Origin of the sequence: Exiguobacterium sp. s50 (genome assembly GCF_018618175.1) — a bacterium.
Taxonomy (GTDB): domain Bacteria; phylum Bacillota; class Bacilli; order Exiguobacteriales; family Exiguobacteriaceae; genus Exiguobacterium; species Exiguobacterium chiriqhucha.
In genome coordinates this window covers 1-57,671 of sequence record NZ_JACSLP010000009.1, presented here as the reverse complement: position 1 = coordinate 57,671, position 57,671 = coordinate 1, and the positions used below count along the sequence as shown (strand labels likewise).

Here is a 57,671-nt window from a genome sequence, read left to right as displayed (position 1 = left end):
CTAGGGCTTCGCCCGCGACGTTTAGAAGCGGGAGCATTCTCGCCTAATTTTGATAAAAAGCATCGACTGATGACTCAAGTCGATGCTTCCGTAACGATCCAATCTGAAATCGTGACCGTGAATCCAGGCGCCTCCGGATCCGGACTACAAGCGTACGGTCCAACGCGTAACGTCGACACATCATGGAGATGAGCGATTCGCAACTGTTCACGCGCACCTCCCTCGTATTCGAAGAACACCTCGACATCACCATCGGTATAGACGAGTTCGAACGTCAACCGTCCGTGAATGTCCTTGTTGGGGAAATCACGCGTCGACCAATCCGAATAACCAAAGGACGTGACGACAGCCCCGAGGTGTGACGGTCCGTCCGGGATATACTCGACGGACGTCTTGAGCCAATGGTCGTCGTTGACGTACAGCAGGATGCCGGCTTGATCGTATGTATGGCTCGGCTCCATCTCAATCGTCGCCCGACACGTGAACTGCTTGGCCGACACGCTCTTCACCAAAGCATGTGCGGTCATCCGGTTGAATCCGTAATGGGTGTTCCGCCAAAAGTCCGTGTCTGGTGCCGTCTGGAACGTCAGGCTCTCACCTGCGCTCACTTCATTAGGTTCATTGATCCACGTGTACGGCTGCCACATGATTGATTCCTCCCCACTGGCCTCGCATCGCGAACAACAATGGAATCATCGGTTCGTGATACGGGATGAATTCACCTGAACGGATCATGTCGAGAATCGTCGCCTCATCCGCCCACTTTACGGCCTTCACTTCTGATTCCTGTAACGTCAACTCGTCGAGGTCGACTTCTGCCTCGACAAGATAGATATCATCGAACCCCTCGTCAAAGTTGACCGTCAAATGAGGCCTTGTGTGCGATAAATCGAGTTTCAGCCCGATTTCTTCTTCGAGCTCGCGCATCGCCGCCTGTTGGCTCGTATCGCCGACCGTGGCGCTACCACCGACCGTGATGTCCCACATGTTCGCCCAACCGTCTTTGAACGGTTGGCGCTGCTGAATCAACATCTGTCCGTCCTTATTGAAAATGCAGACGTGGATGACGAGATGATAATCGCCGTTCTCGAGACGGTTGCCCCGCTGCCACGTCCGCCCTGTCTTCTTGCGGTCCACGTCATACACATCCCAAAACTCCATCGTTCCATCCCCTTTATGTCGCCGCGCTCGCACCTGCGGCTTGGTCTGACTTCGCACAATCGATGGCGACGACGATCGAGATGAGCATGTGCTCCATCGTCTCGTCCATCACTTGAATCTCGTAACTATCGCCCCATGACAACCATTTCTTTTGGACGCTGCCGATGACTTGGCCGTTCTGCATCACTTGGAAGTCCATGTCCCACCAGTTGCCTTGCACATCGATTCCGACCGCATCAATCGTATAACGCGGTTTGAATAACGTAAACTCTTTCGAAATCGTGACCGTCTCTTGGCCTTCCACATCGACATAGAACTTCGGCAAGAAACTGAACGTCTTTTTCGTGATCGTCGTAATCTCATGGCCGTCTTTGTCCGAGATTGTGAACGATTTCGGCAGCTTCATAAAGCTCCCTTCAACGAAGTACAAATCGTTCTCATCCGCATCTTTGATCGTGAAACGTCCGCGCAGGCTGAAAACCTTTTGTTTCATGTAGAGCGTGTTCATCGTCATCCCTCCGATTTGGTCGTGATACCATGTATACGAGTATTTACCCAACTATGGTTCAGTTCATTGTATTTTTCTGTGCTGATCGTTGATAGGAGTTTTTATGAACAGTCAAGTTTCAATCGAAGTGGATCTCGACTCTTTAATTTATGAGACACATATCATCGGCAATATTGCCTTCGTCATCGATGCTTATGCTTATTTCCCGGGACAAGGATGGTCTGATTTCGTCGCCGTCGTCTTGAACTGGTGGATTGCTAATGCCCGCGCCCTCTTATTCGCCCCATTGCATGAGACATACTCGTTTCAATTCATGGACGGCCCGATCCGGATAGCCACTAAAAAGGTGACCGCCACAGAAGTTGAGCTCACCTTTGTAGAAGATGGTCATGCTAAGACGCCTATGGGGACTGTATCGCTTGAGGAATTGAAAGATGCCCTCATCAAAGCGACACGTCAGTTCATCAATGCCGTGGATCGACTCGGCTGGAGAAACGAGGACGTCGAGACGTTGCGACACGCAATCAAAGTGCTACATACAAGCTAAATCTAACCAAAAAGACGACGCGGCAACTGTCCGCGTCGTCTATAAATCCGATTTTATTATTTGATTTTCCCACGATTTTCTAACAGCTCAAAAATGTGAGCAGCTTGATCCGTGTTATCGATCATGCCCGTGAACTGCTCTTTTTGAGGACCGTACGCATAGACCGGCACGTCGTCCCCAGTGTGACCGTCCGTCGTCCAACCCGTTCCTGAGCGGACGTCGAAGATTTTTTCAATCGCATTGTCAATCTTCGTCACGTCTTTTGTCTCGGCAGCTTGCTGGACCGATTTGATTTCCGCATCCGTCAAGTCGAGGTCGATCCATTCGTTCAAGACGGCTTCGACGTCTTTTCCTGACTCGATTTGTTTCGCCATGAAGTCCGGCGTGCGTTTCGCGGCTTGGATTGGAGCCGCATCCCAGTTATAGTTGCCGCCCGAGCCAATCGAGAAGCCGCCGGTCGAATGGTCCGCCGTGACGATGACCAACGTCTCTCCGTTCTCTTTCGCGAACTCCTCGACTTTCTTGAACGCATTCTCGAAGTCTTTCATCTCACTCATCGCGCCGACAACATCGTTGTCATGACCGGCCCAGTCGATTTGACTGCCTTCGACCATCAAGAAGAATCCATCTTCGTCGTCCTCTAAGCGGTCGAGCGCCGACATCGTCATGTCCGCCAGGCTCGGTTGGCTGTCGTCCCGGTCGATCATCTTATCGAGTCCGACCTCGGCGAATAGACCGAGCACTTGTTGATTGTCATCCTGCTTCATCTCGTCCGCCGATTTTACATAGCTATATCCATCTTGTTGGAACTGTTTCGCGATATTGCGGTCCGAGCGTTCGAAGAAGTCGGTTCCGCCGCCCAACATGACGTCGATTTTATGTTCCCCATTAATCAACTCATCATAATAATCGTTAGCGATGGCGTTCTCACTCTTGCGCTCTTCTTCGTGGGCACCGTACGAGGCCGGTGTCGCATGCGTGATTTCAGACGTTGCGACGATTCCCGTCGACATGCCGTTCTCTTTTGCCTGCTCGAGGACGGTTTTCACATCCGTCTTATCGTTATCGACTGCGATGGCATTGTTATACGTCTTCACCCCGGCGCTCATCGCCGTGGCCGCTGCCGCTGAGTCCGTCACGTTCTCTTCTTCATCTTCAGGATATGTCGACTGTAATCCGACCAAGTGAGGGTCGAATGCCGTCTGTGGCATATCTGCCCCTTCTGTATCGTTCATATAGCGGAGTGCCGTCGTATATGGCACACCCATCCCGTCACCAATCATAAAGATGACGTTTTTCGCCTTGCCGTTCTTTCCTTCTTTCGCCTGTACTTCGTCCTCGTTTTGTTGCATCCCAATCAACCCACCAAATGCAAGTGTCGACACGACCGCCAATGGAATCACTTTTTTCATCGATTTCTTCATTTCCTTAGTCCCTCCCGAATATGTACTGCGTTTCTAGACTTTTGTAGACTAAAGGAAATTTGTTAAGAAGCTTTTTCAACACCGAGTCAATCCTGTATATGTTTTGTAAAGACAACAAAGTGCGCTTGGTTTTAAGCTCCACAAAAAAGAATCGACGCATGGTCGATTCTCCGTTTACTCTTTCAACGCCGTTTCGACGAACGTCATCAAGGCGTCAAGATTCGTCATGTTCTCGTTGCATGAGGCACTGTCTGTACAAATATACGTCCCAATCGCTTTATAATAGTCAGGATTTTTAGCTTGTTTTGCTTTTGTGATGGTGACACAATACGAGACTTCTGCCAACTGATTACAGAAAGCGCAAATATTTTTCTTCGCATTTGAGCTGGCCTTAAGCTCGATCCCAATCAGCTGATGATTCTTTTCGCAAAGGATATATTTCCGATTGGAACGCAGGTCGTTCCAGCTCATGTAGGACATACGATTCACATTAAGTTCCGCTGCGTCTGGAAGTCTTAGTTTTTTCTGTTTGGGAAACATTTTTTTCACTTGCTGTTCCGACACTTGCGGAAACGACCGGACGTGAGGTCTTAACTCATCTATAAACCCATCATAGGCTTCGTCGGTTTGTAACTTTGATACATCCAACATGGCAAGCTGAGCTGATGTCGCTTCAGGAAACAGAAAAGCAATTTTGGCATTGGCCAAATCAATGACGGCTTGTAACACGGAAGACGGTAAACTTTTCTTTCGACTATCTCGAATCGTCTCGACTTGTTCTCGAATGTAATTAAATTGGTGGTTTTCAATAAATCGCTCTAGCATGTTCAGTCATCCTTTCTCCATCCTGACTTCTTTTAGTGTAAAGGATTTTACAAGACAAGATTGCACCGACTTCAAGTTAGAACTGTTTTATACAAAAACGGCACAGTCGCAACTATGCGACGTGCCGTTGATTAATTTGAAGAGTAAACGATTTTTCGAATGGTCGTGACAGCCAAATGATAGTCAGCCGCCAACTGGTCAACCCGAGTCCCCTTCGCATAGGATGTTCGAATCGCTTCATTCCGCTGTTCAAGCAGCTGTTTGCCACCACTGACTGTTCCCCAGCGCTTCTTTTCTTGACCGGTCCGGGGGACGTAAAGCGTTTCCCCTTGGACGTATCGTTGAACTTCCTGAAGCAACTTCTCCGGAAGAATCTGTTGCGCATTTACGTACTTCATATCTGCTCGCTCCTTATAGAAAATCCGACAATAAGGAAGCAAAGCCATTGTTGTAAAAGATTACCTAGCGATCAAATAAACCGTTCTGCCCCATGCAAACGATCGCCCTTGTGACAACTGGCTTTGCATGAGTGATTGAAGACTTAGAAAATCTCAAACGATTTTCCACGTATATGCGCCCCCCTTTCCAATCACAAGATGTTGACCTCATTATACAAAATATCTCGTGATGTTTGAAAGACAGGCGAACATATACGATGAAGAGCTCTTGTTGGTCATCCGTTTTTCATGCTGAACGAGTCGACGAGCGTGAACGTGATGTCTTTCACGTCGAGACCGCCGAGTGCGAAGTAGAGCTGCAAGTAGTTGTGCTGGTTCAAGAAGAACACTTGCTTCGTCTGCGTCACCCATTCCCCGTCCGTCCCGTTGAACGTGAACGTCGGGCCCGGGATGTTGTTGGCGAACAACGTGACCGGCATCTGGGCAAGTTCACCCGCGTCCGATTTCGCCGTAATCGTCACGTCGTACGTGCCCGTCTCATCGACCGAGACGGCAAAGACGTGCGTATTCCCTGTCGATGTGTCGGCGTCACTCAGGCTGACAGCTTCACCGCTCTCAAGGTGGCGATACGTCACATCGAAGTCGATAGCCTGTCCGGCTTCCTCGTCGAGACCGATCACCTCGACCGTGCCGTCGTGAATGCCGAGCTCGCGTTCCATCGCCGGTGACTGTAAGACGAAACGGCAGATGTTCGCCGCGCTCCGGAGCAGTTCACCACGCGTCAATGTCCCAGCAGCGAGTGCCGCGCCCGTGTTGTCATCGAACGAGTTCGTGTCCGGACGGTCGACGACCATATACAAGTCGTTTTGCGACTGAACCATCGCCGCCGTGTTCTGACGGTTCGCCGGCTCGTCTTCATGGTGGTTCACTTTCGCCCACCAGTCGGTCATGACGATGCCTTCAAAGCCCCACTCGTCACGGAGGATGCGCGTGTTCTGGTCATACAATCCGGCCGTCCAGACGCCGTTGACGGCGCCATACGTCGTCATGATTGATGTGGCCTTGCCTTCTTTGACGGCCATCTCGAACCCTTTCAAGTAAATCTCACGCAGCGCCCGCTCCGAGACGATGGAGTCGATATCGTGACGGTGCGCCTCTTGGTTGTTGGCGCTGAAGTGCTTGAGCGTTCCTGTCACACCGACGCGATGCATCCCGTTCAATTGGGCGATCGCCATCTTGCCGGTCACGTGCGGGTCTTCCGAGAAGTACTCGAAGTTCCGGCCGTTGAGCGGGTTGCGGTGAATGTTCATCCCAGGTCCGAGGAGCGTATCGACGCGATTTTTCCGCATCTCGAGTCCAGTCATCTCGAACAGGTCTTCCACCAATTGGACGTTGAACGTCGAAGCGAGGAGCGTCCCGTTCGGAAGGGCGAACGCCTTCGTCCCGATGTCCATCCGGATGCCGGACGGACCGTCCGCGCAACATGCCGCTGGAATGCCGAACTCGTTCAAGCGGTCCGATACGCCACCGAACGCGGCGGCCGTCCCCGGCGTCACACGCGGCGAGTTCATCCCTTGTCCCCGGACGATGCAGGCGAGATCCTCATCCGTCAATTGATCGAGGAACGCATCGAGCTCGACCTTGCCCGCATAAACGTCCTTCAGTGTAAAGCCGTTGTCACCGGCGTAGTCGCGCGTGACCGGACGTTCGGCGAGGTAGCGCGCCTCGACATCGACCGCTCGGAGCGGCGTCGGCACGTACTCGACCAAATAACCATGCTCGCCGACGACCGGCTTGATCCGGTCGAACGGAGTGACCGGGGCCATGTTCTCACTAAGCGTCTCGACGACTTGTTGGGCATTTACTTCATACGCGAACACCGGTTGGGCCGAACGAACGTCGGTCCCGAGGTGAAGCGTGTAAGTGCCGGCCTCGAGAACAAAGCTTGATGCGTGCCCGGTCGCCCCGTTGTCGTCATAGCTCGCAAAGTCCGTGACCGGGACGCTGAGCGTGAGCGTCTCCTGCGCGCCTGGTGTGAGTAAGCCCGTTTTCTTGAAGGCGACGAGTGCGCGGGCCGGGTTGCCAAGCACGCCTTGTGGCTTCTCGACGTAGAGCTGGGCGACTTCTTTCCCGTCCACGTCACCGGTGTTCATGACATCGACCGACACGTCGATGACGCCGTCCTGTTCGCTCGCGCTCACGACGTCGGTCGTGAACGTCGTGTATGACAAGCCGAAGCCGAACGGATAGAGCACCGCGTCCTTGGCGAACGTCTCGAAATAGCGGTAGCCGACATAGATGTCTTCTTGATAGATCCCTTTGTCGGCATGTCCGAAGTTTTTCGTCGACGGATAGTCCTCAATCGATTTGGCAATCGTATCGGTCAACTTCCCAGATGGCGTGACCGCGCCCGTCAACACGTCGACGAGTCCGGTTCCACCCTCCAGTCCGCCTTGCCACGCATAGAGGATCGCGCTCGGTTGATACGCCCAGTCCATGTCGATGATATTGCCGACGTTCAAGATGACCGCTGTCTTCGTGAACGTCTTCGATACTTTCTCAATCAACGCCCGTTCGATGTCCGTCAGCAAGTAACTGCCCGGGTCGGCCGTATTGTCCCGGTCTTCCCCCGCTGTGCGCCCGATAAAGATGAGGGCCACGTCCGACTGCTCCGCCGCTTCTTTGACGAGTTCATCCGTCACCGCCATCTCAGGCTGTGACCACGGTTCGCCGGCCCAGCCGACGCCTTGGTCGAACGGGTTCGCCTCGACCCACGTCTCGTACGTCTTGAGAAGCGAGTCGTTCAACTGAATCCCTTCTGTCGCCTGAAGCGCCTCGAGCGGACTCGTCACGTGCGAGACGTTGACCATCCCACCTGAACCCGTGCCGCTCTTATAGTAGTTGAATTGACTCCGTCCGAAGACAGAGACGGTCGTCCCATGTTGGAGCGGAAGCGTCGCCTGCTCGTTCTTTAACAGGACGGCCCCTTCCGCGACGGCTGTCCGTGCCAATTGTTTATATGTATCCCAGTTCAATGTGTAAGTTTTCATCATGTCATCTCCTTCATTCCGTTTGCGATTTCGGTCATGCAGTCTTCGGCTTGCGGGAAGTCGCCGAGCTTGTCCATAAAGGCGTGGTCCATCCCGCAGTATTGAATCAATCGTGTCTTCACACCGGCGCGCGCCAGTTTCCGTGCATACGCCTCGCCTTCAAGGCGCAGATAGTCGTACTCGGCCGTGATGAGGAGCGCTGGCGGAAGACCCGCCACATCCTCAGCGAACAACGGGGAGACGAGCGGGTCGGTCAGCTCGGTCTTGCCTTGTAAGTACACATGGTTGAGCAAACCGTCCGAATCACCGAGCGCCATGATGACGCCACGAATCAAGTCGTGGTGTTGCTTGATCTCATAGTCGTCGAGTCTCCATTCATAATCGTCTGTCGGGATCGATCCTAGATTGACGACCGGATAGACGAGCGCTTGATAGTGAATCCGATTCAACCCTTTCGAGCGCTCGAGCAGACAACAGGCCGTCGCCAAGTTCCCACCGGCACTGTCGCCCGCGACCGCGAGGCGATCCTGCAACACGTTCAATTCGTCGGCCTGCTCGTATACCCATTCGACCGCCTGATAACAGTCGTTCAATCCGGCCGGAAACGGATGCTCCGGCGCGAGCCGGTAGTCGACCGAGACGACGAGGGCGTTCGCTTTCTCCGCCAGTAACTTACACGGGTTCTCGACCGTATCGAGCGTCCCGCCGAAGAACCCGCCGCCGTGGAAGAATACGATGGCCGGTAACGCCTCTTCCGTGCGCGGCCGATACAGGCGTGCCGGGATGTCACCGTCAGCGCTCGGAATCATGACGTGGTCTGTCGTGATGTCCATCGTCGTCACATCCCGGTTCGGCCAGCCCATGCTGGCACGGGCAGACGCCAAGTCGAATGACGTCTCTGGCTCGGCTGCGGCATAGCCCTTGATGACGGCCAACACGCGCGGGTCCAAATCCCCGCTGACATCCGAATCGGGAATCGGTTTGATGATTGTCTCGATGCCGTCATTTAAGACGATGTTTCTCATTTGGCCCAGTGTTGTGACGAGCATATCCTGCTTATTTTCCATGATTCATCTTCACCCTCTCTTATACCCATATATAAATATTACAAGGTGGTAGTTGCACCCACCTTCTACCCATGCTACGTTTGAACGTAGATGAGTTAAGGAGCGTGTTCTGTAATGTCTCAATGTGTACGTTGTCAAAAAAATCGTGAATGTGTTCAAACTGATGAATTTGGTCACTTCGGCGATCCAGTTAAATCGTATTGTGCCGAATGTTTCGTTCATGAGGTGAAATCCGGTTTTCACCGGTACGAAATCGGTGAGTGTACGGCTTGCCAGCAATCCCTTGTTCTACAATATGATGATGAAGAAACGTTTTCGCTCGCCCAAGAAGAAGGTTTGGTCCATTACGTCTGTCCGGAACTTAAGGCAGCTTTTCTTCAACAAAACGAAACGGATATTGAACGATTGTGGGATTCACACGATGAACTCATTTTGTATATCATCCAGCCTAATCCGATGGAGCCGGACTTTGGCTGAACCACTTCGATTCGCTTTCTTTCATGGATTCGGTCTATAATGGACTGTATTCAAATATGCTATTGAAATTTTCTAAAGCAGAAGTTTTCACTAAAGAATGAGGTTAACTATGAGTAAACAACAATTTTCTGACTATCGCCTAAGCGAAGATATCCAACGCGCACTAGGCATCATGAAATACGAATCACCGACCGAAGTCCAACAGAAAGTCATCCCGCTCGCACTTGAGCGCAAAGACTTGGTCGTCAAAGCCCAAACCGGCAGCGGGAAGACGGCAGCGTTCGGGATTCCGGTAACGGAACTCATCGAATGGGAAGAGAACAAGCCGCAAGTGCTGATTCTCACACCGACGCGCGAACTCGCCGTCCAAGTCCGTGAGGATATGACGAACATTGGTCGTTTCAAACGCATCAAGGCGACTGCCGTCTACGGGAAAGAACCGTTCTCGAAACAACGTGAAGAATTGAAGCAGAAGACGCACATCGTCGTCGGGACACCGGGACGCGTCATGGACCACATCGAACGGGAGACGCTCGTCCTCGATAAAATCGATTACTTGATTATCGATGAGGCCGACGAGATGTTGAACCGTGGCTTCCTCGCTGACGTCGAGGCGATTCTTCAAGAATTGCCACGCGAGCGCGTGACGATGGTATTCTCGGCGACGTTTCCGAACGACATCGAGCGCTTGTGCCAAAAGCACATGAACGAACCAGTCCGTGTCGCCATCGAATCGAGCGGTGTCACCGCCTCGACGATCGAGCACCGTCTGATTGAAGTTCATCGCGAAGACAAGCTCGCCGTGCTGAAAGATGTGACGGTCGTCGAGAATCCGGACAGCTGCCTCATCTTCTGCCGGACGAAAGAACATGTCGACACGGTGTACAGCAAACTCGACCAAGCCGGTTACTCGTGCGAACGCCTCCACGGCGGCCTCGAGCAAGAAGACCGCTTCGCCGTCATGGAAGGCTTCAAGATGGGGAACTTCCGCTATCTCGTCGCGACCGATGTCGCAGCACGTGGGATTGACGTCGATAACGTCAACCTCGTCATCAACTATGACGTGCCGATGGAAAAAGAGAGCTACGTGCACCGGACCGGCCGCACAGGCCGTGCCGGCAACGCCGGAAAAGCGATCACGCTCGCGACGCCTCATGAAGGCAAGTTCGTTCGCGCCATCGAAGCGTTCATCAAGTTCGACATCCCGGAGATGGATGCCCCGACCGAAACTCAAGTCGCGCGCAACCAAGCCGCGTTCGAAGAGAAGTTGAGCGGACGACGCGTCGTTCGCAACAACAAGACGGCCCGCATCAACCAAGACATCATGAAGCTTCACTTCAGCGGCGGGAAGAAGAAGAAACTCCGCGCCATCGACTTCGTCGGTACGATCGCCAAAATCCCTGGTGTGACGGCAGACGATATCGGCATCATCACAATCAACGATCAGATGACGTACGTCGACATTTTGAACGGAAAAGGTTCACTCGTCCTTCAGGCGATGGAATCGACACCGATCAAAGGCAAGAAGTTGAAAGTGAGCAAGGCAAAAAAATAATCATCACTCCAACCTCAACACCTCTCCACGCGGAGCCGGGTTGAGGTTTTTTTGTTGTACCCACCCATACCGAAAGCGCTTTCGATAAGTTTTAAAAAAATAAGGCTCACCGAGAGAACGCTTTCAAGAGCATCATACCGATAACCGTTCCGAAATTCAACCATCCTCACGTGATTGACAAAAAAAGGCTCAGACAATTGTCTGAACCTCGGTCTTCTAGCTGAAGAAAAGCAAGCTTATCCTCTGATGGCTCGACTGGATGACAGCAATCGCCGCCATCCTAACGGGTACACGCTCTTCCCCATCCGCTTCGCGTCAGTCCAACAGTTCTTCCGAAATCAATTTGAACCCTTCGATTTCCGTGTCTTCTTCTAGTTCGATTAACAAGCAGCGCTTCCCTTTCACGTTCACTTGTCTCACATACTTCAAGTCTTGCGGACTAATCGAGATATTGGCCACTTTTGTATTGATTTTAATCGACTTTGACGTGTATTTGGGGACGACGCTACTCGCCTTCATCTCATATTGACGGTCGTCGACGACTTGTTGGAACGCCTGCTCGACCTTCTCAGTCGTCACGTCCTCGATCCCGCTCGCTTTCAACACGATTTCGACGGTGCGGGCGTCAATCATCGGAACGCTCTCGTCCTCATCCTCACGCTCTGCTTCGGCCAGGATCATCTGGTTGATTTCATCGTAGACGGTAGCGAGCGTCCCGACGTTCACTTCTTCACCGATGACGGTTTTGACGACCTCCTCGAACATCGCCTTCTCTTCGACCGCCGTCACAATCTCGGTCCCGTTCAAGACGTTCTCGATGAAGCCGAAGTCCGGTTGATGTGCCTTCTGGGCCGCATATAAGATGTGGTTGACGTCGGCCGCATTGTCCGTGAAGCATGGGAACAAGAAACCACCAATCGGGGCGTCGAGCTTGATGACCGGATTGATGAAGATATTCGACTTGAACTCCCGCTCGATATAGTCGAACACGAGCGACTGTTTCGGGAGCTCGGTCTGATTGATGCTGCATAGGATGAATCGTGACGTCCATACCTCGTCACGCATATCGATTTCTGTCTCTTCAGAATGACGACGCGTCGGCTTATTGTATTTGAAGCGAATGAACGTGACGACCATATCTTTCTCAAACGGTGCCTCCTGGACCATCTTGAGCGCGATCCGCTGCATCATACCGGCCCACTCTTCGATGTCGTCGGTCCGAAGCGCCTCATAGAGCAACGTCTGCGTATGATCGGCCTGCCCGGTTTCAGGGTGCTGGAACTTCACTTCGAATAGCTTCTCGTCGATTTTGCCGCCGAGCACTTTCTTGAAGTTGGCGAGGAACAGTTCTTGGTGCTCCTGCTCGACAAACGGGAACGAGCGTAACTCCTCGTAAAAAATCTCGTTGCTGTCTTGGCGAATATAAATATTATAAATGTCAGCGATTTTGACCGCTTCCGCATTCAACTTGAAATGCTTGCGGATCGCCGCGATGTCTTTTTGATTCATTCATCCCAACTCCTTCGTCCTTTACTACAAACCGCCTTCATTATACCAATAGTTGGTGCCTGCGCGTATGCCAGTAGTGCTAAAGCCGGGACGTCTGATGTCATGTATCATGTCCCTGACCTCAACTTTTATAATCTTTGGATTCATTTTTTGTAAATTTGCGTATTTCTCACTTCCTTGCCATGTATAGTCGATGTGCATCGTGCGTTTACGATGCGCGTCGTTCAGTCGTCATACATAATAGGAGGCACACACATGCTTAAAAAATGCATCAGTTCTTTATTCGCCATCATCTTGGTCGCCACGTCGCTCCACTTCACGACGCCGACCGCCTCGGCACTCCCGCCCAATATTCCATCGAAATCGAGTGCGCTCACGAAGTTGAACGCGTTGACCGTTAAAACTGAAGGAACGATGACCGGCTATAGCCGTGACTTGTTCCCGCATTGGAGCGGACAAGGGAACGGCTGCGACACGCGTCAAGTCGTCTTGAAACGCGACGCCGATTCGTACGTCGGTGACTGTCCGGTCACATCAGGGTCATGGTACAGTTACTATGACGGCATCACGTTCACGTCACCATCTGATTTGGATATCGACCACGTCGTACCGTTGGCCGAAGCGTGGCGTTCAGGTGCCAACAGCTGGACGACGACGAAACGTCAAAGCTTCGCCAACGATTTGACCGGACCACAGCTGATTGCCGTCTCGGCCAGCTCGAACCGTTCAAAAGGGGACCAAGACCCGTCAACATGGCAACCGACACGCACCGGTGCACGTTGCGCTTATGCGAAGATGTGGGTCGAGACGAAGAGCCGCTGGGGTCTCAGCCTCCAATCTACAGAAAAGACGGCCCTTCAAACGGCCATCAATGCTTGCGTCTATTGATTCAGAAAGGAGTCTACGATGAACCAGCAATCTTCAGTATTTAAAGCTACTCACGGCGTCATGACCGAGGAAGTCGGCGTCATCAGTGGAGAACTTGAATTACGGACGACGTGCCAGGAAGACGGCACGCTCGAGCTCGCCATCACGTACGTCGGTGCGGCCGAGTGGTACACATTGCCCGGGAAAGACTACAAACTGCATGATGTGCGCGACCATGAGGTCGTGCATCGCTTGCTCGTGAACGTCCTCGAGCGGGCATAACAAATGAGCCGACACGGCATCGTGTCGGCTTATTGTTTGTACTTGTCTAATAACGTCTTCGGGATATGGCAGTAATCGTCCGGACATCGCTCAAGCCGGTCTTGATGCTCATCCGCGCTTCGGATGTAGTTCGTGAGCGGCAATACCTCGACCGCGATTCGGTCCGCATCGCTTCGGTTGTCGATCAATGTGCGTGCGACTTCCAAATGACGTGGGTCTGCACTATAGACGCCGGTCCGATACTTTTCGCCGACATCTTCGCCTTGGCGATTGACGCTATACGGGTCGATGATTTCAAATAAGTAATTCATCAACTCCTTCATCGTGACGACGCTCGGATCGAACGTCGTTTTGACGCATTCGGCATAGCCGTCATATGCTCCGTCAAGCGTATCCGTCGCCCCGTTCGCCCGTCCGGCCTCTGTTTCGATGACACCGGGTAACGTCTTGATGAACGCTTGGACGCCCCAGAGGCAGCCACCTGCTAAATAAACGGTTTCGATCAGTCTCACTCCTTGTCTGTCAGGTTTAGGCAATTCTAGTTATACTATCGTTGTACATGATTATATCCAAAAAGGAGCACCATTTTGAAAACAATCAGACTCGCTCTTCTTCTATCCGCAGCACTCCATGTGATTTATGTTGTCGCCACGTTCGGAATCGGCTTCATCCGCACGCTCAATTATACACCCGACATCATCGCCGAGGCGGATAACGTCACTATGCTTCAAAACGAGGTGACCCTCGGGACGACTGGGTCGCCATTGATCTACGTCTTCACATGGATTGGTCTTGCCATCGTCCTAGCGATTGGGATGTTCACCGTTCAACGAATTCGCAAAACGCGCTAAGGAAGGAGAGTGTTTGAATCTCGTTCAACAAATCAGCAAAATCGACGGCCGGTGCACGACATATATGGCTTAAGGGCAACACGCATCCATTGATAAGCGAGATCCACACTTGATACGCAACCACATAAAAAGGAAATCTACGCTACTGTAGATTTCCTTTTCTTATAGATAGCCGAGTCGTTTCAAATCCTCATAGACGAGAGAAGATAGGAGCGTTCTCCCCTTCCCATTCAAATGATCTGGATTATGAAAGTACTCACGCTGATGGATGAACCGTTCGTCATCCATATAGTTTAAGAACGGGACGTCCAACTCGAGCGAGGCCAGATGTTGATAAACGAGTCGGTCCATGACCGCTTGATCAAAATAGGCGTTGTAGGATGCGTGGACCGGCTCCATCGCCAACACGACGCGATAGTCTTTCGCCTGACAATACGCGATGATTTCTTTCAATCGTTCCATGTTCTGCTCGATGTCACGATTCTCCACAGCCTGTTTATACTGCGCTTCGACCATCTCGTATTTTCGTTCCGAATAATTCTGGCCATTGTTCACCCACGGCTTATGAGACTCCCATCTGAAATCGCGAATCTCTCGTGACAGCGCCGTATACACGCTCCCACTGTTCAATGCAGGAATTGACGTGTACGTATAATAATCAAACGTACTGACCGGTTCGATATCTTCCCGTTCCAACACCTGATAATAGTTTTCTTTCCGGGCAATCTCCGCATTGCTGAACGTGATTTGCGAGAGCGAGACGATGACGACCCCACCCGGACGCAGATGTTCGTCGTACTGTTTCAACATCTTCAAGTCGTATTCAATCGTTTGGCTCGGCAACGCTAAATCGAGATGCGACAGACCGAGCGGTTTGAACGCATAGCCGAACATCGCGTGAGACGTACCTAGGTTGATGATATCCAACGGGGACGGGTTGTCTTGGAACGCCAACACGCCGCGGTTGTTATTGTACGCCCACGACTGTTTGACAAAGTCGTTGAGCGGAATCAACAAGAGCGCAACGATGATCAACACCACTGAAATTTTCATCCATACACTTCTCATAGCCATTCCTTTCACTTAGAACCCACCATAAATGAACCCTTCACTCGACACGCCGAACACCAAGACCGACACAATCACGAACAGTTGAATCGCCACGTTCGTGAAGGCTGAACGTTCGGACAGCCAGTCCCAAGCCGAACCTTTCGTCCGTTCGATATACTGAAACACCTGAACGGTCGTAAAGAAGAAGAGGAACACGAGTAAATCGAGTAACGAGAATAATTCAAGTGCCTGCAGCATGTCGACCGGTGCCCATGACGAAGGTGTCACATACAACCGGGCATGGTGAAACGCTTGGGCGACCGAGTCAGATACGAAAAAGACGCGCGAGAAACAGACCAACTGGAACGTGACCGCAATCTTCAGCCATTTATGAAGCTCGGGCGTCCGGTCCAATCGAACGAAGGACGCCATCTGTTCCCGCTGATGTTTCGTCGCGTCCCCGAACACGCGGTACAGGCCATGAATCAGACCCCATAAGACGAAACTCCAGGCGGCCCCGTGCCAGATGCCACTCACCAAGAACGTGATGACGATAGCGACATAGATTTGATGTCGTTTCTTTTTCCCTTTGCAGAGCGGGATAAAGATATAATCCCGGAGCCACGTCGACAGCGAGATGTGCCATCGGTTCCAAAAGTCGGCAATTGATACCGCGAAATGAGGCTGTCGGAAGTTCTCCGTCAACTTGATGCCAAATAGTCTCGCTGTCCCGATGGCGATATCGCTGCAGGCTGAAAAGTCGGCATACAATTGAAGCGAGAACAGCATCGTCCCGAGCACGATTTCGGAGCCGGTCGGGTCTGGCTGACTGAACACGCTCGCGACCATCGGCGCCAACCGGTCGGCGATGAGCGTCTTCTTGAAGAAGCCCCAGGCAATCCGCTTCATTCCATAACTGACATGCTCATAGTCGAACCGTTGTTCCGCTTTGAATTGAGGTAGCAACTTCTTGGCCCGCTCGATCGGTCCCGCCACGAGCTGCGGGAAGAAGGCGAAGTAAATCGAGAAATAGCCATAATGCCGCTCGGCCTTCAGCTTCCCGCGATACAAATCAACGAGATAGCTGATGGCCTGGAACGTATAAAACGAAATCGCCAACGGCAAGACGACATCTCGATACGGGATGTCGTAGTTCCACCCCATCGATGTCGCCACCGTGCGCAACGAGTCGTTCACGAAGTTAAAATATTTGAACCAGCCGAGGAACAATACCAGCGTGGAGACGCCGATCATCATGAGGCGTTTCTTCTGTCGCTTCTCGTCTTGTCGTTCAATCAGGATTCCCGTGACGAACGTAAAGGCTGTGCTCACGAGCAACAACGGGATGAACTGGATACTGAGCGTCGCATAAAACAAGTAACTGGCCGCCAGTAACAGTACCCAGCGGAAGCGATGCGGCACCACATAATATACCGCCACTAAAATGGCGAGAAACAGTAAAAACTCGATTGAAATAAACGTCATATCTTCACCTGATTATTCTAAACTTATACAGCTTTCAACAAAGGCTTCACTTGCACCCGCTTATTGGTTCAGGTGGTGACGAGCTCTCGTTTCGGTAATGCGGCATACAGAATTTTTCCAGATTCGTTCCGGGGAATGGCATCGATTTGTAGAATCGTGACCCCTCTTGTATGCATCATGTCCTTGATGACTTGTTTGATGGCGGGACGGTCATCGTGCAACGTGTACACGTACAGCTCATCATCCGTTCCCGTACAGACACACTCATGTCCGTGTGCTCGTAACAGGTCCTCCACTTCATCGAGGCTAATCCGGTTCCCATGCATCTTAATCATCCGCTCGATGCGGCCGACGATAAAGAAATAGCCGTCTTCATCCATATACGCCAAATCACCCGTCTGCAGGACGCCCTCGTTCTCATCTCCGCTCGCGAGATCGGATAACGCCTCGGCATACCCGAGCGACACGTTTACTCCCTGATACATCAACTCTCCGACGATGTTAGGCGCAGTGATCAGTTCACCTGTTTCCTTGCGAAGTGTCAATTCACCGCCTGGGATGGCGATACCGATGCTACCCGCCTTCTCCTGATTCTGGTCAGGAGGCAAATACGACATGCGGGCCGTCGCTTCCGTTTGACCGTACATCGTGAAAAACTGAATGCCTTTTCGTTCGCAGATGTCGGTAAACGCACTCGCTAAATCCGGATTCAATTTTCCTCCAGCTTGCGTCAGTTTCGTCAAACTCGGCAGCTCCATTGTCTCGAACTTGAGCCGGTGTAGCATCTCGTAGACGAACGGCACGCCGCCGAACGTCGTCACGTGCTGGTCGTGGCATAACTGCCAAAATTCCTTCTGCATGATTGACGCCTCCGTCACGACGATGGTCGCCCCGGACACGAGGTGGCTGTTGATAATCGACAGACCATACGAGTAGTTCATCGGCAACGTCGTGATTGGACGGTCGTCTTCAGTGATAGTTAAGTACGATACGATCGATGCCGCGTTGTGGAACAGGTTGTCGTAGCTGAGCCGTACCAGCTTCGGACTGCCCGTACTGCCGGACGTCGTCAACAGGAGCGCGAGCTCGTCATGAAGTTCATGCTCAATCACATGAGGACACTCAAATAGCACATAGTCCCGATATTCGTAAGTCGTGTCCATCTCCTGCATTAATTGCTCATGCTCCCGATTCGCCCAAATGTGCGTCGGTCGATAGCGGTCAATTAAGTTCTGCAGCTGTTCCGAATGAATCGCTGCATCCAACAGGAGTGGCACGATGCGTCCGCGCAGGAACCCGACGTAGCCGAAGAGTGACTCTTTATTGTTGGCACACAAACAAAAGACGAGCGTTCGATCGCCGACCTCACGCGCAATCGCGTCGGCCGCCTCAATCATCTCTTCGTAGGAATACGCACGATCCGCATAAATGGCGGTGCGTTCTCCATACTGACCAATCGTATCGAAGCGTTTCATTAACCGAAGTCCACACCCAAGCGTTTCAATAAGTCGATGCCAGACTGATACGTGTTGAAATCTGTGATCACATCGGAATCGAGATCGACGTCAAAAGCGTCCTCGAGCTCCGCAATCAATGTCATGTGGCCAATCGAATCCCACTCTTTCGTGACACCGAGCTTCATTTCTTCGAATGACGCGTCTGGCTCGACATCGAGTCCGTTGATAAAGGCTGTTTTATATAATTCGATATTGTTCATTGGATGAATTCTCCCCCATTTTAGATAATTGATAATGATAATCATTTGCTATGTGATTTTATCACATCGGTTTTTAGACAGCAATAAGACATCGAATCATTCATTTTTCTAACTAATTTACTCAATTCTAAAAATATGAGGCTAGATTTTGAGTACATCAGCGAATTTTAAAAAGAATTGAGTCATCAATAATCGATGACTCAATTCTTTGATCTATTCAATAAAATTCGATGGTAACATTCTCATATCCATTAGAGTTCAAAAATGAAATCAACAATTTTTCCGTTGCTTTGTCTGCTTCTTTTAAAAAGCCTTGACTTACTTTCTTCTCTTCAACTTTTTCTTTATCCTTTGTAATCTCGTCCATAATCGTTTGGGAAGGGTAGTCAGAAAAAATGTTTCCTTTGATGTCTGTTACTTTAGTATTTTCCGTTTCAGCAACATTATCGAGAATTTTAGACTTTGGCACTTGCACCAACATACGTTCATCTTTGTCATCGTAAGATAATTTAATATTGCTAAAGTCAGTTCCGGCTTTCAAATATCCGGAATACTCGATTAGTTTGATTGCTTCAGCGAATTTGATGTCCGATAATCCTATTAAAGAGACCTCTCTATTAGTGCGACTCACAATGACATGGCTATATTCATATTTCAATGTTGCTAGCTCTGACAACTCTACAATCCTATCTTGAACTAAAGCTGTATCTGAACTCTTATTAGTTGTGAATTCAAACGGTTTGAATTGAAATAAAATAATTGCGCCAACCATCACAGTTCCTAATACTAGAATCAGACTTGATATCATCAGCTTTTTCACAGTCGCATCCCCTTAAAAAATATGTAATTTTTATCCTTGGATTTATTATACGTTTTTATCTTTTATTTAATAATATAAATTTCGATAAATTAAAATAGATTATTAAATTACCTCCATACTAAAAAGACCACCTGTGATCTTCTGGTAAACAGTCATCACACAGCAGTTTCCCTTCGAAAGTTGCTCCATTACACAACTGTAACAATGGATCACTTTTTTCTCTGTCTGTTGTCCATCGTCCACAAGTTGAGCATTGTCCACAATTCATTAAACCTGGGTCCAAGACAACCGTGGAGGAACTTTTCCATTCCACATTCACTTCATTCGTATCTATTCTGATTTTTTGATCATGACACAGCTCATTCGCAATTTGATCAATCATCCCAAAATCTTTACGTACTTCCGTTTCGTCTACTTCCACCAAAAAAGATGCATTGATTAAAACTGTTTTTTTCAAAGTTAACTCTCCTTCCAATCATTCAATTCATGCGAGTTTTAATCAAAGTAGGTACTTGATTTTCAATGCTCTTAAACCTTTTTCCATATGATTAGCATTCGGTAGTCGAAAACATTTACCTGCACAAAAAGCGTCAAAGACAGAAGCTGCCTTTGACGCTAAACAAATATATATGTGGTTACTTATGATAAGGCTCATTCCGGTTGATCCGATACGCTCGATAAATCTGCTCGCACAAGACGAGCTTCATCAATTGATGCGGGAACGTCATTTTTGAGAAGGAGATCGTGTCGTCCGAACGTTTCATGACGTCATCCGATAAGCCGAGCGATCCGCCGATGACGAACGCGATTTTGCTCTTCCCGTACGTCGCCAAGTTGTCGAGCTCGCGGGCGAACTCTTCGCTCGTTCGTTGTTTGGCATCGATGGCCAAGGCAATCACATGCGTGTCCGGACTGATTTTCGCCAAAATCCGCTCGCCTTCTTTTTGTTTTACTAGAATCATGTCCGCTTCACTCAAATGCTCGGGCGCTTTCTCGTCCGCGACCTCGATTTCCTGCACTTTCGCATAGGCCGACAAACGTTTTGTGTACTCGGCAATCCCTAGTTTCAAATACTTCTCTTTTAGTTTGCCGACCGTGATAATTGAAATATTCATCCAATTCTTCCTTTTTCCACAGTTTTTTTGGAGTTATCCATAGGGTTATCCACAGAGTTATCCACAAATCCACATGTTGATAATCATTTTTTGCTTGACACAACATATGTTGCGTCGGCATCGCAGAACTCACATGTCACTTGTCCACTTGTGGATAGTTCTTCGAGCAACGGGTATTCCCCCGTCTCATCGACAATAATATCTAAAGCGATTTCAACATGTTCCTTGCATACTTTTTTTTCCACAATGTTTCCTCCTTAAAAAAGAAGCGTCGCCGCTCCTTTAGGTTGCTTCAGTTAATGTGGCCTCGGTCTTGCCTGCCTTGCCGCGTCGCGTATATTCAATCGTGACCTTATCCCCAACCGTGGCGTCTCGGTACAGGGCGTCTCGCAAATCGACGTAACGTTTGATGTCGCGGTCGCCGATTTTGACGATGACGTCACCGACGCGGAGGCCCGCCTCTTCGGCTGGACTGCCGGGCGTAATTGCCTCGACGAACACCCCGTCTTCGTTATCAAAACTAATCCCATACTCTTCCCTGACGTTACCCGGTACGGCGATGACTTCTTGAATCGTGACACCGAGCTGGGCCCGCGTCACTTCCCCATCACGCTCGAGCATATCGATAACCGGCAACGCGACGTTGACGGGAATCGAGAAGCCGACCCCTTCGACGCTCGCCTCGGCGATTTTCATCGAGTTGATGCCGACGAGCTCGCCGCGGATGTTGATGAGTGCCCCGCCGGAGTTACCCGGGTTGATGGCTGCATCGGTCTGGATGACCTCGGCGTTATAATCCATGAGGCCGTCACTGTTCGTATCGACCGGCACGGTGCGTTCGACACCACTGACGATACCACGGGTGACCGAGTTTGAAAAGACGCCGAGCGGATTCCCAATCGCCATGACGGTCTCGCCTGCCTGGAGCACGGTCGAGTCCCCGAGGGCAATCGGGGCGACGTCGATATTGGCCGGCAGTTTGACCGATGCGACAGCCAAATCATTGAGCGGGTCTTCTCCGAGAATCGTCGCCGAAGCGACTTGTCCATCAGAAAACGCGACGTTGATCTCATCCGCTTCTTCGATGACATGGAAGTTCGTGACGATATACGCCGTGTCGCCGTCGACCTTATAGATGACACCAGAGCCCGCTCCGGCCTCCCACTGCGAGTCCGAGGTGAACGCCCGCTGGATGTTCGTAATGCTGACGACGGACGTCTTAGCGCCCGTCACAGCGCTCGTGATGTCAGATTCCGTGACGGTTACGGCTTGTTCCGTCCGAATCAGTTCATTCGTCACAAAACGAGAGGTTGGGGAATCCCAGAGCATCATCGCCAAAAAGAACAAAGCCGCTCCTAAGAATCCGCCAACCCCTCCGAGTAACAACGGTTTTAAATTCACTCGTGGCTTATGGCGCACATGTTCTTCTTGCTTCGGGCGCCACTCGCTACGAGATGGGTACGTCGGTTTTACATCGTTCATTGTATCTGCTTCGTGCTCTAAAGGTTCGACGTCTTGAGGTTCATACTCATGGTGTCTCTCTTCATTCACGACGCGTCCCCCCTTCAAGACAGTGTGTTATCTGTCTTTTCCCAAGTTCGCTTATAAAGAAACGAGCGAAGTGGGGGTCGATGGGTCGGTATCGCACAATTTGATGCGACCGAGGTCGACATCACGCGTCCCGAGTGTTTGCGAGACGCTCATTTGAGCGAGCTCTTTCATGTTGTTATCTTTACTGAGGTGAGCCAAATAAATTCGTTTCGTCTGATCCCCAATGACCTCGCTCATCGCGATGGCCGCGTCTTCGTTCGAGACGTGACCGTAGTCCCCGAGTATCCGGCGCTTGACGCTCCACGGGTAACGTCCCATCTGGAGCATCGAGACGTCGTGGTTCGATTCGAAAATAAAGTCATCGGCCCCGCGGATGACACCTTTCATCCGGTCGGACACATAACCCGTGTCGGTGATATGGGCGAGGCGTCTGCCGTCATGGGCGAACTGGTAGAACATCGGGTCGGCCGCGTCATGGCTGACGTTGAACGACTCGATCTCGATATCCCCGAACTGTTTAATCTCGCCTACCTCAAAGTGAAACTTCAAGGCTGGGTCGACCTTTCCAATCAAGGATTCCATCGCGTCCCACGTCTTCGCGTTCGCGTAAATCGGTAAATTGTACTTTCGAGCGAGAATCCCGACACCTTTAATATGGTCGGAGTGCTCATGCGTGACGAGCAGTGCATCGATACCGTCAAACGATCGGCCGATTTCGGTGATGCGTTGTTGCATCGCCTTCCCGGTCAATCCGGCGTCGACGAGCAATTTCGCCCGTTCCGTCTCAATGTAGAGGGCGTTTCCGGTCGAACCGCTCGCAAGCACACTATAGCGTAAAGTCACTCGATCACTCCTTTCATTCTTCTGAATCAAATTCGACCCGTTCGACGGTCCCGTCGATCGCATTGACGAAGTAGGCGTCCTCGTCAATCGTGATCGCCCAGAGCGGCGGCATGATAATCAGGCTGCCGGAACTGTCGAGCGGCAGGCTATAGAAGCCTGTATTGATGGCTCGCATCTCTTGATTCGGTTGGAAGTATTTCCGGGCCGCGAGTTGCGAGATCGCCTCGCTCGCCGTCAAAACGAGATCGTCTTGCGACTTCGAGGACAAGTTCGTCAAATGACGTTGTTTATAGTCGGTCACTTCGAACGCTTCGTTCAGTTGAAGCAATAAAAGCGACGGACCGATGTACTGTTCCGTCTCCCCGTTGATTTCGGGGTTCGAGAAAATCTTATTGTTCTCATACGTCTGCACGAAAGCGACTTGACGCGTCTCGGCGTCATATCGCCAGTACGCATATTCGGAACCGAACGGGACGTACTCTGAGACGAACGTCGCCGCGGTCGTCCGCAAATCGTTTTGATCGAGCGGGACGGGCTGTTTGAGCTCGACTTCGAGTTGCATGTTGTCGAGTGTCGTCGCCAGTTGGGCTTCCCGATTCTGCGTGATCATCGAGGCCGACATCTGTTCCGACGATCCCGTCAAATAGCCGATGTCCCGACCCATCCGTGGCAACTTCGACGCATCGACGTTGCGTTGGTCCAAGATTTGCGCGATGGACGTATTGTCGTTCGTCACGACCTCCGTCGCCCACGTTTCCGTCAAGAGCTGGAACAACAGGTAGATGTTCAGCGCGAGGAAGGCGAAGAGGAGAATCGTTTTCGCTTTACTCCAGTCCACGATACATCATCCTTTCTGTCCAGTCCTCCGGTTGATCGAATGGAATCCATCTTCCGGCTTCCCGAACGAACCAGTTCGGGGAGAACGTGACGTAACGGCTCGTGTCTTCATTGTATTCAATCTCATAGCCGAGACGAATCTCAGTCACGTTTTCAAATCGTCCTGCGTTGACGAGCGTATCAACCACATCTTGTCCATCCGCGAGCTGCGTCGTCCCGACCGAGATCAAACGATCGATTTCGAGATGGTGCCGGGTGATCGACCGGACTTGCGTCCCGTCGTTCTCGATACGCAGCGTCGACAAATCGACGGCGTCGTTGTTGATGAACGCCTCCCGTTGACTGAACACCGGGAAACCGTTCACGTGAAACCGGAACACGGTCGTCTCAAACCCTTGATTGGCCGGGGTAATCGCATCGAAGCGAAGCGACAACCCTTGGCTCTCCGACGTCTCATCGACCCAACCTCCGTGGAAGTTGACGAACTCGACGATCGTGTCGAGCCCGATGACCGACTCTTGTTCCGTGCTATTGCGCGACAAGTTACGGTAGCGGCTCGCGTTCAGGTTCGCATCGTATTCGGCGACGCTAATCCCGTTCGTGAGGGCGCCGACGGAGCTGGCCGGATCGACTTCCTGCACGTTCGGGTCACCCGGGAAGAACGTATCGCGCATCCAGTCGAGGCGCGCCGAGATTTGAATTTGAGACACGTCATAGGCGAACAGCTCATTCATCTCCGGTCCGACGACCGGGATATAGTTGACGCGTTCATCCGTGTACGTGACACGTCGCATCGACCGGTCCGAATCTTTCAAGAACAGGCTGTTGACGTCCCCTTGGCCGACTTTCGACAAGCGGCCTTCCCAGAGCGACTGGTCGCTCATGATGGTACGGATGCGCCACGTGTCGTCCTTCATGAAGATGAGGGCCCGTTGCGGCACTTTCCCGGATAGGCTGTACGAGCCCGGGAGCATGTAGCTGAGCGTGTCCGCATAATACGCTTCCGGTAAAATCAGTTCGACGGCCTCGTCGACGCCCGCATACAAACTCGGGACGTTCTTGACGGCGAGTGGTTTGAACTCGCTCGCTTCGAACGATTCCCGGATGACGCGCATGATTTGCTTCGGCGTGTTCTTCGTGGCAAAGACGGCGTTGTTCTCATGGACGACCGTTTGGGCCGGCACGATGACTTGACGCGCCTGGCGCTGCAACGACTCATCCACCGTCGCGACTTGCGTCTCCGATTGGACCGACTGATACTTCGGATGGTAATCCCAAAGGATGACCGTTTGGACGATGGACGTGACGATCAAGGTGAGCAAGACGAGCGATTTCACTAGTTCTGGCTTCGCCAAGAAGCGTGGTCGTTCCATCAGTCATTCACCTCCACGATCGTATCGAACGGGATGGTGAAGTAAATCGTCGTCCCACGTCCGAACTCACTCTCGGCCCAGATGTCGCCGCCATGGGCGGAAACGACTTCTTTGGCGATTGATAGACCGAGTCCAGTCCCACCGATATTGCGGGCCCGGGCCTTGTCGACCCGATAGAACCGTTCAAAGATTTTTTTCAAGTTCGATTTCGGGATACCGACTCCTTCATCTTTAATGCCGATGACGAGCCGCTTGGCACGGAGCATCGTCCGGAACGTGATTGTCCCACCTTCTGGCGAGAACTTGACGGCGTTCGTGATGATATTATCGATGACCTGAGTCATCTTGTCTTGATCGGCATGAACGTACACGCGACGCTTCATGAGCTTACGGCGGAACTGAATCGTCTCGCCTTTCGTCATCTCATGTCGCTCGATGATATCGTTGAAGAACTGGATAAAATCGAACTTCACTTTTTGCATCGTATACTCTTTGCTGTCCATCTTCGACAGTTGCAACAAGTCGTTGACGAGGCGAATCATCCGCTCCGTCTCATTCTGGGTCGTCTCGAGGAAGCGCGGGGCAAGCTCATCGTCCTTGTATGCGCCTTCCGCGAGCACTTCGAGGTAACTCCGCATCGTCGTGAGCGGCGTCCGCAGCTCGTGGCTGACGTTCGCGACGAACTCACGGCGGTCTTGCTCGACTTGTTCTTGCTCGGTCACATCGTGCAGAACGACGATGAGACCGGTGATTGGTCCGCTATGCTTTTGGATCGGTGAGAAGTAGGCGCGGACGAGGAACAGCTCTTCGTCCGTACTGAGGTCGATCAGTTTTGGCGGCATCGTCCCGTCTTCCGGGATGACGATCTCGTCATCGAATTCGAGCAAGTTCTGTAGGTTCGCCCCCATCGCTTCTTCTTCAGCGAGCCCGATCATATCGCGGGCTTGGTCGTTCATCAAGATGACGCGCAACGAACGATCCGTCGCGACGACCCCGTCCGACATGTTCTCGAGGACGCTCGTCAAGCGGCGCCGTTCGGCTTCCGTCGTTGCGTTCGCCTCCATAAGTTCATCGGTCAATTCGTTGAAGGCGTAAGCAAGTTGGCCGACCTCGTCGTCGGAATAGACTTTAACTTTCCGCGAGAAATTCCCTTTTCGCATCTCGACGGCTTGACGACGCATATCCGCAATCGGTCGCGTGATTGTCCGTGACAGCAACACTCCCAAGATCGATGTGATGATGAGAGCGATGAGTGTCCCGGTCGCGAGAATCCTCGTCACTTGTTCCATTTGGTTATAGATGGACTGCATCGAGGCCTCGATATAAATCATACCGGTCGTCGTCCCATCGACCTCGGATTTCACCGGGACGGCGACGACACGCATGCGTTCGTTCGAGTCTTCATAGACGAGCGTCTCTTGCGCTCCGCTCGTCGCAAACGATTTTTGAATAAACGAGTTCGCCGTCCGTTGTCCGACGAGACTTTGGTTATTCGGATTCGACGTCGCCCGGACGACACTGTTCGTGTCGATAATCTGGACTTCGCGAATGTCATCAGCTAGCGTCGTGCTCTCCGTAAACTCAGACAGCAGTTGATCCAGTACCTGGTTCAACTGCTGGTCCGAGGTCGAGTCACCGCCGTTCGATGCGATCCCTTCACTGACGTTATAGCTCAGAAGGTTGGCGCGATCGACGAGCGACTGCGAGAAGTTGTTGATGTATTGTCGTTCGAGGGAGCGCACGAAGTACACTCCGATGACTTGCATCGCAACAAGAATGAGCAGCGCATAGATGACGACGAGCTTCCACTGGATAGATTTAAAGAAGTTCGTCCGTTTCATCGTTTAGTCTTCTTCTCCTGCTTTTAAATAGTAACCGACACCACGGCGCGTGATGATATACGTCGGCGTCGATGGGTTGTCTTCGACTTTTTCGCGCAAACGTCGGACCGTCACATCGACCGTGCGGACATCGCCGAAGTAGTCATAGCCCCATACCGTCTGGAGCAAATGCTCGCGCGTCATGACTTGCCCGATGTTTTGGGCAAGATAATGGATGAGCTCGAACTCACGGTGTGTCAGTTCGATTTTCTCTTCCCGTTTCGTGACCATGTATGAATCCGGATGAATCGTCAAGTCACCGATGACGATATCATTGGCGTTGGCACCTTTCGTTTCTGGGGCCGGGGCTGTCGCATGACGGCGCATGTTCGCCTTGACGCGGGCCAAGAGCTCGCGCGAGCTGAACGGCTTCGTGACGTAATCGTCAGCACCGAGCTCGAGTCCGAGCACTTTATCGATCTCAGAGTCTTTCGCCGTCAACATGATGATCGGCATATCGTACTTCTTCCGGACTTCACGGCATACTTCCATACCGTCTTTGAGCGGCAACATGATGTCGAGCAAAATCAAATCCGGTTTGACTTCTTCGACTTTCACGAGCGCCTCTTCCCCGTCATACGCGACGTGGACTTGGTATCCCTCTTTTTCAAGCTTAAACTTCAATATATCTGCGATTGGTTGTTCGTCATCTACCACTAAAATCGTACGATCCATTCAGTGAGTCCTCCTCTTATCGTTAAACGTACATGTCTACATTGTAACTCTTTTTCTATAGGTTAGAAAGCGTGGTCCATTTCCGTGGAAATGAAAAGAGAGCCACGAGGGCTCTCTATCTTATGCTTCGTAAATATCACGCAAGATGACCGTCTGCTCACGTGCCGGTCCGACCGAGAACGTCAACAATTCGATACCTGTCAACGCTTCGATGCGCTTGACGTAGTTCTGCGCGTTCACCGGCAAGTCTTCGAACTTGCGGATGCCTGTGATGTCTTCTGTCCAGCCTGGGAGCTCTTCGAACACCGGCTTGCACTGTTCGAGCACGCGGAAGTTCGGTGGGTACTCGTCGAGGAGCTTGCCTTCGAACTCATATGCCGTACAAATCTTGAGCGTCTCAAGACCTGTCAACACGTCAATCGAGTTGAGGCAAAGGTCTGTGATGCCGCTGACGCGGCGCGAGTGGCGGACGACAACCGAGTCGAACCAACCGACGCGACGCGGACGTCCTGTCGTCGTACCGTACTCTTTTCCGACTTCACGGATCGTGTGACCGATCTCATCGTCAAGTTGGGTCGGGAACGGGCCGTCTCCGACACGTGACGTGTACGCCTTACAGACGCCGACGACGTGATGGATCTTCGATGGACCGATACCGGCACCGCTCGATACGCCGCCTGAAGCCGCGTTCGATGATGTGACGAACGGGTACGTTCCGTGGTCGATGTCTAGCAACACACCTTGCGCGCCTTCGAAGAGCACTTTCTGTTCTTCGTCGAGCGCGTTGTTCAACACGACCGATGTATCACATACGTACTTGGCGAACTGTTGGCCGTACGCGTAGTATTCTTCGAAGATGTCATCGAATTCAATCGCATCGACTTCGTACATCTTCACGAACATGCGGTTTTTAATCGCGAGGACGGTCTTGAGCTTCTCGGCGAACACTTCTTTGTCGAGAAGGTCAGCGATGCGAATCCCGATACGCGCCGCTTTGTCCATGTAGCAAGGACCGATCCCTTTGAGCGTCGTCCCAACTTTGGCGTCGCCTTTCGCGTCCTCTTCGAGCTTGTCTTGCAACTGATGATACGGCAAAATGACGTGGGCCCGGTTCGAGATGCGGAGGTTATCCGTGCTCACACCGCGCTCGTGCAAATACGCGAGCTCCGTGACGAGTGATTTCGGATTGACGACCATCCCGTTCCCGATGACACATGTTTTGTCCGAGTAGAAGATCCCCGATGGAATCAAGTGAAGTTTATACTTCGTATCGTTGAAGACGATTGTATGACCAGCGTTGTCTCCCCCTTGATAACGCGCGACGACCTCGGCCTGCTTCGATAAGAAGTCCGTGATTTTCCCTTTACCTTCATCGCCCCACTGCGTTCCCACTACGACTACTGATGACATAATGAATCCTCCTTGTAGATAAACGTTCTATTCAAACCATCCGTAAGTGTACACTTGCTCTTGTTGAAAGTCAACCTAATACCGAACGATATTTTTAAGTTGTAACCTTTCGTTCGTTATTGACGTGTCATTTCTCGTTCAATGATGAAATTCTTCAAAATCAAGATACGTTTAGGTCTAAAGACCGACCAAAAAGGCGACGTCATGAGACGTCGCCTTTGGCAGAATCATTCGTCCTACATCGGTGGCGCAAAGGCTTGCGTCTCCATGTTGACGAACTTGTTATATTCTTTTCGGAACGAGAGTTTGACCGTCCCCGTCGGACCGTTACGCTGCTTGGCGATGATGATCTCGATCGTGTTGGCGTCTTCACTCTCTTTGTCGTAATAGTCATCCCGGTACAAGAACGCGACGATATCGGCATCTTGCTCAATCGCCCCGGATTCCCGGATATCCGACATCATCGGTCGCTTGTCTTGACGGCTCTCAACACCACGTGAGAGCTGTGACAAGGCGATGACCGGCACTTGAAGCTCACGTGCGATCGCTTTGAGCGTACGCGAGATTTCCGAGACTTCTTGTTGCCGGTTCTCGCCCGGCTTGCCGTTCCCGACGATGAGCTGCAAGTAGTCAATCATGATCATGCCGAGGCCGTGCTCTTGTTTCAAGCGGCGGCACTTGGCCCGAATCTCGTTGACGCGAAGACCCGGCGTATCATCGATATATATACCGGCTTGTGACAGCGACGACATGGCGAGCGAGAGTCGCCCCCAGTCCTCGGCCTCGAGCCGTCCCGTCCGTAGACGCTGGGCATCGATATTGCCTTCCGCACAGAGCATCCGCATGACGAGCTGCTCGGCACCCATCTCCAAACTGAAGATGGCGACGTTCTCGCCGGTACGGACGGCCACGTTTTGCGAGATGTTCAAGGCGAAGGCCGTCTTCCCGACGGAAGGACGGGCTGCGACGATGATGAGGTCGTTGCGTTGGAAACCGGCCGTCATCTTGTCGAGATCGCTGAATCCGGTCGCGATACCGGTGATTTCGCCGCTCGATTGGTGCAGTTTTTCAATCGTCGAGTAGGCGTCCGATAAGACCGAGCCGATCGGATGGAAGCTTGACTGCCCTTTACGTTGCGAGACTTTTAGAATGTTCCGCTCGGCGTCTGACAGGACGGCATCGACCTCGTCTTGGCGTTCATACCCGTCCGAGACGATATTCGTCGCAGTCCGAATCAAGCGGCGAAGCGCCGCCTTTTGGTCGACGACGTTCAAATAATAACCGATGTTGCCGATGGCCGGAACTGCTTCGGCGATTTCCGCCAAATAGTTCAACCCACCGATTTCATCGAGAATGCCTTGGGCTTGAAGCTCCGAACTGAGCGTGACCAAATCGACGAGTTCGCCGCGGTCGTTAATCTTCAGCATCGCCTCAAAAATCCGTTGATGGCTGACACGATAAAAGTCGTCCGGGTCGACCCGTTCCGAGGCCGTAATCAGCCGGTCAGAATCGAGGATGACGGCCCCAAGGACAGCTTGTTCCGCTTCGACGCTATGTGGCGGGGTGTTGACTTGAATCGCATCACTCATACGTTGTCTACCTCACCTTCACGCTTCTTGAACATGAACGTTTAACGAAGCCGTGACGTCATGATGCAACTTCACCGGCACTTTCGTGAACCCGAGCGCTTTGATTGGGTGTTCAAGCTCGATTTTACGCTTGTCGATCTTGTAGCCCATTCCTTTCAACGCCTCACCGATTTGTTTGCTCGTGACCGATCCGAAGACGCGACCGCCTTCACCTGACTTCGTCTTGACGACGATCGTCTCTTTTTCAAGCTTGTCCTTCAACTGTTGGGCTTGCTTCAATTCTTCTTCGGCCGCTTCTTCAGCGCGTCGCTCTTTCGCGGCGAACGCCTTCAAGTTACCCGGTGTCGCTTCGACCGCCAAGTTCTTTTTAAAGAGTACGTTCTTTGCGTAAGCGTCCGCGACGTCTTTGACGTCACCAGCTTTACCTTGACCTTTAACATCTACTTTTAAAATGACTTTCATTCAGAATCCTCTCCCTCTGTTTCGTCTGTCATGTAATGATCAATCGCTTCTTGCAATAATGTCTTCGCCTGTTCCCGGCTCACGTTCAATTGCGTCGCCGCATTCGTCAAATGGCCGCCTCCGTCCAGCATCTCCATGATGACTTGGACGTTGACGTCGCCGAGCGAACGAGCACTGATGCCGGTCCGGCCGTCTGGCAAGATGGCGATGACGAACGACGCTTTAACACCCTCCATATTGAGGAGTTGATCAGCGGATTGGGCAATCAACACTTGATGATGCACTTCATCATCCGAAGCGACGGCGATCGCCATACCATCGGAATAAATATCCGTGTTTTCGAGTATATGGGACTGTTCGATATACGATTCAAGGTCTTGACGCATGAAGTGTTGGACAAGCACGGTGTCTGCCCCTTGAATCCGAAGGAAGGAAGCGGCGTCGAACGTCCGCGATCCCGTCCGCAGAGTAAATCCTTTCGTGTCGACCACCATACCTGCGAGGAGCGACGTCGCCTCTAAAATCGATAGCTTGCGCGTCCCGGCCTGATACTCGATCAACTCCGTCACGAGTTCGCACGTCGATGACGCGTACGGCTCCATATAGACGAGGACCGGATCCTCGATGAACTCTTCGCCGCGGCGATGGTGATCGATAACGACGACCCGTTCCGCCCGGTCCAAAATGTCCCGTGAGATGACGAGCGACGGTCGGTGCGTATCGACGACGACGAGGAGCGTCTGTTCGTCGATGAGCGGTTGAGCCTCGAACTCTGTCAAAAAACGGCTATATAGGTCTTCGTCGTTTTCGACTTCATTGACGAGACGTTGGATGCCGACACTCGTCTCGCCGGCCGGGATGACGACGTACGCCTCGCGACCGACAAATTCAGCCAGTTTCATGATGCCAATCGAAGCCCCAAGTGAATCCATATCGGGGTTTTTATGCCCCATAATCAGGACACGGCTCGACTCGCGAATCAAATCGCGCATCGAGTTCGAGATGACGCGGGCTCGAACCCGGGTCCGTTTCTCGGTCGGGTTCGTCTTGCCGCCGAAAAAGCGGACTTTCCCGTTATGACGCTTGACGACGACCTGGTCGCCGCCACGTCCGAGCCCTAAATCGAGACTCGATTGCGACAAGTTACCGAGTTCCGTCAACGTCGTCTCTCCGCAACCAATCCCGATGGAGAGTGTGAGCGGAATCTTATGCTCTTTCGTCGCCTCACGGACCTCATCGAGAATCGAGAAGCGGTTGTTCTCGAGTTCAGAGAGCGTCCGTTCGTTCATGACGAGAAAGAAGCGGTCGGCTGCCGTCCGACGCATATAGATGTGGTATTTTTGAGCCCATTGGTTCAAGAGGACGGTCACACGTCGATTGATTTCACTCCGGACCTGTTCATCCACAGCGGTCGACATCTCGTCATAGTTGTCTAAGTATAAGACGCCGATTACCGTCTGTGTTTCCGAGTATTTTTGTTCAATCTCTGCCTCATCCGTCATATCGAACAAGTAAAGTGTCTGATACTCCCTATTGTAGAGGACCCGATAAACGCGGTCTCCGACTTCGATGGTCGCCTCGTCCTCTTCTTCCTCAATCAATTCGGTGAACGCCGAGTGAATCGAGTCAATCGAGATTCCGAGTTCCATCTCGAGCTCAAAGATGAGTCGAGACTGTTCATTGAACCAGCTGATGCGACGAGCTTCGTCAAAGACGAGAATCCCGATCGGCATGCCGGTGAGCGCTTCTTTCCCAACATCTTCAATCCGATGCGACAAGGAATGAACGTATTGTTCCCATGCCTTGCGCTCTCGTCGAATCGTCACTTGCTGATAGATGAAAAAAATCAGCGTGCCCACGAACAGGGTGATTGCCGCCACAATGCTGTAGAACGCCAATCCTAACGCGACCAACATTCCAATCACATATGGAACGGCGTGACGCGCGTACTGGTTCTTCACTGATGTTATTGCTTCACCACTGTGCATGTGTGCCTCCTAAAATGAGTGGTGTTCCACCCATGATGTCTAAATGGTTTCTGCTCTATCATACCATATCCGCCCGTTTCACTTACACTCCTACATCGGCTCAGAAAACAAAAAACGACCTATCCCGAGGGATAAGCCGTGTGTCAAAAATTACTCTGCAACGTATGGAAGCAAAGCCATTTGACGTGAGCGCTTGATAGCGACAGTAAGTGGACGTTGGTATTTCGCTGAAGTACCAGTCACACGACGTGGAAGAATTTTACCACGCTCCGAAACGAAGCGTTTGAGCAATTCTACGTCTTTATAATCGATATGGGTGATGTTGTTCGACGTAAAGAAACATACTTTACGACGACGACGACCTCCTGGACGACGTGCCATGTGAAGACCTCCTTTTTAGTTTAGTTTTCGAATCGACGCGATCAAAATGGCAGATCGTCATCCGATAAGTCGATTTTTCCGCCACCCGAGAACGGGTCAGCTTCAAAACCTTTGTTTGAGTTCGAGGACTGAGATGAAGTCGAAGAAGCGGCTGCGCCCCATCCTGACCCACTTGACTCACCACCACCGAAGACATCTCCAGCCGGTGCTGTATCACGTTGCCCTGAGGCACCGCGTGGTTCAAGGAAGCGTACGCTATCGGCTACGACTTCTGCCCGGTAACGACGTTGGCCATCTTGACCTTCGTAACTACTGATTTGAAGGCGACCGTCTACGCCGGCCATGCTGCCTTTTTTCAAATATTGTGCCACGTTCTCTGCTTGTTTGCGCCAAACGACACAATCAATAAAGTCCGCCTCGCGCTTCCCATCTTGTCCAGTGAATGGACGATCGCAAGCGAGAGTAAAGCGAGTTACGGCAATCCCGCTCTGCGTGTAACGCATTTCTGGATCGCGTGTCAATCGACCAACTAACACAACTCGGTTAATCATCTCAAAGCTCCCCTTTCGCAATATGAAGCGTTAAGAATTAACGCTCGTCTTTAGTTGTCATTTGACGGACAACGTCATCAGAGATCTTCATGAGACGCTCTGTTTCTTGAATCGCTTTAGGCTCAGCAGTGATGTTGAGAAGAACGTAGTGTCCTTCGCGCATCTTGTTGATTTCGTAAGCGAGACGACGTTTACCCATGTCTGTTGTTTTATCAACAGTACCACCGTTTTCAGTGATGACGTTGTTGAAGCGTTCGATTAAAGCTTTCTTAGCTTCCTCATCAACTGATGGACGGATAATGTAAAGAAGTTCGTATTTACGCATTATCTTTCACCTCCTCTTGGACTAACGGCTCCTACCGGTTGTAGGAGCAAGGAGCAAACAAATGTTTTACTCACGTCATAATATACTATCAAACTTCTGTTCGTTTTACAATACGTTTCCGTAAAATGGCTTAAACGTTGAAACGGAACGTGACGACGTCGCCATCTTGGAAGACATATTCTTTTCCTTCTGAGCGGAGTTTCCCTTGTTCTTTGACCGTCGTCATATTGCCGGCAGCTGACAAGTCTTCATACGAGACGACTTCTGCCCGGATGAATCCACGCTCGAAGTCCGAGTGGATGACGCCCGCACATTGTGGGGCTTTCATGCCTTGCTTGAACGTCCAGGCGCGTACTTCTTTCTCACCGGCCGTGAAGTAAGTCGCGAGACCGAGCGTCGAGTAAGCGGCACGAATCAATTGATCGAGACCTGATTCTTCGATGCCGAGGTCTTGCAAGAACTCAAGGCGCTCTTCTGGTTCGAGCTCTGAGATTTCTTCTTCGATGCGGGCACAGATGACGATTACTTTCGCCTCTTCTGTCGCCGCGTGTTCACGAACTGCTTGGACGTATGGGTTTTGATCGGCATCCGCCACTTCGTCTTCACTGACGTTCGCGACGTAAAGCATCGGCTTCATCGTGAGCAATTGGAAGTGTTTGACGATCGCAAGTTGGTCTTCTGTCAACTCGGCAACGCGAGCCGGGCGCTCCGATTCGAGGACGGCTTGAACGATTTCGAGTGCCTCGAGTTCTTGAGGTGCACCCTTATCTTTCGACTTGACCATTTTTTGAACGCGCGTGATGCGTTTCTCGACCAACTCAAGGTCGGCCAAAATCAATTCGAGGTTGATGGTCGTGATGTCATCAATCGGCGAGACTTTTCCTGCCACGTGCGTGATGTTGTCGTCTTCAAAGCAACGGACGACTTGGCAAATCGCGTCGACTTCACGGATGTTGGCGAGGAATTTGTTTCCGAGCCCTTCTCCTTTTGACGCACCTTTCACGATTCCGGCGATATCTGTAAACTCAAATGCGGTCGGTACGGTCTTCTTCGGTTTGACGAGTTCCGTCAACCGATCGAGACGTGCGTCCGGCACTTCGACGACCCCTACGTTCGGGTCGATTGTCGCGAACGGATAGTTGGCTGCTTCTACACCGGCTTGCGTGATGGCGTTAAATAATGTCGATTTCCCGACGTTCGGTAATCCGACGATTCCTGCTGTTAATCCCACTTGTATGTCCTCCTCATCCGGCTTTCCCGGGAAATGTTGATCCGTCTGTGGAGTGGGTACGTTCAGTACACCACACCGTCACATCCTTCACAATTATAGTTAGTCCTCGATTAAACCGCAACTCACGGTTGCAACATAGAGAAGAACGCCACTTATTCAGCGGCGTTCTCTTGTTTAAGCACTTTTTTCAATCGCTTATCAAAGTCGCGACGCGGCATGAGCACGCTCGCCCCGCATCCTTGACACTTGATGCGAATATCCATTCCGACCCGAGTCACCTGCCAGCGGTTCGTCTGACACGCATGCGGTTTCTTCATTTCTACAAAATCGTTCAACTCATACGATTTAGCCTGCATTTTCCGGCGCTCCTTTAGTCGTTGTGGTTGGCGGCATCATGACGGTACGCGGATACGGGATTTCGATTCCGCGCTCATCTAGCCCGGCCTTCAACTCTTTATGCAAAATCCGACCGGCCGCGAAGTGTTGTGTCGGTGGAACTTCGGCCATGAGACGATAGACGACTTCCGACGGTCCGAGCGACTGCACACCAGCGAGCGTAATTGGTTCGATGAACAAGTCGTGATACTTCTCCTCGACCGTATGGGCGATTTCTTTCAACGCCTTCTCCACTTTATCCGTGTCTTCTTCATACGCGACACCGATATCGACGACTGCGACACTGTTTTCGAGTGAATAATTCGTCACTTGCATGATTTGTCCGTTCGGGATGATCGTCACTTGTCCGTTCAACCCTTTCAACTTCGTCGTCCGAATCCCGACTTCGATGACGGTGCCGTCGACTTGTTGATTTAAATTGACGTAATCCCCGTTCTTATACTGGTTCTCGAAGATGATGAACGCACCTGTGATGACGTCCTTCACCAAGTTTTGCGCACCGAACGAGATGGCCAGACCGGCGACCCCGGCCGATGCGATTAAACCGGCGATATTGACGCCGAACTGCCCGAGCACCGTCAAAATCATGATCAGGCCGAGCACATAGCGAATCGTGTTTTGGGCCAATTTCGATAGCGTCTCATTTTGCCGTTGCGTCACAATATCGTGCTCTTTAATTTTACGCAGTGCGAACACGCGTTGGACCATCGACGTCAAAATGCGTGACGCCACGTAAAGTGCCAAGATGATGAGTGCGACACCGGTCAATTTGATACCGAGACCGATCCACATCTCCGTGTCTTGAAAATAGGCGACGAACCGATTGACACTATCCATCGTTTCGTCGGCTACCGTGCTTAAGTTTGTATCTGTATTTTGTGAAGCCATGTTGTCACCTCTAGCGTTATAGATTCTAACCCATCAAACCATAATTAACGACTTTTCTCAAACCCTACATCCGGACGTTATAAGTTTCGGTGTTCCGGGAATGGGATAATACGGTTTCATTCCGCAATTGCAACTAGACGCAGGCAGCTTAGAAGAGAGGATGAGATTCATGCCGTTTCGCCTAAAACCTCATAAACCATACTCTTTTTTCATCGAACATACCGAACGGAGTGGATCCAAGCTCTTTGCCGATCAACTGCATGATCAGTTGGCAAAGGAGACGCATCGTCCAATCGTCCTCGTTTGTATCGGCTCCGACCGTTCCACCGGTGACTCGCTCGGACCGCTCGTCGGCACGTTCCTTGAGGAGCGCTTTGTCCGCAATATCCATGTGTACGGCACGTTGACAAAACCGGTCCATGCGCTGAACCTTGTCGAGACGCTCCATGAGATTCAGACACGGTTCCATCGCCCCCTCATCATCGCCATCGACGCTTGCCTCGGTCGCTTGTCGAGTGTCGGTTATATCTTCTTCTCAGAAGGACCGCTCGCCCCCGGTGCCGGTGTTCAAAAAGAACTCCCTTCGGTCGGCGAATACAACATTAAAGCCGTCGTCAACGTAAGTGGCTTCATGGAAATGATGATTTTGCAAAACACGCGCCTCCACCTCGTCTATGAGCTGGCCCGTTTCATCACCGACGGGTTCGTCGAGTTCGACTCACGCATCGGGCGGCTTCATCAAGAAGAGGCGGCCATCACCCGACTTCGTCAGTCTCGTGACGAATCGAAATCTTGAGGCGATAACAACGTCAATAGATGTTCCAAATCGTCTTGCGAGAAATACTTCAGCTCGAGGACGCCCCCTTTTCGACGCGGGCGAATCGATACATCCATTTGAAGACGTTCCGCTAGCACCGCCTCGACGGCTTCCACGTCGGCGTCCGAGCGTTTGAGCGTCTTTTTTTCAATGCGCTCCTTTTGTAAATAGCGCTCGAGTCGGCGGACCGTCCATTGCTCGGCGATGACGCGACGGGCAATCTGTTCCATCGCCTGAACCGATTTCATGCCGGTGATGGCCCGGGCGTGACCCATCGTCAACTCGCCAACCATGACCGCATGCTGGACCGCACTCGGTAACCGAAGCAGTCTCAGGCTGTTCGTCACATGGCTCCGACTCTTGCCGACGCGTTCGGCCAGTTGTTGCTGGGTCAATCCGAGCGTTTGCATCAACTGTTCGTAGGCGAGCGCCTCTTCGATCGCGTTCAAGTCGGCACGTTGAATATTCTCAATCAAGGCGAGTTCCATGACGCGGTCCGAGTCGGCCGTGACAATCAATGCCGGGATATCCGTCTTGCCGGCCAATTGAGCAGCCTGAAACCGACGCTCGCCGGCGATGATTTCATAAAACCCACTCGCTTTACGGACGACGATTGGTTGCAACACACCATAACGTTCAATCGATTGCCTGAGCTCGTCTAGCTTTTCTGGTTCGAACTGCTTACGGGGCTGGTTCGGGTTGGGACGAATGTGTTTAATCGGTAACCGTTCCATCATGATTCCTCCATTCCTTCTGACTGATAGCTATAAAAAAAGCACAGGCTCACTTTTGTGGCCGTGCTTTCGGGATTCGAATTCGAATTTCAACAAATTCGTCTTCTTCGACTTCCTCGGTCTGGACTTCAATCCCGGTCTTTCCGATCAAACTGACCGAGTCCCGGATCGTATTGAGGGCGATTCGCGTGTCACGTGCGAAACTTTTCGTCCGACGGCGTTGCTTTTTCGGTTTCCGCTTCTCTTCTTCAATCGGTGTCGTCAAGAAGGCGACGCGTTCTTCCGTCTCTTTGACGTTAAAGTCCTGCTCTATAATCTCCATGAGCACTTGGAGCTGGAGTCCTTCCTCTTTGAGCGGCAAAAGCGCCCGAGCGTGACGTTCATTGATTTGGCGGTCGCGCAAACATTGCTTGACGTCGTTCGGCAATTTCAACAGGCGTAGTTTATTGGCAATCGTCGACTGACTCTTGCCGAGACTCTTCGCGAGCGCGTCTTGTGTCAGACCTTTCATGGCGAGCAGACGATCGTACGCCTCCGCTTCTTCAATCGGACTTAGCTGTTCGCGCTGCAAGTTCTCAATCAATGCCAGAGCGGCAGTCGTATCGTCATCCATCTCCCGGACGATGGCCGGAATGACCGACCAGCCGAGCGATTTAACGGCGCGGAAGCGGCGTTCCCCAGCGATAATCTCGTAGCGTCCCTCTTCTGCTTTTCGGACGACGATTGGCTGCAGGAGACCATGTTCATCGATTGTGACAGCGAGCTCTTCGATTTTAGCCGGCTCGAATACTTTACGCGGTTGATAACGGTTCGGGAGAAGCAACGATAACGCGATGTCTTGAACCGCGTCATTCGGTTTGACTTCTGCGATTTCTGTAACCGCCACTTCTGGACGACTTCCGAACAGTTTAGCAAATGTTTTCTTCAACGTCGGCACCCCTCTATGTAAAAAATAAGCAGATTCCACTACCGGAATCTGCTTTTAGTTTCACGTGAAACACTATTGCTCAGATTAGCGGCTCTTTCGCTGGGGTACCCGCTTTACGTGGATATTTCCCAGGCGTTTTTCGTAATTTATCTACAATTACGATATTACGCTCACTCATCTCTCCTGGCAATAGGAACTGGTGTGTCGTTTTTACTTTCCCACCGAGCACGGCCAAGGCGTTTTTCGCATCGACCAGCTCGTCGGAAACCTTCGCTGCTTTGAGCGCTACGAACGTTCCGCCGACTTTTGCGAGCGGTAAACAGTACTCGGCGAGCACCGTCATCCGGGCAACCGCACGGGCGGTTACGACATCAAATTGCTCACGAAATTTTTTATTTTTTCCAAACTCTTCGGCGCGTCCATGATGGAACGCGACACCTTCTAACCCGAGCGCGAGCGCGAGTTCGTTCAAGAACGTGATTCGCTTGTTAAGCGAGTCGATAATCGTCACGTGAAGGTGCGGGAATAAAATTTTGAGCGGCAAACTCGGAAAACCGGCCCCGGCACCGACGTCACATACGGTATCCACGTTTGCGAAATCGAAATGGAACGCCGCACTGAGTGAGTCATAGAAATGCTTCAAATACACTTCTTCCTTGTCCGTGATCGCCGTCAAATTCATCTTCTCATTCCACTCCACGAGCATCTCGAAATACAGTTCGAACTGAGCGAGTTGTTTCTCGCTCAATTCAAACCCTTCTGCCTGCAGCGCCTCAATAAATTGGGATTGGTTCATCGTTTCACTCCACTGTCGCGTATTGTCCTTGCTCGATATAGACAAGAAGAATCGAAACGTCCGCCGGGTTTACCCCGGAAATACGTGACGCTTGTCCAATCGAGAGCGGACGCACTTGTTTTAGTTTTTGTTTCGCTTCCGTCGCAAGACCACCGATTGCATCGTAATCGAGTTTCTCCGGAATCCGTTTTTCTTCCATCCGCCGCATCTTCTCGACTTGCTCGAGCTGCTTCGAGATGTAGCCTTCGTATTTCACTTGAATCTCGACTTGCTCCGCCACTTCAAACGGCACTTCGATCGGTGCCGGTGCAAAGCGCATGAGCGTCGCGTACGTCACTTCTGGCCGCTTCAACAAAATGCTGGCATGCGTCGCTTCTTTGAGCGGGTTCGCGCCAACTTCTTCGAGCACGGCGTTCACGTCAGCGGACGGTTTGATGACGAGTCCGTTGAGACGCTTCACTTCTGCCGCGATAGCGACTCGTTTGTCTTCAAGGTGGGCATGACGCTCTGGTGGCAATAGACCGACCTCGTGACCGATGTCGCTCAAACGAAGGTCCGCATTGTCGTGGCGCAAAAGCAAGCGATACTCGGCGCGGGATGTGAGCAGACGGTATGGCTCGTTCGTCCCTTTCGTCACGAGATCATCAATCAAGACGCCGATATACGCCTGTGAGCGGTCCAAGATGACCGGCTCTTTGCCGAGCACTTGGCATGCGGCGTTGATTCCGGCCATGATGCCTTGTCCGGCCGCTTCTTCATAGCCGCTCGTCCCATTGATTTGACCTGCCGTGAACAATCCGCCAACCGTCTTCGTCTCGAGTGTCGGCCAAAGTTGCGTCGGTACGACTGCATCGTACTCAATCGCATACCCAGGGCGCATCATCTCTGAGTTCTCAAGCCCCGGAATCGTCCGGAGCATTTGATGCTGAACGTCTTCCGGCATACTCGTCGAGAAGCCTTGCACGTAAATTTCTTCCGTGTCGCGACCTTCTGGCTCGAGGAAGATTTGGTGACGCGGTTTATCGTTGAACCGGACGACTTTATCTTCAATCGATGGGCAGTAACGCGGGCCCGTCCCTTTGATGGCACCTGAGTACATCGGCGAACGATGCAAGTTCTCATCAATCAATTGGTGTGTCCGCTCGCTCGTGTAGGTGAGCCAGCACGGGATTTGCTCAATCGGGTCGAGGTCTTTCGATGTGTAGGAGAAGAGCGACGGATTGTCGTCCCCTGGTTGAATCTCCGTCTTCGAGTAATCGATCGTCTTGCCGTCGATGCGTGGCGGTGTCCCCGTTTTGAAACGAACGAGTTCGAGCCCGAGCTCTTCTAAATGCTTCGACAATTCGACCGAAGGCATCTGGTTGTTCGGACCGCTCTCATACGACAATTCGCCGATGATAATTTGACCGCGCATAAACGTACCGGTCGTGACGATGACCGCTTTCGAGCGGTACTCCGAACCAGTATTCGTGACGACGCCGGCGACTTTTCCGTCTTCGATGAGAAGTCGTTCGACGAGCGCTTGACGAAGCAATAGGTTCGGTTCGTCTTCAAGCACTTTCTTCATATGATTTTGGTATTGGAATTTGTCCGCTTGCGCCCGTAATGCGCGCACTGCTGGACCTTTTGATGTGTTGAGCATCTTCATTTGAATGTACGTCGCATCGATCGCCTTCGCCATTTCGCCGCCAAGGGCATCGATTTCGCGAACGACGATCCCTTTCGCGGGACCACCGATCGATGGGTTGCAGTACATGAATCCGACCATATCCGGATTCATCGTGAGCATCGCCGTTTTCGCGCCCATGCGCGCCGAAGCCAGCGCGGCCTCGATTCCCGCATGACCAGCTCCGATGACGATGACATCAAACTCGCCTGCCGTGTAAGCCATAGTTGTTCCTCCTTATTATTTCCCAAGACAAAACTGTGAAAAGAGTTGATCAATCAAACTTTCTTGAACGGTGTCCCCGTTGATTTCGCCGAGCGTATCCCACGCCCGTCGTAAATCGATTTGGACCATATCGATCGGTAAATTCATGGCGGCACTTCCGAGCGCCTCATCGATTTGTTCGATTGTCCGTTTGATGAGCTGAATGTGTCGTGCGTTCGAGATATATGTCATATCCTGTGATTCGACGCCTTTAGCGAAGAACAAGTTCGAAATCGCCTTCTCCAATGCATCGATTCCCTCTTCTAATAAGAGAGACGTCGCCACGATCGGGCGACCTGCCGCTAGTTTCTCCAGCTTAGAAGAATCCATACTTTGTGGCAAGTCCGTCTTATTGATGATGATGATCGCATTCATACCAGCAATCGCCTCAAATAAGGCCTCATCCTCGACAGTCAGACCTTCATGCCCGTTCAAGACGAGCAAAATCAAGTCAGCCCCGGCGAGCGCCTTGCGCGATTTCTCGACACCGATCCGCTCGACGATATCTTCCGTCTCCCGAATTCCTGCCGTATCAATCAATTTGAGCGGAACGCCTTTGACGTTCACATACTCTTCAATCGTATCGCGCGTCGTTCCTGCGATTTCCGTGACGATCGCTTTCGTCTCTTGTACGAGCGTGTTCATGAGCGATGATTTGCCGACGTTCGGTCGACCGATAATCGCTGTCGCGAGCCCTTCTCGTAAAATCTTGCCTTGTCGCGCCGTCTCGAGCAGTTGCTCGAGCACACGCTTCACTTCGCCCGCCTTGTCTTCGACGATGGCCTGGGTCATCTCTTCGGCGTCGTATTCCGGATAGTCGATATTGACCTCGACCGCCGCAATCGTCTCAAGCAACAGTTGACGCAACTCGCGGACGAGCCGTGACAAGCGTCCTTCCATTTGTGACATGGCGACGTTCATAGCCCGATCCGTTTTGGCACGAATCAAATCCATGACGGCCTCGGCTTGCGACAAATCAATCCGTCCATTCAAAAAGGCGCGTTTCGTGAACTCGCCCGGTTCTGCCAAGCGGATGTCCGGTTGTTCAAGAATCAGTTCGAGGACACGATTGACCGCGACGATTCCTCCATGGCAATTGATTTCGACGACGTCTTCTCGCGTGAACGTCTTCGGTGCGCGCATGATGCTCACCATGACTTCATCGACGACCTCGTCCGTGCCAGGACGTTTCAATTTTCCGTAATGGATCGTATGTGACTCCACTTTCGTCAAATCTTTTCCAGAAAACACACGGCCCACCGTCTCGACGGCGCGGTCACCGGACAAGCGGACGATTCCGATTGCCCCTTCACCCATCGGCGTCGAAATCGCCGTAATCGTGTCAAACTCTAGCATCATCTTTCCCTCCCATACTTCTTACTATTTCCTCTATCTTATGCATAACGCACCTACTATACACGATATTTGTCTCGAACGAAAGAGTCCGACCTCTCGAGCAACGGTTGCATTTTAAGGAATTACTTTAGTACAATAAAGGAATATATTTCCATGGAGGACGTGATGAAATGCGACAGCAAGATGCCATCGCCACATTGACTACCAGCCTCATCTCCGATGCGAACGTGCAGGCCATTTTCTTGAAAGGATCGTTCGGGCGTGATGAAGCGGACGAACATTCCGATGTCGACTTGTACGTCATGGTCGCCCCTGACAGCCTGAATGAGTTCTTGTCGCGCCGCCGCGACCATCTGGCCACATATCGCCCGATTCTGCTCGAGGACGAAATCGATATCGTAGCCCCGCAACTGATCGTCGTCTATGATGATTTCTTGCATCTCGACTTCTTCACGGTGACGGCGGACACGTTGAACCATCAAGACACAATCACGGTGCTGTATGATCCGGAACATCGACTGCAACATCACTCGAGTTCGCTCACCTTGTCGGATGAAGACTTAAGCGGACACGTGTTTGATGCGATTTGGTTCTTTTTCCAATATACGAAAGCCCGTGACCGCGGCAACGATGTCTGGGCCGTCGAGATGCTTCGGCAAGGCATGAGTCATTTCGCCTATGTGCTCGCCGCTCATTACGAACCCGAACGGGCCGCACTCGGGTTGAAAGACGTGGCCGCCCGACAGCGGATTGAAATCCGGACCTTTTATGAAGCGTTGACACCCGACCATCATGCGACAGCCGCTCGATGGTATATCTCCCGTCTCGAAGTCGAGCGTCCCTTCTTCGAGACGACCGTTGCGTTCGAAGTGATTCGTCCGTTTTTCGACCGACTCGTCATCCGTGAAAAAAGCCGCTCCTAATGTGAGCGGCTTTCGTTTATGCTTGCTGGCGTCTCGAGGAGCGGAGTGTGAAATAGAGCACCCATTCGATCACCCCGACGGCGATGAGAAAACCGCCGAACAATTGGAACAAAACGAGCAGGCTGTCAAACGGGTTCGCCAACATGAGTAGGCCAATCCCAATCCACAATAGACTGCTGAGCATGAAGTACATCCACCGATTGGCGATGGTCCGGCGAAATCCGACGGCTTGAATCAACCGGATGATGCCACCAAACAAGAATAAGGCGCCGATAAAAATCGGGAGCAGACTTGCCAACGTTTCAGCGAAGAAAAAGACGATTAAAGCGATCAATAAATAGATGATTCCCATAAAAAAACCGGCTGGGAGCCCGTCCCGTTTGTGCCGCAACCCTTGAATGATGGCGACGAGACCGATGATGGCAAAGTAAGCCGCAACCAAATAGACGATCGCATCAAAAAAGATGCGCGGATACAAGATGATGAGTAACCCGATTACCACGTAAAGCGCCGCTTGAATGAACGTCGACCGTTCCAACCGTTTGATGAGCGTCTCCATATGAAAGACCCCTTTCTGATTCGACGATTTCGACCACTGCTTTGTTTATTCCCGGATTTAAGGTTGATCTATCCCGAACGACAAAAAAGGCTGTGGATTGGTTATCCACAGCCTTAGCGTTTATTTACGTTTTTTCTTTTTTGCCTTTTTTTCTTCTTCTGCGAGTACGGCACGTTCTGCTTCTTTCGCAGCGATTTTCGCTTCAGCTTGAACTTTCATCTTCTCACGCATCGGGAGCATGATTGCCATCGTCACGATAATCGAGATGATGTAACCGACGACCCAGTACATCGAAAGGGCGGCTGGAAGCGTGATCGACATGACGAAAATCATCACTGGGAAGATGTAGAGCATCATTTTCAATTGTGGGTTTTGTTCTTGGCCCGCCATTGAGATTTTTTGCTGTACAAACGTCAAAATCGCTGCCAGAATCGGCAAGATGAACGTTGGATCTGGTGCCCCGAGGTCGAACCAGAGGAACTGTGCTTCAAAGATTTCAGGTGTCCGACGGATCGCATCATAGAACGCGAACAAAATCGGCATTTGAATCAAGATTGGCAAGCAGCCCGCGAGCGGGTTGATTTGGTACTCTTGATACATTTTCATCATTTCTTCTTGCAGTTTACGTTGCGTCTCTTGGTCTTTCGAGCTGTACTTCTCACGCAGCTTGAGCATTTCCGGCTGCAACACTTGCATCGCACCCATACTCTTCGTCTGCTTGATCATAAGCGGTAAAATCAAGAGGCGGACGATAATCGTCGCGACGATGATCGAGTAACCGTACTGCCACGTCCCACCAATTAAGTAAGCCGCTTCTTTCAACAACCATGCTAGTGGCCAAACAAAGTATTGCGACCAGAAGCCTTCCGTCTCAGCCGTAATCGGCTCTCCTTGGATCGTCGATGGGTCGACACAGCCAGCCATCAACATGATGACGCCGGTCATGACAGCCAACAATCCTAATTTTAGCTTTTTGCTCATAGTTCCCCCTACGCTTTCTTTATCGATTCTTTTGTTTCATCACACGTCTATCGGTCAATCCTAATTAGTTCGCGTTATATATGAAAGAACGAGCTCGGATTGTTATGATCGATCGACTTGTCTCTGCTTCCAAACTTTAGCCCGTTTGAATGCGTGTTTCAAGCTTTCTGTCACTTCATCTTGCGTAAGCGACGTCGCTGGTTTGCGCGCAATGATGACATAATTGTGCGGAGCCACGTTCGGTTCGAGCAAGCGAAGCGATTCACGCATCAATCGTTTCATCCGGTTCCGTTCCACGGCATTTCCCAGCTTTTTGCTGACCGAAAGTCCGACCCGGAAGTGCGCTTGATCCGCTTTCTGCGTGTAGACGACAAACTGACGATTGGCCACGGAGCGTCCTTCACGAAACACCGCTTGGAACTCTTCATTCTTTTGCAGGCGGTATTCTTTTTTCAAAATTCTCACTCCATCCTTCGCTTCAAAAATCGTCAACTAACATCATACCATATCCCATTCGTTTCAACGAGAGTGAATCAGCTTTTTCCGTCCGTTTGTGTGAGTTCTGTGACGATACAAAAAAAGATTGCCCAAGGAGGATTCCTCGGGCAATCTCATAATCTGTATTAGACAGTCAAGGCTTTGCGGCCTTTACGACGGCGAGCTGCAAGAATGTTGCGGCCGTTTTTAGTCGCCATGCGTGCACGGAATCCGTGGACTTTCTTACGCTTACGGTTGTTAGGATTGAAAGTTGGTTTCATTGTTAAAGCACCTCCTCAAGGTTAACGCTCTATTAGCAAGTTATAGTTTCATTTAAGGCAGTCTTTAAGATTATATAAACTGTTGTCTAGATTGTCAATGAGTTTTCGCTAGGTTTTCAATTAGGATGAAATCCTTCGGACGGGAAGGGGACAATCACCTCCGGATGGCATGATCTAGAAGAAACGGAAGTAATGAATCACATGGAGAATTAACAATCCGCCAGTGACTTTTTTACAAATAGCTGTCTAAAGCCATTTTATCCACATATCCCAAGAGTTATCCACACTTATATGTGAATAACTCCTCTTCTTTCAACAATTTTACGATTCCATTTTTTAATTTTTCATTTTCTTCTCTTGAAAAAATATTCTCCACAATTCCTTCTTCCTCTTTTGTGTATAACTTTTCTGTCTATATCTTATCTCACTTCTAATTATCCACAACATATCCACAGTTTATCCACACTATACACAGCATGTGGATAACTGCCTGTGGATTCTTTTTGCAGTCTGTGGATAAATATCAAAAACCGTTGCCACGTCTATTTTATTTTGATAAACTGAATGTGCACAAACTTGTGGATGAACTTTTAGCAATTCCAAGATATACACAGGCTGTGGATAACTGTTATCCCCAACATCAACACCATGTGGATAACGTTATCCACAGTTTTTGTTCTCTGGGGATAACCCTATTATCTACTATAGAATAGTGTATGTGTATATCGTGTGAATAAGTTTCGCCAACATGTGAGTAAAGGAGGTCTTTCATTGAAGAATGCTCGCGAGATTTGGAGAAATGTTTTATCTCTGATTGAGGAAGAGGAACGAACACCAAAAGCCAGCTTTGATATGTGGTTGAAATCAACAGAAGGAATTTCGTTGATGGGGACGACACTCGTCGTGTCCGCGCCAGCCAGTTTCATTGTGACTTGGCTTGAGCGTCAGTACTTGTCATTGTTACAAGATACGATTGAAGAAGTAACGAACAACAAGCTTGAGATTCATTTTATCGAGGAATCACAAGCACACAAGTATGCACCTGCGGATGGATCGAAAGAGACGATTGCTGCCACAGAAATGAAAGAACAGCCGCTTCCGGTACTACCAAAAGAGGAAGGGAACCTCGGACAGCTGAATGACAAGTACATTTTTGAGACGTTTGTCATCGGGTCGGGTAACCGATTTGCTCACGCTGCCTCGCTCGCTGTCGCAGAAGCGCCGGCGCGCGCCTATAATCCGCTCTTCATTTATGGAGGAGTCGGGCTCGGCAAGACGCATTTGATGCATGCGATTGGTCATTACGTGAAAGGGCAGAAGCCTGGCGCACGGATCGCTTACGTATCATCTGAAAAGTTCACGAATGAGTTTATCAACTCGATTCGTGACAATAAGACCGAAGAATTCCGCAACCGCTATCGGAACATTGATGTTCTCTTAATCGATGACATTCAGTTCCTAGCCGGGAAAGAACAGACACAGGAAGAGTTTTTCCACACGTTCAATGCGCTTCATAACGATCAGAAACAGATTGTGATTTCGAGTGATCGACCGCCTAAAGAGATTCCGACGCTCGAAGATCGTCTTCGTTCGCGGTTCGAATGGGGTCTTATCACAGACATCACACCGCCTGACCTTGAAACACGGATTGCCATCTTACGCAAGAAAGCGACGGCAGAAGGACTTGATATCGCGAACGACGTCATGCTGTATATTGCTAACCAAATCGACACGAACATTCGTGAACTCGAAGGGGCGTTGACGCGCGTCGTGGCCTATGCCAAGCTCGTCGGTCGTCCGATTGATCCGGATGTCGCTGCTGAAGCGTTGCACAACATCATGCCGGTCCAAGAAGCGAAGAAAATTGTCATTCGGGACATTCAAGAAATCGTGGGCCGTCACTTTAATATTGAAGTCGATGAACTGAAGGCGAAGAAACGGACGAAGACGCTCGCATTCCCTCGTCAAATCGCGATGTACTTATCACGTGAGATGACGGAAAGCTCGCTTCCTAAAATCGGGGAAGAGTTCGGTGGACGCGATCACACGACAGTGATTCACGCCCATGAGAAAATTAGTACGTTGCTCAAGCACGATCCGGAGATGCAAGAGACGATTCAGACGTTAAAGAAAGCATTGTCATAAAACGCTTCAATTTCATTGTGGATATCCTGTGGATAAACCCCCATAGTTATCCACAAGTTATTCACAGGCAGAATGGCTCAACACCAGTGGTTAAAGTCACTTATCCCCAGTATCCACAGCCCTTATTACTATTATGACTTAAATAATACTATTATTATTAACTATATGACTCAGTTCACTTAGGAGGAATTATCCACATGCATTTAACGATTCAGCGAGATGTATTCATGCAAGCCGTACAAGATGTATCAAAAGCTGTTGCTTCCCGAACGACGATTCCAATCCTCACAGGATTAAAGCTTGAAGCCCATGCCGATGGGTTGACGCTCACAGGTAGCGATACGGAAATTTCAATCGAACGCTTAATCCCGATTGAAGAAGGCGGAATCGAACTCATTCAAATTCAACGAGCAGGTAGCGTCGTGCTCAATGCACGTTTCCTCGGTGAGATCGTTAAAAAGTTGCCGACGAATGAAGTGACACTCGAAGTGTCTCCGAACTTTATGACACGAATTGAATCGGGACAAGCCGAGTTCCATTTGAACGGACTCGATCCAGATGAATACCCGCGCCTGCCTGAACTATCAAGCGAGCGTCGTTTCTACTTGCCGGCCGATTTGTTGAAGACGATTATCCGTCAAACGAGCTTCGCTGTTTCTGGACAAGAGACACGTCCTGTGTTGACAGGGGTCAACTTCTCTGCCGAAAAAGGATTCTTGACGTGTGTCGCAACGGATAGCCACCGTCTGGCACTTCGCCGGGCACGGTTTGAGACAGACAACGATTTGACGTTCCAAAATGTCGTCGTTCCAGGCCGCTCATTGAACGAACTCGCAAAATTGCTTGATCGGGAAGAGTTGCCAGTCGAAATCGTGTTGACGGACCAACAAATCTTGTTCCGCTTGAAAAACATCTCGTTCTTCTCGCGTCTACTCGACGGTGCATACCCAGATACATCACGCTTGATTCCGGAAGAATACCGGACAGCGGTCCGCATGAACGCGAAGGACTTCCTCCAAGCTATCGATCGTGCGTCATTGCTTGCACGCGCTGATCGCAATAACGTCATCAAGTTTGTCGCTGAAGAAGCGACGACGGTCGAAGTCTCCTCTCATTCTCCAGAAGTCGGGAAAGTGTCAGAGCGCGTCAGCATCCTGTCGCTTGAAGGAGAAGAGTTAAAAATTTCATTCAACTCGAAATTTGTCATGGATGCGCTTCGTGCGCTTGATGCTTCAGAGATCGAAATCCAGTTCACGGGTTCGATGCGTCCGTTCATCTTGCGTCCGGTCGAGCAAGATAGCGTCCTACAGTTGATCTTGCCAGTCCGCACGTCTTAAGTCAGACTGAGCAGATTCGGGGATGATGAGGTGTTTCACCTTGTCATCCCCATTTTTGCCTTATTCGACGTTTTTCGATAAACTAATAAGTATGGCGATTTTTTGTACTAAGTATGAAAGAAAGGAAGTGACGACATGAAAAAAGTGTCGATTACAACCGAGTATGTAACGCTCGGACAATTTTTGAAGTTGGCTGATATCATTTCAAGCGGAGGCCAAGCGAAGTTCTTCTTAGAGGACATTCAAGTGAAAGTGAACGGTGAGGTTGATCAACGTCGCGGACGCAAACTACGCGATGGGGACACGATTGAGGTCGAAGGTTTCGGAGACTTCCAAATCGAGGGTAACTAACGTGCATTTAAAGTCGATCCGATTGCAAAACTACCGCAACTACGAAACCCTCGAGCTAGATTTTTCAGAACAGACGAACGTTCTCATTGGTGAGAATGCCCAAGGGAAAACGAATCTGCTCGAATCGATTTACGTACTTGCGCTCGCAAAGTCACATCGGACGACGCAAGACCGTGAACTGATCGGCTGGGAGGCGGATGCAGCGATGGTCGAGGGACGGATTCATAAACGGACCGGGGAGACGGTCCAGTCGCTCACGTTTTCACCGAAAGGGAAGAAAGCGAAATTGAACCATCTCGAACAACGCCGCCTCAGCGACTATGTCGGCGCTTTTAACGTCGTGCTGTTCGCACCCGAAGACCTTGCCATCGTCAAAGGTAGCCCGCAAGGACGACGACGGTTTTTAGATATGGAAATCGGGCAAGTGAGTCCTGTCTATTTACATGAATTGAATCAGTATTTGAAGACACTGAAGCAACGGAACGCATTGTTGAAGCAACTGTCCATCAAAGGCGGAGACGAGACGCTACTAGAGGTGCTCACCGATCAAATGATTGAGCTTGCCGTGAAAATCGTTTCGCGACGTCATCATTTTATCGATCAGCTTGAAAAATGGGCGGGACCCATCCATTCCGGCATCACACGTGACTTGGAGACACTGACGATTCAATACGTATCGGATACATTCCAAAAAGAACGTTACCCAAAAGAGGCGATGTTTGAAACGTATCGTCAAAAGTTTGATAAAATAAGAGAGAACGAACGAAGACGAGGCGTGACGTTATTTGGTCCGCATCGAGATGACTTTGAATTGTATGTCAACAATCGCAACGTCCAAACGTTCGGTTCACAAGGCCAGCAACGTACAGCGGCTTTGTCTTTAAAGTTAGCGGAGATTGAACTGATCCACGAAGAGGTCGGGGAATATCCATTGCTTTTGTTAGATGACGTGTTATCTGAATTAGACGACCATCGCCAAACCCATCTGCTCGACACGATGGGCCAAAAAGTCCAAACCATTATCACGACGACCAACATTGATGGCATCGCTCACGAAACGATTCAACAAGCGAAGGTGTTTCACGTGAAACAAGGCGAAGTTGAAACGGAATCTGTATAACGTAAGACCAATCCATATGAACACCAATTCATGTATAGTAGGTGAACAAAACCGATGAGTAACGAAAACGAAAAACAAATGCAAGATTATGGTGCTGATCAGATTCAAGTGCTTGAAGGGTTAGAAGCCGTTCGTAAACGCCCGGGGATGTATATCGGTTCAACGAGCTCACGAGGACTCCACCACTTGGTGTGGGAAATCGTCGACAACTCGATTGATGAAGCGCTCGCCGGACACTGTGACACGATCACTATGACAGTAGAACCAGGTAACTCGATTGTTGTCGAAGATAACGGACGCGGGATTCCAGTCGATGTTCAAAAGAAAACGGGCCGTCCTGCCGTCGAAGTCATCTTCACCGTCCTTCACGCCGGAGGTAAGTTTGGCGGCGGCGGATACAAAGTTTCAGGTGGTCTACACGGTGTCGGGGCCTCGGTCGTCAACGCGTTGTCGACGAAGCTTGAAGTGTTCGTCCGTCGTAACGGCAACGTCTACTATCAGTCATTCAAACGCGGTGTCCCACAAGGCGAACTTGAAATCGTCGGTACGACCGATACGACTGGTACAACTGTTCGTTTCTTCCCAGATGGAGATATCTTCGAAGAGACGCTCGAATATGACTTTGATTTACTCGCTACACGTCTGCGCGAACTTGCTTTCCTGAATAAAGGACTCCGCATCGTCGCCAAAGATGAGCGCAGCGATGAGACGATTGAACGCAATTATCACTACGAGGGTGGCATCAAGTCATACGTTGAACATTTGAACCGCTCGAAAGCCTCAATCCACGACGAGCCTGTCTACGTACATGGCACGAAGGATGGAATTGAAGTCGAGATTGCGCTTCAGTACAACGAAGGATTTGCGAGCAACATCTATTCATTCACGAACAATATTCCGACCCATGAGGGCGGAACGCACGAGACTGGATTTAAAACGGCGCTCACGCGTTCAATCAACGACTATGCAAAACGCTTCGGTCTCATGAAAGAGGCTGATGGTAGCCTGTCAGGAGATGACGTACGTGAAGGATTGACGGCGATTGTCTCGGTCAAACACCCGTCGCCACAGTTCGAAGGGCAGACGAAGACGAAACTTGGTAACGCCGATGCGCGTACAGCCACAGACTCGCTCTTCACGGACACGTTCGAGCAATTCTTGCTTGAAAATCCATCTGTCGGTCGATTGATCGTCGACAAAGGCTTGATGGCGGCCCGTGCCCGTCTCGCAGCGAAACGTGCTCGTGAGATGACACGCCGTAAAGGGATCCTTGAAGTCAGTTCATTGCCTGGGAAACTAGCCGACTGTTCATCGAAAGATGCATCGAAGTCTGAGCTGTACATCGTTGAGGGTGACTCGGCCGGCGGTTCAGCGAAATCAGGTCGCGATCGTCACTTCCAAGCGATTTTGCCAATCCGAGGTAAAATCATCAACGTCGAAAAAGCGAGACTTGATAAGATTTTAGCTAACCAAGAAGTACGTACGATTATTACAGCGCTCGGGACAGGGATTGCGGAAGAGTTCGATCTCGGGAAGGCTCGTTATCATAAGTTGATTATCATGACCGATGCCGACGTCGATGGCGCCCACATTCGCACACTGCTCTTGACGTTCTTCTATCGCTACATGCGTCCGCTCGTCGAGAGCGGGTATGTCTATATCGCGCAACCACCACTTTACGGCTTGAAGCACGGAAAAGATGTCACTTACGTGCAGAATGACCGTGAATTGCAAGAAGCGATTAAACAGCTTCCGGAGAATGCTCGTTACAGCGTACAGCGTTACAAAGGTCTAGGTGAGATGGACCCTGAACAGCTGTGGAGCACGACGATGAATCCAGAGACACGCTCGATGCTTCGTGTCGACCTTCAAGACGCCATTGAGGCGGATGAGATCTTTGAGACGCTCATGGGTGACAATGTCGAGCCGCGACGTGATTTCATCCAATCACATGCGCATTACGTGAAAAACCTCGATATTTAAAAAGAAGGGTAGGCAATAACGAATGGCAGAACAAGAAAATATCAAGGATATAAATATTAGCCAAGAGATGCGCACCTCGTTCATGGACTATGCGATGAGCGTTATCGTGTCACGTGCCCTCCCAGACGTACGAGACGGTCTGAAACCGGTTCACCGTCGTATTCTATATGCGATGAACGAACTTGGAATTCGTGCTGACAAGCCCCATAAGAAATCGGCCCGTGTGGTCGGTGACGTTATCGGTAAGTATCACCCCCACGGTGACTCTGCCGTTTACGAGACGATGGTTCGGATGGCGCAAGATTTCAGTTATCGTTATGAACTCGTCGACGGTCACGGAAACTTCGGATCGGTCGATGGAGACTCAGCCGCAGCGATGCGTTATACAGAAGCACGTATGTCGAAAATCGCGATGGAACTCGTCCGTGATATCGGCAAAAACACGATTGATTACCAACCGAACTTTGACGGAGAAGAGAAAGAACCGGTCGTCATGCCAGCCCGGTTCCCGAACTTCTTGGTCAACGGGACGAGCGGAATCGCGGTCGGGATGGCCACGAACGTACCGCCGCATAACTTGAACGAAGTCATTGACGGCGTTCTTGCGTTGACGCATAACCCGGATATCACCATCTCCGAGTTGATGCAGCATATCCCGGGGCCTGACTTCCCGACAGCCGGCGAAATTTTAGGACGTAGCGGAATTCGCCGCGCCTATGAGACGGGTCGTGGATCAATCACGATGCGGGCCAAAGCTGAAATCGAAGTGTTGAAAAATGGTCGTGAACGGATTCTCGTTCATGAAATCCCATATCAAGTGAACAAAGCGCGCCTCGTCGAAAAGATTGCCGATTTGGTACGCGACAAGAAAATCGAAGGCATCACTGATCTTCGCGACGAGTCGGATCGTAACGGGATGCGTGTTGTCATTGAAGTACGCCGCGATGCGAATGCCAGTGTCATTTTGAACAACTTGTATAAACAAACGCCAATGCAAACGACGTTTGGGGTCAACATGCTCGCCCTCGTTGGGGGACGACCGAAGACGCTCAACTTGAAGCAAGCGATTTATTACTACATCGAGCACCAAAAAGAAGTCGTCCGCCGTCGGACGCAGTTCGATCTCGACAAGGCCGAGGCCCGTGCACACATCCTTGAAGGATTGCGCGTTGCCCTCGATCACTTGGATGAAGTCATCGCCATCATCCGCAGCACGCGGACCGGTGACGAGGCCCGTGAGAAATTGATTGCCCGTTTCGGATTGTCGACCGAGCAGACGCAAGCGATTCTCGATATGCGTCTTCAACGTTTGACTGGACTTGAGCGTGAGAAAATCGAAGGCGAGTATCGCGAGATTCGCGCCTTGATTGAAGAGTTGCGTGCCATCTTAGGCGACGAAGAACTCTTGCTTCAAATCATTCGCAACGAGTTGACAGAAATCAAAGAGCGTTATGGCGATGCACGTCGGACAGTTATCCGTACGGATATCATCGAGCTTGAAGATGAAGACTTGATTCCAGTTCGCGACATGATGATCACGCTCACGAGCGAAGGGTATATCAAATCAATCCCAAGCGACTCGTATCGTACACAACGACGAGGCGGACGAGGCAAGCAAGGGATGGGTACGAATGACGAGGACTTCGTGTTACGTCTCTTGTCAGCTTCGACGCATGATACGATCCTGTTCTTCACGAACTTCGGTCGCGTCTTCCGCTTGAAAGGGTATGAAATCCCAGAGATGAGCCGGACTGCGAAAGGGATGCCGATTATTAACTTGCTACAAGTCGATAAAGGCGAAAAAGTCGAGACGATGATTCCGGTCGACTTCAATAGTTACTTGGCAGACAAAGCCATCGTTGAGGATGGAAGTGAAGATTCGGAAGCTGAAGTGGCAGACGAGCAGTTGTCGCTCGTGTTTATCACGAAGCAAGGACTCGTCAAACGTTCACCGCTCTCGGCTTACGCCCGCATCAATAAAAACGGACTTCGTGCCATCAGCTTGAATGATACGGACGAATTGGTTACTGTCCGTCTTGCGAAGAGCGATGACGAAATGTTGATTGTGACGCGTGAAGGGATGTCGATTCGCTTCCCGCTTGCGAGTGAAGTACGGTCGATGGGCCGTACCGCCCGAGGTGTCCGTGCGATTCGTCTGAAGAAGGATGACGATCAAGTCGTTTCGATGGAAATCGTACGCCCGACGCAAGACGTATTGATTATCACGGAAAAAGGCTATGGCAAACGAACACCGATGGAGCAATTCCGCACGCAAGGTCGAGGCGGTTCTGGAATTATCGGAATCAAGACTGACCGCGGTACCGTCGTCGGTATGCGAGTCGTGGATGAGGACGACGACATCATGCTCATGACCGAGCTCGGTGTCGCCATTCGAATCGATTCACAGACGATTTCGCAAATGGGTCGCAGTACGCGCGGTGTGAAAGTGATGAACATCGAAGACGGCGATCGTTTGGCTACAATTGCCAAATTGAAAAAAGATGAGCTAGAAGAGGAATCAGCAGATGAGATGGAGAATGGATTTGATGGTGAAGCACCAGAAACCGACCTATCGTCTGAAGTGACCGAATAAGGCGAAACAGGTCGAGCGGAGCTTCCGTTCGACCTGTTTTCATACGATCAGGAGGGATGAGCATGCGACTCGCTATTTCAAACGTGCACGTAGGTATGACGCTCTTAACATCTGTTTCTTCATTAGAGGCCGGGATTAGACTGACGAACGAACATTTACGTTTGCTCCGCTTTTTGAAAGTTGATGCGATTGAAGTTGCTCCGGTAGAACGCCGTCCCTTTACACATGAGGAAGAACGCGACTTATGCGAAAAGATTCTTCAGTATGAACGTCACTACAATCAATGGGAAGAACGGATATCACCGAATCCATATGAGGCTCTTGAATTTATTCATCAGTTATTTCGCCAAGACTATCCTTTATCAGCAATCGTCAAGTTTTTCACGAACCAACCGTTACGTAAAAATCATGTGATTCATCATGCGATTTATCGGGCGCTCGTCGCAAAAACGTTATCGAAATATCGGGGGGACGAACATCGGCTTCAGTTTGACTATGGAATCGCATCTTATTTCGCCGATGCCAGTTACGCTAAAATCCGCAAATGGTCACATATGCGCTATTTTACAAAAATGGAGCGTGAGCTTCTGTATCAACATCCACTCGTATCGATGGCGATGTTACCTGAAGATCGGACATTACGGCAGCGTGTCGGTAAATTAGTTGCCGAACATCATGAGCGGCTCGATGGATCGGGCTTCCCAAATCGTCTTGAAGAGCGAGCGCTTCATCCGGCCTCTCCTCTGTTTATCGTGGCAGATCGTTTTTGTCAGTTGACGGCACCGCGAACATTCCGAGCTGCACTCACTCCGGAAGAAGCTTACTTCTATATGTGGCAAAATGAAGCGTACGATGGAGAGGCGCTCACACTGTTAGCTACGTTACTCGGCTTTTATGAAGTGGGTCGAACCGTTTTGTTGAGTAGTGGGGTTCGCGGGAAGATTCATCACTATACACCGAGTGTCGAACAACCGATTGTCGTATCAGAACCGACGCAAGAAACGTATGATTTAACTCGTTTAGACGAAGTACGAATCATCGCATTTCAATAATAGAAAGTGTGTTCCTTCTATATAGTGCAAAGAAGGAGCACTCTGTTTTTTTATTCTTTTAAAATATTTTATTTTTATAGTTGACGAAAGAGAATACAGGTGCTATTATAAATGAGTCGCTAAGAGCGGCAGACGAACTTTGAAAACTGAACGATGAGGCAAAAAAAGTTTTACAATTTTTGAATGAAGCGCAAGCTTCGTCATTTTTAAAGAGCTATAT

At 50.8% G+C, this 57,671-nt stretch carries 58 protein-coding genes; 15 read left to right on the top strand and 43 right to left on the bottom strand.

The window, feature by feature from the left end; translation table 11 throughout:
- Positions 1-74 precede the first annotated feature (74 nt).
- Genes KNP68_RS12715 through KNP68_RS12705 form a run of 3 tightly spaced genes read right to left on the bottom strand, consistent with a single transcriptional unit; the run spans position 75 to position 1,669 of the window.
- Positions 75-647: a DUF1349 domain-containing protein gene (locus KNP68_RS12715; RefSeq protein ID WP_214799788.1), complete on the bottom strand. Its 573-nt coding sequence runs from the start codon at positions 645-647 to the stop codon at positions 75-77.
- The gene (locus KNP68_RS12710; RefSeq protein ID WP_214756484.1) at positions 619-1,161 is read right to left on the bottom strand and encodes an NUDIX hydrolase; all 543 of its coding nucleotides are present in this window, start codon (positions 1,159-1,161) and stop codon (positions 619-621) included. Before KNP68_RS12710 ends, KNP68_RS12715 begins: the two co-directional genes overlap by 29 nt.
- A gap of 13 nt (positions 1,162-1,174) precedes the next feature.
- Positions 1,175-1,669: an LURP-one-related/scramblase family protein gene (locus KNP68_RS12705; RefSeq protein ID WP_214756485.1), complete on the bottom strand. Its 495-nt coding sequence runs from the start codon at positions 1,667-1,669 to the stop codon at positions 1,175-1,177.
- A 103-nt stretch (positions 1,670-1,772) separates the two neighbouring features.
- Between KNP68_RS12705 and KNP68_RS12700 the strand changes: the two genes are divergently transcribed.
- Positions 1,773-2,216, top strand: a complete 444-nt coding sequence (locus KNP68_RS12700) for a hypothetical protein (protein ID WP_029596418.1) — start codon at positions 1,773-1,775, stop codon at positions 2,214-2,216.
- A 56-nt stretch (positions 2,217-2,272) separates the two neighbouring features.
- On the opposite strand, the gene KNP68_RS12695 is transcribed toward KNP68_RS12700, so the two are convergent.
- From KNP68_RS12695 to KNP68_RS12675, 5 genes are all read right to left on the bottom strand, one after another.
- On the bottom strand, positions 2,273-3,640 hold the full coding sequence (locus tag KNP68_RS12695) for an alkaline phosphatase (protein WP_029596419.1): 1,368 nt from the start codon (positions 3,638-3,640) through the stop codon (positions 2,273-2,275).
- Between the two features lie 174 nt (positions 3,641-3,814).
- Positions 3,815-4,465 carry a FusB/FusC family EF-G-binding protein gene (locus KNP68_RS12690; protein ID WP_034780360.1) on the bottom strand — a complete coding sequence of 217 codons (651 nt, stop codon included), beginning with the start codon at positions 4,463-4,465 and terminating at the stop codon, positions 3,815-3,817.
- Between the two features lie 131 nt (positions 4,466-4,596).
- Entirely contained in the window at positions 4,597-4,863 is a 267-nt protein-coding gene (locus KNP68_RS12685; RefSeq protein ID WP_214756487.1) for a CD3324 family protein, read from the bottom strand.
- A 275-nt stretch (positions 4,864-5,138) separates the two neighbouring features.
- Positions 5,139-7,913, bottom strand: a complete 2,775-nt coding sequence (locus KNP68_RS12680; RefSeq protein WP_214799786.1) for a glycoside hydrolase family 3 C-terminal domain-containing protein — start codon at positions 7,911-7,913, stop codon at positions 5,139-5,141.
- Complete coding sequence (locus tag KNP68_RS12675) at positions 7,913-8,980, bottom strand: alpha/beta hydrolase (RefSeq protein ID WP_214799784.1); 1,068 nt, start codon at positions 8,978-8,980, stop codon at positions 7,913-7,915. Before KNP68_RS12675 ends, KNP68_RS12680 begins: the two co-directional genes overlap by 1 nt.
- 114 nt (positions 8,981-9,094) lie before the next feature.
- Here KNP68_RS12675 and KNP68_RS12670 point away from each other — a divergent pair, with 114 nt between their 5' ends.
- Together KNP68_RS12670 and KNP68_RS12665 are read left to right on the top strand one after the other, a co-directional pair.
- Complete coding sequence (locus KNP68_RS12670; protein ID WP_214756490.1) at positions 9,095-9,457, top strand: hypothetical protein; 363 nt, start codon at positions 9,095-9,097, stop codon at positions 9,455-9,457.
- 109 nt (positions 9,458-9,566) lie between these two features.
- Complete coding sequence (locus KNP68_RS12665; RefSeq protein ID WP_214756491.1) at positions 9,567-11,012, top strand: DEAD/DEAH box helicase; 1,446 nt, start codon at positions 9,567-9,569, stop codon at positions 11,010-11,012.
- A 315-nt stretch (positions 11,013-11,327) separates the two neighbouring features.
- Here the strand turns inward: KNP68_RS12665 and KNP68_RS12660 are convergent, their stop codons facing one another.
- Entirely contained in the window at positions 11,328-12,521 is a 1,194-nt protein-coding gene (locus tag KNP68_RS12660; RefSeq protein WP_214756492.1) for a DUF4317 domain-containing protein, read from the bottom strand.
- Between the two features lie 255 nt (positions 12,522-12,776).
- On the opposite strand from KNP68_RS12660, the gene KNP68_RS12655 reads away from it, so the two are divergent.
- Together KNP68_RS12655 and KNP68_RS12650 are read left to right on the top strand one after the other, a co-directional pair.
- Positions 12,777-13,409: an HNH endonuclease family protein gene (locus tag KNP68_RS12655; protein ID WP_021067884.1), complete on the top strand. Its 633-nt coding sequence runs from the start codon at positions 12,777-12,779 to the stop codon at positions 13,407-13,409.
- A gap of 18 nt (positions 13,410-13,427) precedes the next feature.
- Positions 13,428-13,670, top strand: a complete 243-nt coding sequence (locus KNP68_RS12650; RefSeq protein ID WP_214756495.1) for a hypothetical protein — start codon at positions 13,428-13,430, stop codon at positions 13,668-13,670.
- A gap of 29 nt (positions 13,671-13,699) precedes the next feature.
- Here KNP68_RS12650 and KNP68_RS12645 read toward each other — a convergent pair whose 3' ends face one another.
- Positions 13,700-14,173: a peptide-methionine (S)-S-oxide reductase gene (locus KNP68_RS12645; RefSeq protein WP_214756499.1), complete on the bottom strand. Its 474-nt coding sequence runs from the start codon at positions 14,171-14,173 to the stop codon at positions 13,700-13,702.
- An 84-nt stretch (positions 14,174-14,257) separates the two neighbouring features.
- Here KNP68_RS12645 and KNP68_RS12640 point away from each other — a divergent pair, with 84 nt between their 5' ends.
- Positions 14,258-14,521, top strand: a complete 264-nt coding sequence (locus KNP68_RS12640; protein ID WP_214756496.1) for a hypothetical protein — start codon at positions 14,258-14,260, stop codon at positions 14,519-14,521.
- A gap of 162 nt (positions 14,522-14,683) precedes the next feature.
- Here KNP68_RS12640 and KNP68_RS12635 read toward each other — a convergent pair whose 3' ends face one another.
- The 24 genes from KNP68_RS12635 to KNP68_RS12520 form a co-directional block, all read right to left on the bottom strand.
- Positions 14,684-15,574 carry a hypothetical protein gene (locus KNP68_RS12635; protein ID WP_251131508.1) on the bottom strand — a complete coding sequence of 297 codons (891 nt, stop codon included), beginning with the start codon at positions 15,572-15,574 and terminating at the stop codon, positions 14,684-14,686.
- 30 nt (positions 15,575-15,604) lie between these two features.
- Positions 15,605-17,056 carry an MBOAT family O-acyltransferase gene (locus KNP68_RS12630; RefSeq protein ID WP_214799779.1) on the bottom strand — a complete coding sequence of 484 codons (1,452 nt, stop codon included), beginning with the start codon at positions 17,054-17,056 and terminating at the stop codon, positions 15,605-15,607.
- Positions 17,057-17,124: 68 nt separating this feature from the next.
- The gene (locus KNP68_RS12625) at positions 17,125-18,531 is read right to left on the bottom strand and encodes an AMP-binding protein (protein ID WP_214799777.1); all 1,407 of its coding nucleotides are present in this window, start codon (positions 18,529-18,531) and stop codon (positions 17,125-17,127) included.
- Complete coding sequence (locus tag KNP68_RS12620) at positions 18,531-18,773, bottom strand: acyl carrier protein (RefSeq protein WP_021067876.1); 243 nt, start codon at positions 18,771-18,773, stop codon at positions 18,531-18,533. Before KNP68_RS12620 ends, KNP68_RS12625 begins: the two co-directional genes overlap by 1 nt.
- Positions 18,774-18,990: 217 nt before the next feature.
- Entirely contained in the window at positions 18,991-19,593 is a 603-nt protein-coding gene (locus tag KNP68_RS12615; protein ID WP_214756497.1) for a DUF4230 domain-containing protein, read from the bottom strand.
- Between the two features lie 118 nt (positions 19,594-19,711).
- Positions 19,712-20,050, bottom strand: a complete 339-nt coding sequence (locus KNP68_RS12610; protein ID WP_214799775.1) for a hypothetical protein — start codon at positions 20,048-20,050, stop codon at positions 19,712-19,714.
- Positions 20,051-20,228: 178 nt separating this feature from the next.
- Positions 20,229-20,708, bottom strand: coding sequence for a 23S rRNA (pseudouridine(1915)-N(3))-methyltransferase RlmH (gene rlmH, locus KNP68_RS12605; protein WP_058765186.1), 480 nt, complete (start codon positions 20,706-20,708; stop codon positions 20,229-20,231).
- 83 nt (positions 20,709-20,791) lie between these two features.
- Entirely contained in the window at positions 20,792-20,953 is a 162-nt protein-coding gene (locus KNP68_RS12600; protein WP_021067873.1) for a CxxH/CxxC protein, read from the bottom strand.
- A gap of 37 nt (positions 20,954-20,990) precedes the next feature.
- Positions 20,991-22,259: a S1C family serine protease gene (locus tag KNP68_RS12595; protein WP_021067872.1), complete on the bottom strand. Its 1,269-nt coding sequence runs from the start codon at positions 22,257-22,259 to the stop codon at positions 20,991-20,993.
- Positions 22,260-22,310: 51 nt separating this feature from the next.
- Positions 22,311-23,102 carry an MBL fold metallo-hydrolase gene (locus KNP68_RS12590; protein WP_021067871.1) on the bottom strand — a complete coding sequence of 264 codons (792 nt, stop codon included), beginning with the start codon at positions 23,100-23,102 and terminating at the stop codon, positions 22,311-22,313.
- Between the two features lie 13 nt (positions 23,103-23,115).
- Positions 23,116-23,940 carry a two-component system regulatory protein YycI gene (locus KNP68_RS12585; RefSeq protein ID WP_021067870.1) on the bottom strand — a complete coding sequence of 275 codons (825 nt, stop codon included), beginning with the start codon at positions 23,938-23,940 and terminating at the stop codon, positions 23,116-23,118.
- The gene (gene yycH / locus KNP68_RS12580; protein ID WP_131472081.1) at positions 23,927-25,312 is read right to left on the bottom strand and encodes a two-component system activity regulator YycH; all 1,386 of its coding nucleotides are present in this window, start codon (positions 25,310-25,312) and stop codon (positions 23,927-23,929) included. Before yycH ends, KNP68_RS12585 begins: the two co-directional genes overlap by 14 nt.
- Entirely contained in the window at positions 25,312-27,153 is a 1,842-nt protein-coding gene (gene walK / locus KNP68_RS12575; RefSeq protein WP_214756932.1) for a cell wall metabolism sensor histidine kinase WalK, read from the bottom strand. The genes yycH and walK overlap by 1 nt, the downstream gene beginning before the upstream one ends.
- A gap of 3 nt (positions 27,154-27,156) precedes the next feature.
- A complete protein-coding gene (gene yycF, locus KNP68_RS12570) occupies positions 27,157-27,867 on the bottom strand; it encodes a response regulator YycF (RefSeq protein ID WP_034780323.1) in 711 nt (236 codons plus the stop codon).
- A gap of 120 nt (positions 27,868-27,987) precedes the next feature.
- Positions 27,988-29,277: an adenylosuccinate synthase gene (locus KNP68_RS12565; RefSeq protein WP_021067866.1), complete on the bottom strand. Its 1,290-nt coding sequence runs from the start codon at positions 29,275-29,277 to the stop codon at positions 27,988-27,990.
- A 236-nt stretch (positions 29,278-29,513) separates the two neighbouring features.
- A complete protein-coding gene (dnaB, locus tag KNP68_RS12560; protein WP_021067865.1) occupies positions 29,514-30,866 on the bottom strand; it encodes a replicative DNA helicase in 1,353 nt (450 codons plus the stop codon).
- Between the two features lie 18 nt (positions 30,867-30,884).
- Complete coding sequence (gene rplI / locus KNP68_RS12555) at positions 30,885-31,328, bottom strand: 50S ribosomal protein L9 (protein WP_021067864.1); 444 nt, start codon at positions 31,326-31,328, stop codon at positions 30,885-30,887.
- Positions 31,325-33,316, bottom strand: coding sequence for a DHH family phosphoesterase (locus KNP68_RS12550; RefSeq protein WP_021067863.1), 1,992 nt, complete (start codon positions 33,314-33,316; stop codon positions 31,325-31,327). Before KNP68_RS12550 ends, rplI begins: the two co-directional genes overlap by 4 nt.
- Before the next feature lie 150 nt (positions 33,317-33,466).
- A complete protein-coding gene (gene rpsR, locus KNP68_RS12545; RefSeq protein WP_015880232.1) occupies positions 33,467-33,697 on the bottom strand; it encodes a 30S ribosomal protein S18 in 231 nt (76 codons plus the stop codon).
- A 41-nt stretch (positions 33,698-33,738) separates the two neighbouring features.
- A complete protein-coding gene (gene ssb / locus KNP68_RS12540) occupies positions 33,739-34,248 on the bottom strand; it encodes a single-stranded DNA-binding protein (RefSeq protein WP_021067862.1) in 510 nt (169 codons plus the stop codon).
- A gap of 37 nt (positions 34,249-34,285) precedes the next feature.
- On the bottom strand, positions 34,286-34,573 hold the full coding sequence (gene rpsF / locus KNP68_RS12535) for a 30S ribosomal protein S6 (RefSeq protein ID WP_021067861.1): 288 nt from the start codon (positions 34,571-34,573) through the stop codon (positions 34,286-34,288).
- A gap of 130 nt (positions 34,574-34,703) precedes the next feature.
- The gene (gene ychF, locus KNP68_RS12530; protein ID WP_029596437.1) at positions 34,704-35,804 is read right to left on the bottom strand and encodes a redox-regulated ATPase YchF; all 1,101 of its coding nucleotides are present in this window, start codon (positions 35,802-35,804) and stop codon (positions 34,704-34,706) included.
- A gap of 152 nt (positions 35,805-35,956) precedes the next feature.
- Positions 35,957-36,160 (bottom strand): DUF951 domain-containing protein, encoded by a 204-nt coding sequence (locus KNP68_RS12525; protein WP_016509068.1) that lies wholly within the window; start codon positions 36,158-36,160, stop codon positions 35,957-35,959.
- Complete coding sequence (locus KNP68_RS12520) at positions 36,150-37,088, bottom strand: mechanosensitive ion channel family protein (protein WP_029596438.1); 939 nt, start codon at positions 37,086-37,088, stop codon at positions 36,150-36,152. Before KNP68_RS12520 ends, KNP68_RS12525 begins: the two co-directional genes overlap by 11 nt.
- A gap of 169 nt (positions 37,089-37,257) precedes the next feature.
- On the opposite strand from KNP68_RS12520, the gene yyaC reads away from it, so the two are divergent.
- A complete protein-coding gene (yyaC, locus tag KNP68_RS12515; RefSeq protein ID WP_021067858.1) occupies positions 37,258-37,884 on the top strand; it encodes a spore protease YyaC in 627 nt (208 codons plus the stop codon).
- Here the strand turns inward: yyaC and KNP68_RS12510 are convergent.
- The 5 genes from KNP68_RS12510 to mnmE all read right to left on the bottom strand — a co-directional run bounded on the left by KNP68_RS12510 (position 37,857) and on the right by mnmE (position 43,649).
- Positions 37,857-38,639, bottom strand: a complete 783-nt coding sequence (locus KNP68_RS12510; protein ID WP_029596439.1) for a ParB/RepB/Spo0J family partition protein — start codon at positions 38,637-38,639, stop codon at positions 37,857-37,859. The two genes, yyaC and KNP68_RS12510, sit on opposite strands and share 28 nt — an antisense overlap.
- A gap of 49 nt (positions 38,640-38,688) precedes the next feature.
- Positions 38,689-39,567, bottom strand: a complete 879-nt coding sequence (gene noc / locus KNP68_RS12505) for a nucleoid occlusion protein (RefSeq protein ID WP_021067856.1) — start codon at positions 39,565-39,567, stop codon at positions 38,689-38,691.
- Between the two features lie 79 nt (positions 39,568-39,646).
- Positions 39,647-40,363 carry a 16S rRNA (guanine(527)-N(7))-methyltransferase RsmG gene (gene rsmG / locus KNP68_RS12500; RefSeq protein WP_021067855.1) on the bottom strand — a complete coding sequence of 239 codons (717 nt, stop codon included), beginning with the start codon at positions 40,361-40,363 and terminating at the stop codon, positions 39,647-39,649.
- Between the two features lie 4 nt (positions 40,364-40,367).
- The gene (gene mnmG, locus KNP68_RS12495) at positions 40,368-42,254 is read right to left on the bottom strand and encodes a tRNA uridine-5-carboxymethylaminomethyl(34) synthesis enzyme MnmG (protein WP_214799773.1); all 1,887 of its coding nucleotides are present in this window, start codon (positions 42,252-42,254) and stop codon (positions 40,368-40,370) included.
- 15 nt (positions 42,255-42,269) lie between these two features.
- Positions 42,270-43,649: a tRNA uridine-5-carboxymethylaminomethyl(34) synthesis GTPase MnmE gene (gene mnmE / locus KNP68_RS12490; RefSeq protein WP_021067853.1), complete on the bottom strand. Its 1,380-nt coding sequence runs from the start codon at positions 43,647-43,649 to the stop codon at positions 42,270-42,272.
- Between the two features lie 170 nt (positions 43,650-43,819).
- Between mnmE and KNP68_RS12485 the strand changes: the two genes are divergently transcribed.
- On the top strand, positions 43,820-44,572 hold the full coding sequence (locus tag KNP68_RS12485) for a nucleotidyltransferase domain-containing protein (protein ID WP_214756933.1): 753 nt from the start codon (positions 43,820-43,822) through the stop codon (positions 44,570-44,572).
- Positions 44,573-44,588: 16 nt separating this feature from the next.
- Here the strand turns inward: KNP68_RS12485 and KNP68_RS12480 are convergent, their stop codons facing one another.
- From KNP68_RS12480 to rpmH, 4 genes are all read right to left on the bottom strand, one after another.
- Positions 44,589-45,131: an HdeD family acid-resistance protein gene (locus KNP68_RS12480; RefSeq protein ID WP_131472089.1), complete on the bottom strand. Its 543-nt coding sequence runs from the start codon at positions 45,129-45,131 to the stop codon at positions 44,589-44,591.
- A gap of 120 nt (positions 45,132-45,251) precedes the next feature.
- Entirely contained in the window at positions 45,252-46,112 is an 861-nt protein-coding gene (yidC, locus tag KNP68_RS12475) for a membrane protein insertase YidC (RefSeq protein WP_021067849.1), read from the bottom strand.
- A 102-nt stretch (positions 46,113-46,214) separates the two neighbouring features.
- Complete coding sequence (rnpA, locus tag KNP68_RS12470; RefSeq protein WP_021067848.1) at positions 46,215-46,568, bottom strand: ribonuclease P protein component; 354 nt, start codon at positions 46,566-46,568, stop codon at positions 46,215-46,217.
- Between the two features lie 167 nt (positions 46,569-46,735).
- Entirely contained in the window at positions 46,736-46,870 is a 135-nt protein-coding gene (gene rpmH, locus KNP68_RS12465) for a 50S ribosomal protein L34 (protein WP_015880216.1), read from the bottom strand.
- Positions 46,871-47,641: 771 nt separating this feature from the next.
- Here rpmH and dnaA point away from each other — a divergent pair.
- From dnaA to KNP68_RS12430, 7 genes are all read left to right on the top strand, one after another.
- Positions 47,642-49,015, top strand: a complete 1,374-nt coding sequence (dnaA, locus tag KNP68_RS12460) for a chromosomal replication initiator protein DnaA (protein WP_021067847.1) — start codon at positions 47,642-47,644, stop codon at positions 49,013-49,015.
- A 197-nt stretch (positions 49,016-49,212) separates the two neighbouring features.
- Positions 49,213-50,352 carry a DNA polymerase III subunit beta gene (dnaN, locus tag KNP68_RS12455; RefSeq protein ID WP_021067846.1) on the top strand — a complete coding sequence of 380 codons (1,140 nt, stop codon included), beginning with the start codon at positions 49,213-49,215 and terminating at the stop codon, positions 50,350-50,352.
- 135 nt (positions 50,353-50,487) lie between these two features.
- Entirely contained in the window at positions 50,488-50,703 is a 216-nt protein-coding gene (gene yaaA / locus KNP68_RS12450) for a S4 domain-containing protein YaaA (RefSeq protein ID WP_021067845.1), read from the top strand.
- Between the two features lies 1 nt (position 50,704).
- Entirely contained in the window at positions 50,705-51,823 is a 1,119-nt protein-coding gene (gene recF, locus KNP68_RS12445) for a DNA replication/repair protein RecF (protein ID WP_021067844.1), read from the top strand.
- Between the two features lie 54 nt (positions 51,824-51,877).
- Positions 51,878-53,806, top strand: coding sequence for a DNA topoisomerase (ATP-hydrolyzing) subunit B (gyrB, locus tag KNP68_RS12440; RefSeq protein WP_021067843.1), 1,929 nt, complete (start codon positions 51,878-51,880; stop codon positions 53,804-53,806).
- Between the two features lie 22 nt (positions 53,807-53,828).
- Complete coding sequence (gene gyrA / locus KNP68_RS12435) at positions 53,829-56,399, top strand: DNA gyrase subunit A (RefSeq protein WP_058765174.1); 2,571 nt, start codon at positions 53,829-53,831, stop codon at positions 56,397-56,399.
- Between the two features lie 62 nt (positions 56,400-56,461).
- Complete coding sequence (locus KNP68_RS12430) at positions 56,462-57,451, top strand: HD-GYP domain-containing protein (protein WP_029596442.1); 990 nt, start codon at positions 56,462-56,464, stop codon at positions 57,449-57,451.
- Positions 57,452-57,671: the final 220 nt, after the last annotated feature.

Excerpts from the sequence above, each read along its gene's own strand:
- KNP68_RS12625 (WP_214799777.1), bottom strand. The coding sequence starts at position 18,531 with ATGAAACGCTTCGATACGATTGGTCAGTATGGAGAACGCACCGCCATT.
- KNP68_RS12520 (WP_029596438.1), bottom strand. The coding sequence starts at position 37,088 with ATGGCTTCACAAAATACAGATACAAACTTAAGCACGGTAGCCGACGAA.
- rpsR (WP_015880232.1), bottom strand. The coding sequence starts at position 33,697 with ATGGCACGTCGTCCAGGAGGTCGTCGTCGTCGTAAAGTATGTTTCTTT.
- KNP68_RS12690 (WP_034780360.1), bottom strand. The coding sequence starts at position 4,465 with ATGCTAGAGCGATTTATTGAAAACCACCAATTTAATTACATTCGAGAA.
- yidC (WP_021067849.1), bottom strand. The coding sequence starts at position 46,112 with ATGAGCAAAAAGCTAAAATTAGGATTGTTGGCTGTCATGACCGGCGTC.
- KNP68_RS12430 (WP_029596442.1), top strand. The coding sequence starts at position 56,462 with ATGCGACTCGCTATTTCAAACGTGCACGTAGGTATGACGCTCTTAACA.
- gyrB (WP_021067843.1), top strand. The coding sequence starts at position 51,878 with ATGAGTAACGAAAACGAAAAACAAATGCAAGATTATGGTGCTGATCAG.
- rsmG (WP_021067855.1), bottom strand. The coding sequence starts at position 40,363 with ATGAACCAATCCCAATTTATTGAGGCGCTGCAGGCAGAAGGGTTTGAA.
- yycH (WP_131472081.1), bottom strand. The coding sequence starts at position 25,312 with ATGGAACGACCACGCTTCTTGGCGAAGCCAGAACTAGTGAAATCGCTC.
- KNP68_RS12565 (WP_021067866.1), bottom strand. The coding sequence starts at position 29,277 with ATGTCATCAGTAGTCGTAGTGGGAACGCAGTGGGGCGATGAAGGTAAA.
- gyrA (WP_058765174.1), top strand. The coding sequence starts at position 53,829 with ATGGCAGAACAAGAAAATATCAAGGATATAAATATTAGCCAAGAGATG.
- walK (WP_214756932.1), bottom strand. The coding sequence starts at position 27,153 with ATGAAACGGACGAACTTCTTTAAATCTATCCAGTGGAAGCTCGTCGTC.
- KNP68_RS12480 (WP_131472089.1), bottom strand. The coding sequence starts at position 45,131 with ATGGAGACGCTCATCAAACGGTTGGAACGGTCGACGTTCATTCAAGCG.
- KNP68_RS12715 (WP_214799788.1), bottom strand. The coding sequence starts at position 647 with ATGTGGCAGCCGTACACGTGGATCAATGAACCTAATGAAGTGAGCGCA.
- KNP68_RS12550 (WP_021067863.1), bottom strand. The coding sequence starts at position 33,316 with ATGCACAGTGGTGAAGCAATAACATCAGTGAAGAACCAGTACGCGCGT.
- KNP68_RS12485 (WP_214756933.1), top strand. The coding sequence starts at position 43,820 with ATGCGACAGCAAGATGCCATCGCCACATTGACTACCAGCCTCATCTCC.
- KNP68_RS12710 (WP_214756484.1), bottom strand. The coding sequence starts at position 1,161 with ATGGAGTTTTGGGATGTGTATGACGTGGACCGCAAGAAGACAGGGCGG.
- rplI (WP_021067864.1), bottom strand. The coding sequence starts at position 31,328 with ATGAAAGTCATTTTAAAAGTAGATGTTAAAGGTCAAGGTAAAGCTGGT.
- rlmH (WP_058765186.1), bottom strand. The coding sequence starts at position 20,708 with ATGAATATTTCAATTATCACGGTCGGCAAACTAAAAGAGAAGTATTTG.
- KNP68_RS12630 (WP_214799779.1), bottom strand. The coding sequence starts at position 17,056 with ATGACGTTTATTTCAATCGAGTTTTTACTGTTTCTCGCCATTTTAGTG.
- KNP68_RS12675 (WP_214799784.1), bottom strand. The coding sequence starts at position 8,980 with ATGGAAAATAAGCAGGATATGCTCGTCACAACACTGGGCCAAATGAGA.
- KNP68_RS12635 (WP_251131508.1), bottom strand. The coding sequence starts at position 15,574 with ATGAAAATTTCAGTGGTGTTGATCATCGTTGCGCTCTTGTTGATTCCG.
- KNP68_RS12705 (WP_214756485.1), bottom strand. The coding sequence starts at position 1,669 with ATGAACACGCTCTACATGAAACAAAAGGTTTTCAGCCTGCGCGGACGT.
- KNP68_RS12685 (WP_214756487.1), bottom strand. The coding sequence starts at position 4,863 with ATGAAGTACGTAAATGCGCAACAGATTCTTCCGGAGAAGTTGCTTCAG.
- KNP68_RS12620 (WP_021067876.1), bottom strand. The coding sequence starts at position 18,773 with ATGAACAATATCGAATTATATAAAACAGCCTTTATCAACGGACTCGAT.
- yyaC (WP_021067858.1), top strand. The coding sequence starts at position 37,258 with ATGCCGTTTCGCCTAAAACCTCATAAACCATACTCTTTTTTCATCGAA.
- KNP68_RS12655 (WP_021067884.1), top strand. The coding sequence starts at position 12,777 with ATGCTTAAAAAATGCATCAGTTCTTTATTCGCCATCATCTTGGTCGCC.
- KNP68_RS12700 (WP_029596418.1), top strand. The coding sequence starts at position 1,773 with ATGAACAGTCAAGTTTCAATCGAAGTGGATCTCGACTCTTTAATTTAT.
- KNP68_RS12525 (WP_016509068.1), bottom strand. The coding sequence starts at position 36,160 with ATGCAGGCTAAATCGTATGAGTTGAACGATTTTGTAGAAATGAAGAAA.
- KNP68_RS12665 (WP_214756491.1), top strand. The coding sequence starts at position 9,567 with ATGAGTAAACAACAATTTTCTGACTATCGCCTAAGCGAAGATATCCAA.
- mnmG (WP_214799773.1), bottom strand. The coding sequence starts at position 42,254 with ATGGCTTACACGGCAGGCGAGTTTGATGTCATCGTCATCGGAGCTGGT.
- KNP68_RS12660 (WP_214756492.1), bottom strand. The coding sequence starts at position 12,521 with ATGAATCAAAAAGACATCGCGGCGATCCGCAAGCATTTCAAGTTGAAT.
- rpmH (WP_015880216.1), bottom strand. The coding sequence starts at position 46,870 with ATGAAACCAACTTTCAATCCTAACAACCGTAAGCGTAAGAAAGTCCAC.
- yycF (WP_034780323.1), bottom strand. The coding sequence starts at position 27,867 with ATGGATCGTACGATTTTAGTGGTAGATGACGAACAACCAATCGCAGAT.
- ssb (WP_021067862.1), bottom strand. The coding sequence starts at position 34,248 with ATGATTAACCGAGTTGTGTTAGTTGGTCGATTGACACGCGATCCAGAA.
- KNP68_RS12695 (WP_029596419.1), bottom strand. The coding sequence starts at position 3,640 with ATGAAGAAATCGATGAAAAAAGTGATTCCATTGGCGGTCGTGTCGACA.
- dnaB (WP_021067865.1), bottom strand. The coding sequence starts at position 30,866 with ATGAGTGATGCGATTCAAGTCAACACCCCGCCACATAGCGTCGAAGCG.
- rpsF (WP_021067861.1), bottom strand. The coding sequence starts at position 34,573 with ATGCGTAAATACGAACTTCTTTACATTATCCGTCCATCAGTTGATGAG.
- KNP68_RS12680 (WP_214799786.1), bottom strand. The coding sequence starts at position 7,913 with ATGAAAACTTACACATTGAACTGGGATACATATAAACAATTGGCACGG.
- KNP68_RS12670 (WP_214756490.1), top strand. The coding sequence starts at position 9,095 with ATGTCTCAATGTGTACGTTGTCAAAAAAATCGTGAATGTGTTCAAACT.
- KNP68_RS12650 (WP_214756495.1), top strand. The coding sequence starts at position 13,428 with ATGAACCAGCAATCTTCAGTATTTAAAGCTACTCACGGCGTCATGACC.
- mnmE (WP_021067853.1), bottom strand. The coding sequence starts at position 43,649 with ATGCTAGAGTTTGACACGATTACGGCGATTTCGACGCCGATGGGTGAA.
- yaaA (WP_021067845.1), top strand. The coding sequence starts at position 50,488 with ATGAAAAAAGTGTCGATTACAACCGAGTATGTAACGCTCGGACAATTT.
- KNP68_RS12510 (WP_029596439.1), bottom strand. The coding sequence starts at position 38,639 with ATGGAACGGTTACCGATTAAACACATTCGTCCCAACCCGAACCAGCCC.
- dnaN (WP_021067846.1), top strand. The coding sequence starts at position 49,213 with ATGCATTTAACGATTCAGCGAGATGTATTCATGCAAGCCGTACAAGAT.